At 63.3% G+C, this 56,415-nt stretch carries 55 protein-coding genes (1 of these 55 cut by a window edge); 36 read left to right on the forward strand and 19 right to left on the reverse strand.

Annotated elements, in window-relative coordinates:
• Positions 1–762: the 3' portion of a class 1b ribonucleoside-diphosphate reductase subunit beta gene (nrdF, locus tag AB4Y63_RS16175; protein ID WP_441792091.1), read on the forward strand. It extends 213 nt beyond the left edge of the window; the window shows 762 of its 975 coding nt (coding positions 214–975); its start codon lies beyond the left edge, outside the window; it ends in the stop codon at positions 760–762.
• 238 nt (positions 763–1,000) lie between these two features.
• Here the strand turns inward: nrdF and AB4Y63_RS16180 are convergent, their stop codons facing one another.
• The 3 genes from AB4Y63_RS16180 to AB4Y63_RS16190 all read right to left on the reverse strand — a co-directional run bounded on the left by AB4Y63_RS16180 (position 1,001) and on the right by AB4Y63_RS16190 (position 3,229).
• A complete protein-coding gene (locus tag AB4Y63_RS16180; RefSeq protein ID WP_441792092.1) occupies positions 1,001–1,648 on the reverse strand; it encodes a LysE family translocator in 648 nt (215 codons plus the stop codon).
• A gap of 258 nt (positions 1,649–1,906) precedes the next feature.
• Positions 1,907–2,212: an NIPSNAP family protein gene (locus AB4Y63_RS16185; RefSeq protein WP_441792093.1), complete on the reverse strand. Its 306-nt coding sequence runs from the start codon at positions 2,210–2,212 to the stop codon at positions 1,907–1,909.
• Between the two features lie 150 nt (positions 2,213–2,362).
• Positions 2,363–3,229: an SDR family oxidoreductase gene (locus tag AB4Y63_RS16190; protein ID WP_441792094.1), complete on the reverse strand. Its 867-nt coding sequence runs from the start codon at positions 3,227–3,229 to the stop codon at positions 2,363–2,365.
• Positions 3,230–3,294: 65 nt separating this feature from the next.
• On the opposite strand from AB4Y63_RS16190, the gene AB4Y63_RS16195 reads away from it, so the two are divergent.
• Positions 3,295–3,630, forward strand: coding sequence for a winged helix-turn-helix transcriptional regulator (locus AB4Y63_RS16195; protein WP_441792095.1), 336 nt, complete (start codon positions 3,295–3,297; stop codon positions 3,628–3,630).
• 81 nt (positions 3,631–3,711) lie between these two features.
• Here the strand turns inward: AB4Y63_RS16195 and AB4Y63_RS16200 are convergent, their stop codons facing one another.
• A complete protein-coding gene (locus tag AB4Y63_RS16200) occupies positions 3,712–5,646 on the reverse strand; it encodes an amidohydrolase (RefSeq protein WP_441792096.1) in 1,935 nt (644 codons plus the stop codon).
• A 271-nt stretch (positions 5,647–5,917) separates the two neighbouring features.
• On the opposite strand from AB4Y63_RS16200, the gene AB4Y63_RS16205 reads away from it, so the two are divergent.
• The 3 genes from AB4Y63_RS16205 to AB4Y63_RS16215 all read left to right on the forward strand — a co-directional run bounded on the left by AB4Y63_RS16205 (position 5,918) and on the right by AB4Y63_RS16215 (position 7,673).
• Entirely contained in the window at positions 5,918–6,466 is a 549-nt protein-coding gene (locus tag AB4Y63_RS16205) for a TetR/AcrR family transcriptional regulator C-terminal domain-containing protein (RefSeq protein WP_441792097.1), read from the forward strand.
• Positions 6,467–6,589: 123 nt separating this feature from the next.
• Entirely contained in the window at positions 6,590–7,018 is a 429-nt protein-coding gene (locus AB4Y63_RS16210) for an ester cyclase (protein WP_441792098.1), read from the forward strand.
• Between the two features lie 136 nt (positions 7,019–7,154).
• Positions 7,155–7,673: a bifunctional nuclease family protein gene (locus AB4Y63_RS16215; RefSeq protein WP_441792099.1), complete on the forward strand. Its 519-nt coding sequence runs from the start codon at positions 7,155–7,157 to the stop codon at positions 7,671–7,673.
• A 92-nt stretch (positions 7,674–7,765) separates the two neighbouring features.
• On the opposite strand, the gene AB4Y63_RS16220 is transcribed toward AB4Y63_RS16215, so the two are convergent.
• The 3 genes from AB4Y63_RS16220 to AB4Y63_RS16230 form a co-directional block, all read right to left on the reverse strand.
• Complete coding sequence (locus tag AB4Y63_RS16220) at positions 7,766–9,004, reverse strand: amidohydrolase family protein (protein ID WP_441792100.1); 1,239 nt, start codon at positions 9,002–9,004, stop codon at positions 7,766–7,768.
• A 62-nt stretch (positions 9,005–9,066) separates the two neighbouring features.
• Entirely contained in the window at positions 9,067–10,560 is a 1,494-nt protein-coding gene (locus AB4Y63_RS16225) for a peptide MFS transporter (protein ID WP_441792101.1), read from the reverse strand.
• A gap of 212 nt (positions 10,561–10,772) precedes the next feature.
• Positions 10,773–12,248: a peptide MFS transporter gene (locus AB4Y63_RS16230; RefSeq protein WP_441792102.1), complete on the reverse strand. Its 1,476-nt coding sequence runs from the start codon at positions 12,246–12,248 to the stop codon at positions 10,773–10,775.
• Between the two features lie 147 nt (positions 12,249–12,395).
• Here AB4Y63_RS16230 and AB4Y63_RS16235 point away from each other — a divergent pair, with 147 nt between their 5' ends.
• From AB4Y63_RS16235 to AB4Y63_RS16260, 6 genes are all read left to right on the forward strand, one after another.
• The gene (locus AB4Y63_RS16235) at positions 12,396–13,604 is read left to right on the forward strand and encodes a PucR family transcriptional regulator (RefSeq protein WP_441792103.1); all 1,209 of its coding nucleotides are present in this window, start codon (positions 12,396–12,398) and stop codon (positions 13,602–13,604) included.
• 149 nt (positions 13,605–13,753) lie between these two features.
• Complete coding sequence (locus AB4Y63_RS16240) at positions 13,754–14,962, forward strand: M24 family metallopeptidase (protein ID WP_441792104.1); 1,209 nt, start codon at positions 13,754–13,756, stop codon at positions 14,960–14,962.
• The gene (locus tag AB4Y63_RS16245; RefSeq protein ID WP_441792105.1) at positions 14,959–15,840 is read left to right on the forward strand and encodes an alpha/beta fold hydrolase; all 882 of its coding nucleotides are present in this window, start codon (positions 14,959–14,961) and stop codon (positions 15,838–15,840) included. The genes AB4Y63_RS16240 and AB4Y63_RS16245 overlap by 4 nt, the downstream gene beginning before the upstream one ends.
• Before the next feature lie 388 nt (positions 15,841–16,228).
• Positions 16,229–16,684, forward strand: a complete 456-nt coding sequence (locus AB4Y63_RS16250) for a nitroreductase/quinone reductase family protein (RefSeq protein ID WP_441792106.1) — start codon at positions 16,229–16,231, stop codon at positions 16,682–16,684.
• Between the two features lie 206 nt (positions 16,685–16,890).
• Entirely contained in the window at positions 16,891–17,358 is a 468-nt protein-coding gene (locus AB4Y63_RS16255; RefSeq protein ID WP_441792107.1) for an S-ribosylhomocysteine lyase, read from the forward strand.
• Complete coding sequence (locus tag AB4Y63_RS16260; RefSeq protein ID WP_441792108.1) at positions 17,355–18,104, forward strand: 5'-methylthioadenosine/adenosylhomocysteine nucleosidase; 750 nt, start codon at positions 17,355–17,357, stop codon at positions 18,102–18,104. Before AB4Y63_RS16255 ends, AB4Y63_RS16260 begins: the two co-directional genes overlap by 4 nt.
• A 66-nt stretch (positions 18,105–18,170) precedes the next feature.
• On the opposite strand, the gene AB4Y63_RS16265 is transcribed toward AB4Y63_RS16260, so the two are convergent.
• Genes AB4Y63_RS16265 through AB4Y63_RS16280 form a run of 4 tightly spaced genes read right to left on the reverse strand, consistent with a single transcriptional unit; the run spans position 18,171 to position 22,019 of the window.
• The gene (locus AB4Y63_RS16265) at positions 18,171–19,283 is read right to left on the reverse strand and encodes a M20 family metallopeptidase (protein ID WP_441792109.1); all 1,113 of its coding nucleotides are present in this window, start codon (positions 19,281–19,283) and stop codon (positions 18,171–18,173) included.
• Positions 19,284–19,342: 59 nt separating this feature from the next.
• A complete protein-coding gene (locus AB4Y63_RS16270) occupies positions 19,343–20,776 on the reverse strand; it encodes a serine hydrolase domain-containing protein (RefSeq protein WP_441792110.1) in 1,434 nt (477 codons plus the stop codon).
• Between the two features lie 54 nt (positions 20,777–20,830).
• On the reverse strand, positions 20,831–21,127 hold the full coding sequence (locus tag AB4Y63_RS16275; protein ID WP_441792111.1) for a hypothetical protein: 297 nt from the start codon (positions 21,125–21,127) through the stop codon (positions 20,831–20,833).
• A 46-nt stretch (positions 21,128–21,173) separates the two neighbouring features.
• Complete coding sequence (locus AB4Y63_RS16280; protein ID WP_441792112.1) at positions 21,174–22,019, reverse strand: M55 family metallopeptidase; 846 nt, start codon at positions 22,017–22,019, stop codon at positions 21,174–21,176.
• 131 nt (positions 22,020–22,150) lie between these two features.
• Between AB4Y63_RS16280 and AB4Y63_RS16285 the strand changes: the two genes are divergently transcribed.
• The 10 genes from AB4Y63_RS16285 to AB4Y63_RS16330 all read left to right on the forward strand — a co-directional run bounded on the left by AB4Y63_RS16285 (position 22,151) and on the right by AB4Y63_RS16330 (position 35,327).
• Positions 22,151–23,770, forward strand: coding sequence for a PucR family transcriptional regulator (locus tag AB4Y63_RS16285; RefSeq protein ID WP_441792113.1), 1,620 nt, complete (start codon positions 22,151–22,153; stop codon positions 23,768–23,770).
• A 55-nt stretch (positions 23,771–23,825) separates the two neighbouring features.
• Positions 23,826–25,523, forward strand: a complete 1,698-nt coding sequence (locus AB4Y63_RS16290) for an ABC transporter substrate-binding protein (RefSeq protein ID WP_441792114.1) — start codon at positions 23,826–23,828, stop codon at positions 25,521–25,523.
• A gap of 6 nt (positions 25,524–25,529) precedes the next feature.
• Complete coding sequence (locus tag AB4Y63_RS16295) at positions 25,530–26,552, forward strand: ABC transporter permease (RefSeq protein WP_441792115.1); 1,023 nt, start codon at positions 25,530–25,532, stop codon at positions 26,550–26,552.
• A complete protein-coding gene (locus tag AB4Y63_RS16300) occupies positions 26,552–28,381 on the forward strand; it encodes a dipeptide/oligopeptide/nickel ABC transporter permease/ATP-binding protein (protein WP_441792116.1) in 1,830 nt (609 codons plus the stop codon). The genes AB4Y63_RS16295 and AB4Y63_RS16300 overlap by 1 nt, the downstream gene beginning before the upstream one ends.
• On the forward strand, positions 28,378–29,205 hold the full coding sequence (locus AB4Y63_RS16305) for an ABC transporter ATP-binding protein (protein WP_441792117.1): 828 nt from the start codon (positions 28,378–28,380) through the stop codon (positions 29,203–29,205). The genes AB4Y63_RS16300 and AB4Y63_RS16305 overlap by 4 nt, the downstream gene beginning before the upstream one ends.
• 11 nt (positions 29,206–29,216) lie before the next feature.
• Entirely contained in the window at positions 29,217–30,035 is an 819-nt protein-coding gene (locus AB4Y63_RS16310) for a hypothetical protein (protein ID WP_441792150.1), read from the forward strand.
• A gap of 2 nt (positions 30,036–30,037) precedes the next feature.
• Positions 30,038–31,171 carry an o-succinylbenzoate synthase gene (menC, locus tag AB4Y63_RS16315; RefSeq protein ID WP_441792118.1) on the forward strand — a complete coding sequence of 378 codons (1,134 nt, stop codon included), beginning with the start codon at positions 30,038–30,040 and terminating at the stop codon, positions 31,169–31,171.
• Between the two features lie 11 nt (positions 31,172–31,182).
• Entirely contained in the window at positions 31,183–32,700 is a 1,518-nt protein-coding gene (locus AB4Y63_RS16320; protein ID WP_441792119.1) for a leucyl aminopeptidase, read from the forward strand.
• Between the two features lie 102 nt (positions 32,701–32,802).
• Complete coding sequence (locus AB4Y63_RS16325) at positions 32,803–34,125, forward strand: glutamine synthetase family protein (RefSeq protein ID WP_441792120.1); 1,323 nt, start codon at positions 32,803–32,805, stop codon at positions 34,123–34,125.
• A 41-nt stretch (positions 34,126–34,166) separates the two neighbouring features.
• Positions 34,167–35,327 carry an amidohydrolase family protein gene (locus AB4Y63_RS16330; protein WP_441792121.1) on the forward strand — a complete coding sequence of 387 codons (1,161 nt, stop codon included), beginning with the start codon at positions 34,167–34,169 and terminating at the stop codon, positions 35,325–35,327.
• 43 nt (positions 35,328–35,370) lie between these two features.
• Here AB4Y63_RS16330 and AB4Y63_RS16335 read toward each other — a convergent pair whose 3' ends face one another.
• The gene (locus tag AB4Y63_RS16335) at positions 35,371–36,063 is read right to left on the reverse strand and encodes a YdeI/OmpD-associated family protein (RefSeq protein WP_441792122.1); all 693 of its coding nucleotides are present in this window, start codon (positions 36,061–36,063) and stop codon (positions 35,371–35,373) included.
• Between the two features lie 72 nt (positions 36,064–36,135).
• Between AB4Y63_RS16335 and AB4Y63_RS16340 the strand changes: the two genes are divergently transcribed.
• The 12 genes from AB4Y63_RS16340 (at position 36,136) to AB4Y63_RS16395 (ending at position 48,649) form a co-directional block, all read left to right on the forward strand.
• Positions 36,136–37,554: an FAD-binding oxidoreductase gene (locus AB4Y63_RS16340; RefSeq protein WP_441792123.1), complete on the forward strand. Its 1,419-nt coding sequence runs from the start codon at positions 36,136–36,138 to the stop codon at positions 37,552–37,554.
• 26 nt (positions 37,555–37,580) lie between these two features.
• The gene (locus tag AB4Y63_RS16345) at positions 37,581–38,909 is read left to right on the forward strand and encodes a class I SAM-dependent methyltransferase (protein WP_441792124.1); all 1,329 of its coding nucleotides are present in this window, start codon (positions 37,581–37,583) and stop codon (positions 38,907–38,909) included.
• 249 nt (positions 38,910–39,158) lie between these two features.
• The gene (locus tag AB4Y63_RS16350) at positions 39,159–39,848 is read left to right on the forward strand and encodes an alpha/beta fold hydrolase (RefSeq protein ID WP_441792125.1); all 690 of its coding nucleotides are present in this window, start codon (positions 39,159–39,161) and stop codon (positions 39,846–39,848) included.
• A 317-nt stretch (positions 39,849–40,165) separates the two neighbouring features.
• Positions 40,166–41,623 carry a flavin monoamine oxidase family protein gene (locus tag AB4Y63_RS16355; RefSeq protein ID WP_441792126.1) on the forward strand — a complete coding sequence of 486 codons (1,458 nt, stop codon included), beginning with the start codon at positions 40,166–40,168 and terminating at the stop codon, positions 41,621–41,623.
• Positions 41,624–41,869: 246 nt separating this feature from the next.
• On the forward strand, positions 41,870–42,646 hold the full coding sequence (locus AB4Y63_RS16360) for an IclR family transcriptional regulator (RefSeq protein WP_441792127.1): 777 nt from the start codon (positions 41,870–41,872) through the stop codon (positions 42,644–42,646).
• A 123-nt stretch (positions 42,647–42,769) separates the two neighbouring features.
• A complete protein-coding gene (locus AB4Y63_RS16365) occupies positions 42,770–43,450 on the forward strand; it encodes a 4-carboxy-4-hydroxy-2-oxoadipate aldolase/oxaloacetate decarboxylase (RefSeq protein ID WP_441792128.1) in 681 nt (226 codons plus the stop codon).
• Complete coding sequence (locus tag AB4Y63_RS16370; RefSeq protein WP_441792129.1) at positions 43,447–44,547, forward strand: 4-oxalomesaconate tautomerase; 1,101 nt, start codon at positions 43,447–43,449, stop codon at positions 44,545–44,547. The genes AB4Y63_RS16365 and AB4Y63_RS16370 overlap by 4 nt, the downstream gene beginning before the upstream one ends.
• Positions 44,544–45,563, forward strand: coding sequence for an amidohydrolase family protein (locus AB4Y63_RS16375; protein ID WP_441792130.1), 1,020 nt, complete (start codon positions 44,544–44,546; stop codon positions 45,561–45,563). The genes AB4Y63_RS16370 and AB4Y63_RS16375 overlap by 4 nt, the downstream gene beginning before the upstream one ends.
• On the forward strand, positions 45,560–46,453 hold the full coding sequence (locus tag AB4Y63_RS16380; RefSeq protein ID WP_441792131.1) for an amidohydrolase family protein: 894 nt from the start codon (positions 45,560–45,562) through the stop codon (positions 46,451–46,453). Before AB4Y63_RS16375 ends, AB4Y63_RS16380 begins: the two co-directional genes overlap by 4 nt.
• A gap of 2 nt (positions 46,454–46,455) precedes the next feature.
• Positions 46,456–46,854 (forward strand): protocatechuate 4,5-dioxygenase subunit alpha, encoded by a 399-nt coding sequence (gene ligA, locus AB4Y63_RS16385; protein WP_441792132.1) that lies wholly within the window; start codon positions 46,456–46,458, stop codon positions 46,852–46,854.
• The gene (locus AB4Y63_RS16390; protein ID WP_441792133.1) at positions 46,854–47,702 is read left to right on the forward strand and encodes a class III extradiol dioxygenase subunit beta; all 849 of its coding nucleotides are present in this window, start codon (positions 46,854–46,856) and stop codon (positions 47,700–47,702) included. Before ligA ends, AB4Y63_RS16390 begins: the two co-directional genes overlap by 1 nt.
• Positions 47,699–48,649, forward strand: coding sequence for a Gfo/Idh/MocA family oxidoreductase (locus AB4Y63_RS16395; RefSeq protein WP_441792134.1), 951 nt, complete (start codon positions 47,699–47,701; stop codon positions 48,647–48,649). Before AB4Y63_RS16390 ends, AB4Y63_RS16395 begins: the two co-directional genes overlap by 4 nt.
• A gap of 74 nt (positions 48,650–48,723) precedes the next feature.
• Here the strand turns inward: AB4Y63_RS16395 and AB4Y63_RS16400 are convergent, their stop codons facing one another.
• The 3 genes from AB4Y63_RS16400 to AB4Y63_RS16410 form a co-directional block, all read right to left on the reverse strand.
• On the reverse strand, positions 48,724–49,563 hold the full coding sequence (locus AB4Y63_RS16400) for an NAD(P)-binding domain-containing protein (RefSeq protein WP_441792135.1): 840 nt from the start codon (positions 49,561–49,563) through the stop codon (positions 48,724–48,726).
• Between the two features lie 167 nt (positions 49,564–49,730).
• Positions 49,731–50,726: an NAD(P)H-quinone oxidoreductase gene (locus tag AB4Y63_RS16405; RefSeq protein ID WP_441792136.1), complete on the reverse strand. Its 996-nt coding sequence runs from the start codon at positions 50,724–50,726 to the stop codon at positions 49,731–49,733.
• Positions 50,727–50,816: 90 nt separating this feature from the next.
• Entirely contained in the window at positions 50,817–51,395 is a 579-nt protein-coding gene (locus AB4Y63_RS16410; RefSeq protein WP_441792137.1) for a hypothetical protein, read from the reverse strand.
• A 135-nt stretch (positions 51,396–51,530) separates the two neighbouring features.
• Between AB4Y63_RS16410 and AB4Y63_RS16415 the strand changes: the two genes are divergently transcribed.
• Both AB4Y63_RS16415 and AB4Y63_RS16420 read left to right on the forward strand, forming a co-directional pair.
• Positions 51,531–52,136, forward strand: coding sequence for an RNA polymerase sigma factor (locus tag AB4Y63_RS16415; RefSeq protein ID WP_441792138.1), 606 nt, complete (start codon positions 51,531–51,533; stop codon positions 52,134–52,136).
• Positions 52,133–52,633 (forward strand): hypothetical protein, encoded by a 501-nt coding sequence (locus tag AB4Y63_RS16420; protein WP_441792139.1) that lies wholly within the window; start codon positions 52,133–52,135, stop codon positions 52,631–52,633. Before AB4Y63_RS16415 ends, AB4Y63_RS16420 begins: the two co-directional genes overlap by 4 nt.
• A 246-nt stretch (positions 52,634–52,879) precedes the next feature.
• On the opposite strand, the gene AB4Y63_RS16425 is transcribed toward AB4Y63_RS16420, so the two are convergent.
• The 3 genes from AB4Y63_RS16425 to AB4Y63_RS16435 all read right to left on the reverse strand — a co-directional run bounded on the left by AB4Y63_RS16425 (position 52,880) and on the right by AB4Y63_RS16435 (position 54,992).
• The gene (locus AB4Y63_RS16425; protein ID WP_441792140.1) at positions 52,880–54,148 is read right to left on the reverse strand and encodes an RNA polymerase sigma factor; all 1,269 of its coding nucleotides are present in this window, start codon (positions 54,146–54,148) and stop codon (positions 52,880–52,882) included.
• A 37-nt stretch (positions 54,149–54,185) separates the two neighbouring features.
• On the reverse strand, positions 54,186–54,605 hold the full coding sequence (locus AB4Y63_RS16430; protein WP_441792141.1) for a YciI family protein: 420 nt from the start codon (positions 54,603–54,605) through the stop codon (positions 54,186–54,188).
• 120 nt (positions 54,606–54,725) lie between these two features.
• Entirely contained in the window at positions 54,726–54,992 is a 267-nt protein-coding gene (locus AB4Y63_RS16435) for a DUF7218 family protein (RefSeq protein ID WP_441792142.1), read from the reverse strand.
• A 112-nt stretch (positions 54,993–55,104) separates the two neighbouring features.
• On the opposite strand from AB4Y63_RS16435, the gene AB4Y63_RS16440 reads away from it, so the two are divergent.
• On the forward strand, positions 55,105–55,347 hold the full coding sequence (locus AB4Y63_RS16440) for a hypothetical protein (RefSeq protein ID WP_441792143.1): 243 nt from the start codon (positions 55,105–55,107) through the stop codon (positions 55,345–55,347).
• A gap of 14 nt (positions 55,348–55,361) precedes the next feature.
• Here AB4Y63_RS16440 and AB4Y63_RS16445 read toward each other — a convergent pair whose 3' ends face one another.
• Complete coding sequence (locus AB4Y63_RS16445; protein WP_441792144.1) at positions 55,362–56,165, reverse strand: CPBP family intramembrane glutamic endopeptidase; 804 nt, start codon at positions 56,163–56,165, stop codon at positions 55,362–55,364.
• Between the last annotated feature and the right edge of the window lie 250 nt (positions 56,166–56,415).

Genomic DNA, 56,415 nt, shown 5'->3' on the forward strand with positions numbered 1-56,415 from the left:
GACACCATCCAGGGCACCGTCGGCGCTGTCTCGTTGATTCCGGATGCGATCACCCCGCACGAAGAGGCCGTCTACACGAACATCGCGTTCATGGAGTCGGTGCACGCCAAGAGCTACTCGTCGATCTTCTCGACGCTCTGCTCCACCAAGGAGATCGACGAAGCATTCCGTTGGTCGACCGAGAATCAGAACCTTCAGAAGAAGGCCTCGATCATCATGGAGTACTACCAGGGTGATGACCCCCTGAAGCGCAAGGTCGCCTCGACGCTGCTCGAGTCGTTCCTCTTCTACTCTGGCTTCTACCTGCCGATGTACTGGTCGTCGCGAGCCAAGCTCACGAACACGGCCGACCTCATCCGTCTGATCATTCGTGATGAGGCTGTGCACGGGTACTACATCGGTTACAAGTTCCAGAAGGGGCTCGAGAACGAGACCCAGGAGCGTCGCGACGAGATGAAGGACTACACCTTCAACCTCATGTACGAGCTCTACGAGAACGAGATCCAGTACACCCAGGACCTCTACGACGAGGTCGGTCTGACCGAAGACGTCAAGAAGTTCTTGCACTACAACGCCAACAAGGCGCTGATGAACCTGGGCTATGAGCCGATGTTCCCGAAGACGGTCACCGACGTGAACCCGGCGATCTTGTCGGCCCTGTCGCCGAACGCTGACGAGAACCACGACTTCTTCTCGGGCTCCGGCTCGTCGTATGTCATCGGCAAGGCCGTGAACACCGAAGACGAGGACTGGGACTTCTAGTCTGATCTGAATTCTCGAAAGGGCGGATGCTTCGGCATCCGCCCTTTTTTTCGTGAACGTATCTTGGTTGACTCAAAGTGGCCTGGAAGCTGACCCAGGCCCGATCCCGAAATCTCGGCCGATCCAGTTCAAAATCCGCCGAGTAGGAGGTGCGTCCGGCCCCGGGTGTGAATCGCAGCGATAAATCGCGGCCTTTTCGCAGCGATAAATGTCACACCCGCTGCACGTAAACCGATCGCTAACCGGTCGTTGCGGGGGTGGGGGCGTCGATGGCGAGCTTGACGCCCACCGCACCGAGGAGGGTGCCCGTTGCCCAGCGCTGCCATCGCATCCACGATGGCTTCCCGCGGAGGAACAGGGCGATCGAGCCGGCGGCGATGATGATCGCTGCATTGACGGCCATGCTGACGGCTATCTGTACGGCGCCGAGTTGGAATCCTTGGGCGACGACGCTGCCGGCGTTTTGGTCGACGAATTGGGGGATGAGGGCGAGGTACATGATCGCCGCCTTCGGGTTGAGCATGTTCGTTACGAGCCCCATGCGGAACAGCTTGCTTGCGGAGTCCCGCGGCAGGTCGCGAGTGTCGAAGACGGAAGTGCCGCTCGGCCGCAGCGCCTTGTACGCCAGCCACAGCAGATATACGGCGCCCGCGATCTTCAGGGCCGTGTAGAGCCAGGGCACCACGGTGAAGACGGCCGCGAGACCGACGTTCGCCATGGTCATGTAGATGACAAAGCCCATGGCGGTGCCGGCGAGCGACACCATGCCTGCTCGTCGCCCTTGGCTGATGCTGCGCGAGACGAGGTACATCATGTTCGGGCCCGGGGTGAGGACCATCCCGAGTGCGACGAGTGCCATTGCGGAGGCGGCTGTCAGAGAGATCATTCAGGTTCCTTCATGAGAACAGGGCGAAGGCGTCGTCGTCGGCGCGCGTCTTGTCCCAAGAGTTGCATAGATCTGCGGGTCTGTCAGTCTCGATAGGCGCCAGCCGCGGATCCTTGCTCATGCCCGATAGCCCATCCCTCACCGGGCGTGTTAGCGGTCATCAATTGACGCCAGGATGTTTTTACCGAGTGCCCTGGTCCGACATCGAGTCCGTGTGCGCCGGCGGATGCCGCGGCATCCGTCATCACAACATCCCGGCTACTCGAATACTGGCGAGAGAAAGCGGCGTTCGTAGCGGCGGATGCACTGCGTGCGCGTGGCGAACTCGAATGCAGCGATGCATTCCGGATCCGTGGATGCCGCCGTGCGGTACTGCTCGTAGGCAGCGAGTGAGTCGAAGGTGAAGAGCGCAAATGCTTCATCACTGTCACCTTCGCTGGGCAGAAAATACCCGTGATGTGTGCCGCCGAGCTTGTTGACGAGCCGGATCCACTCTTGGCCGTAAGCGCGAAAATCGTCGAGCTTGTCGGCGTCGATCTCGTAGCGAAGGTGGATCGTGATCATTGAGTTTTCCGTCTCTGTGGGGGCGGGCAGTTTTGCATCGATCTCATGCTCCCACCTTGGAAGTCACACTTCCCGCAGATTGGAGGCATGAAACGGAGAACACGAAAACCCCGGGAAGATGCTCCCCGGGGCCCGCATGTTGAACCGCTACTACGCGGCGCTGACCTCCGCCAGCCACTCCGACACCGAGCGCGGGTGCAGGTCGAGTAGCTGCTGAGCGCTGTTGCCGGCCGCGATGGTGTTGCCGTTCTGGGTACCGAGGGCCTGATAGAGGCCGACGACCGGTGCACTGGCATCCGGTCCGAACAGCGGCGTGATGAGCTCGCCGAACTCGGCAGGGGTGACGGCCTCGAAGCGCACGTCGCGGCCCAGGTGGGCGGCGAAGCCGGCGGCGAGGTCGGCGCCGGTGAGAGCCGGGTGGTGGCCGACGGCGACGGTTCCCGTGAGGGTGGGGTCGGTGAGTAGGCGCACGACGGTGGCGGCGACATCGAGGTGCGAGCTCCACGAGACGGGGTAATCGGTGCGCAACGGGTAGCGCAGCACGCCTTCCTCACCGGCCGGCCCGGCCACGACCGGCAGCAGCAGATTCTCGAGGTAGAGGCGCGGGGCAACGACCGCGAACGAGACGCCCGTGGCCTCGACGCCGCGAATCAGGGTCATGATCGGGCTGTCATCGGATGCCTGCATCGGCGACTCTGGAGCGTCGACGATCTGGCCGCTAGTCGAGATCACGACGCGGGCGGGGCGTGCCTGGCCGACGGCCTCGACGACCGAGCGGGCGAAGTCGGTCAGCTGGTTGGGGGCGCCAAGTGGAAGGTGCACGAAGACGCCCTCGGCTCCGCGGTAGGCGTCGGCGAGCGAAGCAGCGTCAGTGAAGTCAACCGTCACCGCTCCGGCGCCCGCGGGGAGGCCTGCGGGGTTGCGCACTGCGGCGGTTGCCTCCTTACCGGCAGCGAGTAGTGAAGCGAGAACGGGGGCCCCTTGAGCGCCTGTGGCGCCATGTACGATGTAAACCATTCGTCCATTAGTGCATACACTGCACTGGTTACGTCAAATGCACTAAAGGGAACTCGGAGAAAATCGTGGAGAAAGATTTCTTGCCGGAATGCGGTGTTGCGCGCTTTCTGACGCTCTTTGACGGAGCGTGGGCCACGCTGATCGTGCGGGAGCTTCTGCACGGCCCTCACCGATTCACCGAACTCCGCGCGGCGCTTCCGGGCATCAGCGCACACACCCTGACCAACCGGCTGCGCCTCTTCGAGACTCACGGAATTGTCACGCGCACGGCCTACCCAGAGATCCCGCCCCGAGTGGTTTACGAGCTGACGCCACTCGGTCATGAGCTACGTGATGTTTTGGATGCGATGAATGCCTGGGGCACCGCCGCCCCGGATTCCACCTTCGTTTCGGTCGCGTGAGTTGTTGCTCTGCAGTGAAGAAACGGCCCCTCGCCTGAGATCTCTTTCGATTGGTGAGGGGCCGTTTCGTTCCTGACCTTCTTACGCGCTGAGCACAGGGCCGCAGCAGCCGCCCTTCGATTTGCCGGCGCTCAGAACCCGCGACGAGACTGCTGCCGCCGCCGCCGAGGCGGTGTTGACATACTTGCTGCCCTCCGCGGTGCTGATGTCATGCACGACCTCGCCGTTGATCAGCGTGTAGTTCACCGTCGACCCGGTCACCTCTGCGATGGGCACACCAAACAGGTTTCGGTCGAGGATCACGATGTCGGCCTGCTTGCCCACTTCGATTGACCCCGTCACGTCCTCTTGGAACATCTGGAAGGCCGCACCTTTTGTGTGCATTGTGAGCGAATCGTTCAGCGAAATGCCCTGCTCGGCGTGGAGCGGCTCTCCCGTCTCACTCCCCAGACCAATCCGGTCGACCGCCGTACGGATTTGGTTCCACGGGCTCAGCTGATCGACCGGCCAATCCGAGCCGCCGGCAATCGCAGCACTGGCCTGGAGCAACGAGCCGGTCGGGTACATGAACTTGTGGCGCTCGGGGCCCATGAACGGCTCCATCGCGTCGATCGTGAAGGTGTCTTGCACGGCCCACTGATTCGACAGGTTCGCGATCACCTTGTTCTTCGCGAATCGAGGGAAGTCTTCCGGTGAGCAGAACTGCATGTGGGCAATAGTGTGCCGATTCACCGCTTTGCCATTGGTCTTCTGCGCCAGTTCATACCCGTCAAGACAGGTTCGCGCTGCGAGGTCGCCGATGGAGTGCGTGTGGACCTGCCATCCCTCTGCATCAAGCGCGGTGGTGATGCTTCCGAAGGTGTCTGCCGCAACGTAGAGCTCACCGGAGTTGTCTGTCGGGGCGCCGTTCGCATCAAGGTACGGGGTGAGCATCGCTGCGGTCTGCGCCGGATACTCCGCGACACCGTCCATGAAGATCTTCACGGTGCCGGTCGAGACCATGGGGTGGTCCTTGACCGCGGTGCGGAAGGTATTGAACTCGGCGATGGTCGCCTTCGGGTCAGCGAACTGTTCGTCGCTTCCGATGGCCAGGGCGACGCGGGCCCGCTGCGGAATGACCCCGGTGTCGCTCAGGTTGACGAACTTCGCAATGTCGTCGGTGCCCGCTCCCGGCTGCATGAAGCTGGTGATTCCGAGGCCCGTCATCAGGCCGAACCCCTGCTTGTACAACTTCAGCTTCTGCTTCTCGGTGATGTCGGGAATCACGGCGCCGATGGCCCACATGGCGGAGTCCTTCAACAGGCCGGTCGGCCCGTCCTGGTCTTTGACGATCTCTCCACCGTCGGGGTTTGGTGTGTCTGCCGTGATCTTGGCGACCTCCAGCGCGCGGGTGTTCACCCAGCCGTTGTGGGCATCGGACCCGCGCATGAGAATGGGGCGACCGGTGTCGAGCGCGTCGAGATATTTTCGGTGCGCGACCCCGTCGGTGAGTCCGGTGGGGTTCCAATCCACCACCACGAGCCAATCGTCTTTGCCCGCTTCCGTGTCTGCGTCGAGGATCGCCTGCACGCGAGCGACTTGCTCGTCGATCGTGCCCACTGCGTTTCCGTCAGAGGGGTAGAAGGCGGCCTCGGCGCCGGTGAACACGTGAGCATGTCCGTCGTGAATGCCGGGCATGACCGTGCCGCCAGCGGCGTCGATCACCTCGGTGTTCGGGCCATTGAACGCCTTCATCTCGGCGAGAGTGCCCACGCCGATGATGGTTCCCTTGGCATCGATGGCGAGCGCTTCGGCGAACTTCTGAGGATCTCCGGTCCACACCACGCCGTTCTTCACGATAACGGCGGCCTTTCCGCTGGCCGCTGCACCGCCTCGGCTGACCCCAAACGCAATCCCTGCGATCGCGGCGGCCCCCACAATGCCGCCGCCGATAATCAGGCTACGGCGAGAGATGCCGGCCTTCGGCTCCTGTGCGGCCTCCGTTGTCGGCGTGCTCGAGGTGTCCGGTGATTCCATGTTGCGCATTTCCCTTCGTCGCGAAATTAGACAGTGTGAATCGGCGTCTTGTCGTATTCGCGGCACTCTCGGTGCGCTCCAACGTCATTAAACCAACACGGTTGGTAATTGTAATACTTGCCGACACCTCCCCAGATGCCACGGAGTTTGACACCATGTACTCGGGAGAGAATTAGCGGCACGCTACCCTCCGAATCAAGATCAACCGGGGGCTGCTCGCGGTGAGCGAATCTGACAGAAATGGATGCGATCCAATGGATGCGATCAACGGATGGTGAGAGGGCGCCCGAAGAGCCCGCTGCTCAACCAGGCAGACATCGTGACAGAGGCGCTGCGCATCGCCGATTCTGGCCGTGAGCCAACGCTCGGGAGCATCTCGAGCTCGCTCGGCGTGCATGTGTCGTCTCTCTACAATCACATTGAGAGCAAGGCTCATCTCGTGAATCTGATGCGCGAGCGCGTCGGGAACATGCACCCGTTGCCGCCACTCCCACACGATGACTGGGTAGCGTCAATCAAGTTGGTCGCACATCAGCTGCGTGCCGTCCTGCTCACCTATCCGGTGCTGCTTGCAAGCTTCGCCTCTGCGCCCCTCGATCCAGCGGGCGAATACCCCTATCTGGACGACTTTCTCTCCGTCTTGCAGTCCGCGGGTTTCGATCAACCAGATGCTGCGCACATCTTCGACTTTCTCGGCTTCATCACGCTCGGTTCGGCACTCGATCTGACGTACGAGGTGCCAGATTCAGAGAACGAGGCCACATTTGAGTTCGGCCTCGACCGCTTCATCTCCGGTCTCGAGAGCTTGCGAAACAGGTAGGCCGTAGCCTGCGGTTGACGCGTCGACGGCATACGAGTAGCGTTCCCGGCGTCCGAGTGACTAAACGAGTTGCCCGGTGTAACGCTTGCGGCCGACGTGGCGCACTTGAAGCGAGGCGATCGCATGACTACCGAACAGAACAAGGCGCTGGTGCGCCGGTTCTACGCCGAGATCGATGCCGGCAATATTGATGCCATGGATGAGTTGGTCGCCGAGGATTATGTCGACCACAATCCGGCTCCGTTTCCCAACCTCGCCTCCGGTCGCGAAGGGCTGAAGCAAGCATTCCGGATCTTCTGGACGGCCACACCCGGGCGGCACGAGATCGAAGATCAGGTCGCCGAGGGGGACAAAGTGGTCACCAGGCTGACGGCATACGGTCGCCACGAGGGCGACCTTCCCGGGCCGCTGCCTGCCACCGGCATTGAGATTCGCGAGACCGGTGTTGCTATCCACCGCATCGCACAAGGACGGATCGTGGAGCATTGGTCGGATCGCGACGACCTGGGGCTGATGCAACAGCTCGGTGTGATCCCACCGGCCGGAGCCTGATCATTTTTCGTGAGGCCGGCGGGCACCAGGTGCGATTGACGACGTCGCCCCTCGGCAGTCTCACGGTTCTCGGCCCGCGACCGGCGACCGGACGTACGATGACGGTGTCAAACCCGACGATGAGACGGGAGTCGCCATGGTGCAAGTACGCGTTCTCGGGGTTGCGCTGGACGCCTTGGGCCAGCACATCATCCTTCTGAAACCGATCGGAGAGGATCCGGCGGAGGGGCACGTGCTGCCGATCTGGGTCGGCGAGCAGGAGGCGACATCCACGCTGATCGCCCTCAGCGGCGAGACGCCACCGCGGCCGCAATCGCACGATCTGATGAAGACACTCCTCGACACCGTCGGTGCTCGCGTCGAGCGGGTGGAGGTGACTCGCATCGAGCAGGGAACCTTCTACGCCGAGATCACTCTCATCACCGCAACCGGCGCACTCGTGCTCGACGCCAGGCCCTCGGATTCCGTCGCACTCGCGCTGCGCGCCGCTGCACCGCTCTTCGTCGCCGACGATGTGCTGGAAGAAGTGGGCATTCCCGCCGCGATGGTGGAAGCCGTCGACGAGGAGGAGGAGGGTCCGCCCGTCGGGGAGCAAACGCTCGACGAGTTCAAGGATTTCATCGAGCACGTCGACCCGGAGGACTTTCAAGGCTGACGCCATCCGCGCTCTCTGCCTCCGGTACTGCCGAGAATCGCCGGTGCGCTCTTTCAACCATGCGCACACGGCGATTCTCGGCATTCGGGCACCTACTCGACGAGCGAGCCGCCCTTGAAGACCAGATCGATGCTGTTGAAGACACTCACATCGTCAATGCTTCGAATCCCCTTGATCGCCACAAGATCGGCGAACCGGCCCGGCTCGATGACGCCAACGTCGAGTGTTCCGATCGCATCGGCTGCGTTGATCGTTGCGGTGCGGAGAGTGTCGATCGGAGAGAACCCGGCATCGATGAAGTCCTGTAGCTGGCGTGCATTTTCTCCGTGCGGAAAGATGATCGCGTCGGTCCCATAGGCCAATTTGACCCCGGACTCGATCGCGGTGCGCAATGCGTTCATCGACGGAATCCGGGCTTCTGCGAGCTTGCGCTTCACTTCTTCGGGGAAGGCGGCCGTGGCTCGTTGGTCGTCGACCCAGCGCACGACGTAAGTCGTCGGCACAAAGAAGGTCTCATGCTCAAGCATCGCGTCAAAGATCTCTTTCCCCTCGATCAATGAGCCGTGATCGAGTGTGCGCACTCCTGCGCGTACGGCGCGGAGGGCGCCGAGGGTCCCGTGCGCATGCGCGGCGACATATTTGCCGTAGAGCGCGGCCTCGTCGACCGCGGCCCGAATCTCAGCCTCCGAATACTCGGGTGCGCCCGGGGTCGTTCCGGCTGCGTAGCCGGCACCGGTTGCAATGATCTTGATGAGATCGGACCCGCCGTGGAGCAACGTTCGCACAGCCCGTCGTACTTCATCGACGGTGTCGGCCACTCCAATACGGAAATCACGGGGCAACTCGATATCGGATGCGAGATCAGTGATCTCACCGCCTCCGGACGAACTCGTCACGTAGCCACCCGCGGCGAAGATTCGGGGGCCAATGACAATGCCGTCGTTGATCGCATTGCGCAGGTCGCAATCCACAAACGCCCGGAAAGTGCCCAGTTCCCGCACCGTCGTGAACCCGGCACGCAGGGTGGTCGCGGCATTCCTTACCCCTTCAAGAACAGACCACGACGCAGACTTGGTGAGGAACGGCATGTAGCTGCCCTCCGCGAGACTGCCGATCATGTGAGTGTGCAGGTCGATCAGGCCCGGTGCGACCAGGTACCCGCTGAGGTCAACGAACTCCCCTTCGTGAGAATCGTGTTGCTCGGGGGACCACGGCTCGACGCTCGTGATTCGCTCATTCTCGACAGTAATTGCGCAGTCGGTGAGCAGCGCGCCGTTTCTTACGTCGACGACTGTTCCGGCTCGAAACAGTGTGCTTTCTTTCGATGTCATGGTTTTCTCCTTGGGATGGATGTGCGATGTGGTGCGTTGACGGATAGAAGGGGGGGCGATGCTCACCGGGGAAGAGTGGCGGTGAGGGCACTGCCGTCTCTGACTGTCTTGCGCAGGCAGATCAGCACGACGGCCGAAACGAGTGCGCCGATGGCCATAGCCAGGAAGTACGCGGCAGCATCTCCAGCGGGGTCGTAGAACTGGGCAAGCACGCCGGCGAGCGAAGCGCCAATTGCGTAGGAGAGGCTGTGCACTGACACCATCTGCGTTCGGAACTGAGCAGGTGCAACGGCAGTGGCATAGGAGAGCCCGGAGGGGGACGCCACGAGATCAGCTAGGAAAAAGGCACCAACAACGCCGAGCATGATTGCGATCGGGATCATGGCACCGTCGTCAAGTGACCACACGCCCAAGACGAGATAGCACAATGCCATGATGCCGATCGACAAGGCGTACCTCACTGAAACCGACGGTTGCCGGACCCCGAGACGCGACCAGATGGCGTTCACAACAGGCGTCAACACGATGGCGAAGAGAGCCCCGCTTGCAACGGCCGTTGATGGAGGGAACTCGATCCCGAAGAGATACCGGTCGGAGTGCGACTCCGCGTGCACAGCGACGGACGTGTAGAGCTGCATCCACAAACTGACCTGCACGACTGAGGCGAAGAAGATCGGGATGTACCGTGCAACGGAACGAAACTCGAGTGGCGAAACCGATGTCGAGCGCCGCATCACGATGAAATAGGCGGTGACTGCAATCGCCGCAATGACCGCGACGAGAGCACTGGCGTCGGACAGTGTGACCACACCGGTAGCGAAAGCGCTCCCGACAACGAGGACTACCAGTCCCGCGATCGCGGCCACCCGCAGCATTTCTTTACGAGTTGCCGGCGCTGCCACGATGCGGGTCTGCGCCGGAAGCATCGCTCGTACAGGCAGGAACACGATCAACCCGATGAGCATGCCGACGGCAGCAGCGGCGAATCCGGCGTGGAATCCGGCCGCCTGTTGAATGAAGGCGGTCGCGAGGCCGCCAAAGAGCGCACCGAGATTCAGGCTGAGGTAGAAGATCGTGAAGCCGACGATGCGCTGCGCGTCGCCGGGAGCGTAGAGGGAGCCCACCACGCTGGCGGTCGTGGCTTTGGTCGCCCCGCTACCCAGGGCGACCAACGCAAGCCCGACAATGAGACCGGCAAAGCCTGGCAGGAATGCGAGGGCGAGGTGGCCGAGAAGCACGAGAACCGCGCCCGTCATTAGAGTTCGTGCTGAGCCGAGAAGTCGATCGGCAATCCAGCCGCCGAGCACTGTCGCGAGGTAGATCGCTCCGCTATAGGCGCCGACGAGCGCAGTGGCGAGAGTCTGGTCAAGCCCGAGTCCGCCCTTGTCTGCCGGAAAATAGACGTAGTAGATGAGGATCGCCAACATTCCGAAATAGGAGAAACGTTCGGCGAGTTCGAACATCCCCACGATGTAGAGCGCCCGTGGTTGGTGGAACGACCCCGTGCGGCCAGGAGGCCGACCTGTGTCGGAAGGCACTGCGATGGTGTGGCTCATGGTTCTCACTTCGTTGAGGCGATCGACGGGCTCATGAAAGGGTTTCTTGCGCGCGGGAAGACTGGTGCACACTTCAAGAACCGAAGCATCGCGGTGCTCACGGCTTGTGCGGACCGACGAGCGAATTACGCGGACCGGCAGACGAACAAGTCGCCGACAACCGATTGGATGCTGCGGTGTGGCCGGCTGCTCTCAGACTCCGGCCGTTGCTCTCAGGCTCCGACGGTCTCGACCACATCGATCACGCGGCGGCCGAAGGCGAGTCGCGAGACGACCATTGCGACCACCACGGCGAGAGCAACAGCGGCCAGCCCGAAGAAGTAAGTCGTCTCGTTCTCACCGGGCACAAAAGCCTGGGCCATCAGCCCCGAACTCGCGGTTCCGACGGCCACCCCGATGAAATGCACCGACAGCATCTGCGTCTGAAAGCGTTTGGGCGCAACGCCGGTTGCCATCGAAATGCCGGTGGGCGAAATGACAACATCGGATGCCCCGAATACGAACACAATGAACATCAGGGTGGCGATCGGGGTGAGGCTGCCGGTTGCCGCGGCCATGGCGAGCAGGCCAAGTGCGAGAGCGATCACTGCGAAGGCGATTGCGTATTTGACGCTCGCTGAGGGCTGCTTGGGTCCGAGTTTGCCCCAGAGGATGGCCAGGAGCGGCGCCACAAGAATTGTGCAGAGTGGCGCGATGCCCAGCACCGCCGTCGGTGGAATCTCGAAGCCGAAAATGAAGCGGTCAGTCCCTGCCTCAGAATGAACTGCAATCGTGGTGAAGAGCTGCTGGTACAGGGCGCAGAAAACGAGCGTTGCGAAGAAGAAGGGAAGGTAGCGAACGATCCCGGCCTTTTCGGCGGGTGTGACATCCCTGCTCGTGAAGAACCGTGTGAAGTAGACAACGGCGAGCACTGCGGACACGGCAGCCACAATCAATGCGGGGTCAAAACCAGTGCTCACCGCGAAGATGGCAGCAACAAGGGCCGCAGCCACGACAACGAGCGGTACCACGAGCCGGGTGCCACTCGCGCGCAAAGATTCGTCGACCTTCGGCGCGATCTCGGCTGTAGCTTTTCGAAAGGGGAGATAAATCGCCAACCCGATGGCGAGGCCCACGGCCGATGCGGCAAACGCGATGTGAAAGCCGAAGGCCGCTTGCACGACTCCCATGAGGGTGATCCCGACGAAAGCTCCGGCAGCGCTCGCAAGGTAGTACACCGTGAACCCGGCGTCGCGCTTCGTCTCAAAGCTCTCCAATGCGCCACCGACGAGCGTGCCTTCGTTCACAAACATGCCCGCACTGCCCAGAATGACGGCCACGAGGCCGAGAGTGAGCCCCGGAATCCCCGGCATGAAAGCCAGCACAGCGTATCCGAGGATCGCGAGCACGGCCCCCCATCGGAGCACACCTTCTGAGCCGACAACGCGGTCAGCGATCCAGGCCGCAACGAGCGTGAGCAAATACACACTTCCCGCATAGGCCGACGAAATTGCAAATGCGACGGCCAGCGGGAGTCCAATTCCGCCATCGGCGGCGGGAGTGCTGATGTAGAAGACAAGGATCGTGAGCATCCCCCAGAATGCGAACTGGTCAAAGGCCGAGATGACGGTGGGGGGAATCATCGTCGTTGGTAGTCCGAAGAGCGTCCGAATCCCACCTTCTTCGCGGGTGGGGGTGGCGTAGGTCATCATGAACTCCAAGAATTTGGCCAGCCGACGGCGGTGTCGGCGCGGGTGATGCCAGTGAGTAAACCGTATTGGTCGAGGCCGTACCCTCGTTGCCTGTCGTAAGATTGGCCCCCAACTGTTGACATCTGTTGAAAGGCGGCATGGCCTGTGTTCGACTCAGTTCAGGAACTTGTCGATCGTCTGGCAATCTCACTCAGCCGTTCGGTCGAGGTTGACGACGCCTCGTTCGGGTTGCTCGCCTGCAGCGCTCACTTCGGCGACCTCGACGATGCGCGAGTCGCCATGCTCGTCGACCGTGAAGCGACGGGTCCCCGATTGGCCTATCTGCAGGAGCAGAGACTCAGCTCGAATCACGTTCCCGTTGTCGTCAACGCACATCAGAGCATTGGCTTCGTGTTCGACCGGCTCTGCGTCGTGCTGCGTTCGCGCTATGAGGTTCTCGGCTACGCGTGGATTACCCTCCGCACACCGTTGGATCCGTCTGAACTCGAACTTGTCGAAGACTTCACCCAGACACTGTCGAGAATTCTCCACAATATGGCCCAGTCAATCGAGGCGGTGAACGCCGAGATTGAGACTGAGCTGCTCACGCTGCTGTCGCCTGAACAGAGTGCCCGGGCTGCAGCGGCACGGGAGCTAGGTGATCTCGGCATGTTTGTGCGATCGAGTCAGTTCGTCGCTCTGTGCCTGTCGCTCCCGGTCGAGGGAACGCAGTGGACAGGGCCCCCGCCGCGGGAGATGATCTTTCGCGCGCTGTGGCGCGCGATCTCCACACCGATGATTGATGCCTATACTTTTGGGGTTTCATCGCCGGACACCTTCATTCTCATTGGCTACCGCAATGAGCCGCCGAAGGATGCCCTGCAAGCCATCGGCGACGCAATCGTGCGCGAAATCCTGGCTTTGAGCTCGGCCGGTGAGATCGGCGCTGAAGTCCCCGTCGTGGGCATCGGCGCACCGGTGTCCGAGCTCGCTGCAGCCTGGAAATCATTCGATCAGGCGAGCGTGGCCGTGCGGGTGGGGCGCCAAAGCGACGAATCCGTCGTGTTCTGGTCAGACCACCCGGTGCCCGCGGCGATTGCCGTCATGCTGGCCGAGCCTGCGCAGCCCCATCTCCTTCCCGAGACCCTGCGAGCGCTTGCCGAGAGCCCTCCTGATGTGATCGAGCTGCTTGACGGATACTTCCGTCATGGAGGAAACGTTGCGCAACTGGCTGACGAGATACTCGTGCACCGGGCGACTGTCTACTATCGCCTGCGTCGGATGGCGGAGACGACGGGCTTGAATCTCGACGACGGCGACTCCCGGTTCGTCATCCAAGCGTGGTTGCAGCAACGACGGCTGACGCGACAGTGATTCAAAGTTTCGTGGTGTCTTGCGACAGTTGTTGAATGATCGCGCGGAACATTACCTGAACAATGGGCGGGGCAGTGTCCAGCAGGGCGCTGATTTCTTATCGATGAGGGTTCCGCAGTGATGCGGGGACCAACCGGAAGGCCTTTTCAGTGTCCCTTGCAAAAATTCTGACAGATGAGCTCAGCGGCCTGCCGTTTTCAGCTGACGAGTATGCCGCGCGACTCTTCGCGTTGCGCGCCGCGATGTCCGAAAACGGGATCGACATCGCAATCATCACAGCGCCTGACACGATGGCGTGGCTGCATGGATACCGCTCGCGCTGGTATCGACAACACACCTCAACGTCGCTCCCTCCCGCGCAGTGCACCGTCGTACACGTCTCGGACGGGGAGCCCTTCGTCATTGACAGTCAGTACCACGAGGGCCTCATCGCCGCGACGTCGACGGTGAGAGATTTCAGGCCTGTCCCTGGCTCGTCAGACTTTCATGAACCGTCGCTCGCCGAGTACGTTTCGTTTCTCGGCGACCAGATCTCGCCGTGGCGGGGGAGCGTTGTCGGGCTTGAACTCTGGAGCTGCATCCCGAGCCCCGCTGTCTCCCGTGTCATCGAATCGATGCTCGTGAGCCTCGGGTGTCAGGTCACGGATGTGTCGTTGCCGTTTCGGAGCATCCGCCGGTTGAAGACAACCGCCGAGATCGAGAAAATCGAGAGGGCACAGGCCGCGTGTGACGCGGGAGTGCTCGCGCTCCGCGAGCAGGTCACGCCCGAGACCTCGGGACTCGAAGCCTGGGCACTCTGGAATCTTGCGATGGTGCGTGCCGGCGGCGAACCTGCAGCGCTTCACGAAACCGTTGCATCGGGGCATGAAACCTGGTCGATCCATTCGTTGAGCTCGCGGGAGCCGCTGGGAGATTCGGAACTGTTCTATCCGGACATGGCGGCGTCCTATGACGGATACCATGCCCGCGCCACGCGGCCGTTGAGTTTCGGTGCCCCGTCCACCGACGTCAGCAGGCTCGTCAGAGTCGCGGCGGGAGTCTACGACGTGATCGGTGAGTTTGGAACCGTGGGCACTCCCTGGCGCACGCTGTTCGGACATGTTCGCGACTTCCTGGGCGCAAACGAGGTTGAGGGAGGCGCCTGCGGTTATGAATTGGGACTTTCGGTGCCGCCGACAGACTTCGTCGGAGAGTTCACCTGGAGCATTCATCAGGACATCGAGGGCGTCATCGAGGCCGGCCTCGTGACCAATTTCGAGAGTTTCAATGAGGTAGTTCTTGTCGACACCGTCGTATTCGAAGACGGCGGCCCACGGTTTCTCTCGTCGCTGCCGCGCGATGTGATGGTGGTCGAGTGAGCGCGCCCTGGCTGCGGCAGTTCGACGTCGAGGATTCGAGCGGCGAAGCCATTCGAGTGCGTGAGTGGGGCGATCCGGCCGGGCCCCCAGTCATTTTCCATCACGGGACACCGAGTAGTTCGGCCGCGGTTCCCGGTGGCTGGAACGCCCCGGCTGAGCTGGGGATCCGTGTGCTTGCCCTCGATCGTCCCGGCTACGGAGGATCTCCCCGACAGCCCGGACGCCGAGTTGTCGACGCCGCGCGCTGGTCGGCGCTCATTGCCGATGAGTGCGGCATCGAGACGTTTGCCGTCATGGGAACCTCGGGCGGGGGCCCGCATGCCGCTGCGGCCGCGGCGCTTCTTCCCCAGCGCGTGACACGGCTCTGTATCGATGTTGGGATCGGCCCCGTGCCGTGCGATGGATTTGATCCGCAGGCGGGGATGTTGCCCGAGACGGCCGCCGAGATCAGCGCAGCGATCCAGGGCGAGTCAACCCTTCGTGCTTTCATTGAGTCTCTCGGTTCCGCCGAGGCGGCGCTTGACGGTTGGATAGACGTTCTTCCGCCGAGCGATCGTGAAGTGCTCGCCCGCGCTGACGTTCGCATGGAGGAGGCGCTCGAAGCCGAGGACTGGATCTCCGCAGGCCTCAACGGATGGATCGACGACGATCTTGCGCTGTTCCGTGAACCGTGGGGTTTTCATCCCCGTGACATCAGCCAACCCACGCTTCTGGTCTATGGCGGCGCAGATGTGCTTGTTCCCAATACGCATGGACGCGCATACCGGGAAGCAATTCCGAATGCGACTCTCGAAATCATCCCTGCCGCCGGTCATTGGTTGCGCGACCATGAATCGAAGGCGCTGGCGTGGGCGGTGCGTGAGCGGATCTTGCGGTGAAATCTGCACACGATGTCGAGTATTCGGACATGCAGCGCTTTACTCTGGCCGGTTGCCCGCATCGCCATTGATGGTGAACGGTGTCGTGACGCCCTCGTACATGACGTGGGCGATCAGGCCGTCGACGGCATGGATGCGCTCCTCACGGTGTCAGGGCCAGCCGCCATCGGATGACGAGGCTGGCCCTCCTGTCGCTGACGGCCGGACAGGAGGACTATGGAATCGTGGCTCGCAGATGGGTGTGTCTAGCGACGCTCGGCCCGATCGGGGTTGCGGCTCTGGCCTGTGTCGTCGTCATGCGCGGATTTGTTGAGACCGACGTTGTGCACGCCAGAGCGAGCGGTGCTGGCCTTCCTGCAGAATGACGACAAGTAGACGGGACGAGACCATGGCATTCGACACTCACAATGGAACGCGAGGCGCCCGTCAGCCGAGGCGCAATCGAGTCGCGCGCTGGGGCAACCAGTGGATGGTCGGCCATGTCCGTCGCACCGGCTCCCTCGGGCGGACTCAGGTGCTGGTGCTTGTGACGATCGGGAGAAAAACCGGAGCGGAACGGATGACCCCCGTGGGGTGGTTTCCCGGCGGGGGTGACGCGAAGCTCATCGTGGCATCGGCGTCAGGTGCTGCACACAATCCGTCCTGGTACCTCAACCTCGCGGCGCATCCCGACGCGGCTCGCATCGAGTTTGCCGGACAGCGCATTGAGGTGAGTGCCGCGCAACTGCACGGCGCAGAACGCGACGACGCCTGGCGGATGATCACGACACAGTCGCCGAACTACGCCAAGTACGAGACGATCACCGACCGTGAGATCCCGATCATCCGTTTGACGCCGCGCTGACACGGGGTTGATGCTGGGTTGACGTGACGCCGTTCGAGCGCGCAGCCGGCCCCGAGCCGAGGCAGCGTATTCTCGTATTCGTCGTAGATTTACGACCTCGCGCGACGAAGAGACCTCGCTTCACACTTCTCTTGATGCCGATAAATGTGACCCGGGATGTCGGTCGCACGAGCGAGACTGGTCCGAACTCGAACAGAATGTTGAAAATGAACCCAGAGCGAATGAACGTCGAATCCTTCAATCTCGATCACCGTCTCGTTGCGGCGCCCTATGTGCGCGTTGCCGACACGAAGCGCCTTCCGGCCGGTGACGTGATCACGAAGTTCGATGTGCGGTTCACGCAGCCGAATGTCGACCACCTCGAGATGAAGGCCGTGCACTCGCTCGAGCACCTCTTCGCCGAGCACTCGCGCAACCACTCCGACAAGGTCATCGACTTCTCGCCGATGGGCTGCCAAACGGGTTTCTATCTGATCATGCAGGGCGCCCCCGAGTTCGACGAAGTTGCCGCGCTCATCGAGGTGACGCTGAACGACATCCTGAAGGCAGATTCGGTGCCCGCTGCAAATGAAATTCAATGCGGCTGGGGTGCCAACCACTCGCTCGAAGATGCGCAGGCTGCGGCCGCGGGCTTCCTGGCCGGTCGCGAAACCTGGAACGTGGTCTTCGCGTGAGCTCTCCCGAAGTTGTCATCCTGGTCGCGATGGACGACGAGCTTGAGCCGTTCCTCGCCCGAGCTGAACAGGTCGGCGAAGCGCGAGCGATCGGAAATTCGGTTCACCACAACGTCGTGCTGAGCGGCCACCCGGTCGTGCTCGTGCGCACCGGGATCGGCCTCGTCAACGCGGCCGGCGCCGCAACCGCAGCAATCCTCGACGCGCAGCGCGACGAGAGCAAACCCGGTTCGCCGCTGCTCATCAGCGCCGGCAGTGCCGGCGGGTTGGGCGCCGAGGTGCGGGTCGGCGATGTCGTCGTCGGCACCGAGTACATCAACGTCGACGCCGACGCTCGCGCATTCGGCTACGTGCTCGGTCAGGTTCCGCGGATGCCGGCAAGCTACTTCGCGCCCGATGAACTGGTCGAAACCATCGGCGCCGCTCACAGGCTCAGCGCCGGCACCGTGCACCAGGGTCTGATCGTCTCCAGCTACAGCTTCGTGACTCCTGCCCGAGCAGTGAGCATCACCGGCGATTTCCCCGGAGCACTGGCGACGGACATGGAGTCATCCGCCATCGCTCAGACCTGCCACGTGTTCGGGGTCCCGTTCGTTTCAGTTCGGGGCATCTCCGACCTGTGCGGACCCGCCGCCCAAGACGACTTTCTGGAGCAGGTGGACGACGCGGCGACGCAGTCCGCATCGGTGGTCATCGCCGCGATCGACGCACTCCTGCGTGCGAGCAGCGCCGACACACTGGCCTAGGCCGAGACGCCCCTTCGACAGGGCGGATGCATCGGCATCCGTTCATTCCGCGGGAATCAGCTCGAATCATCGTTCCTGTCGAGCCAGCGGGGATCCACACAATTCCTCGATGAGGGCGGCTACAAGGGCCGTCCTCGGTGGGACCATCTCAGCGAGAGCGTGTTCGCTGCGGGCATGTGCGCCACCGCCGACAGCACCAAGGCCGTCAAGGGTAGGAACGCCGATTCCCGCAGTGAAGTTGCCGTCTGAAGCCCCGCCGACGGCGACGGCGGTGAGATTGCCGAGCCCCTCCCGCATCGCTATCCGTTCCGCCCGATCGAAGAGGCCGACTGCGCTCGCTCGCTCCATGGGGGGCCGGTTCATCCCACCACTGACGGAGAGAGTCGCGGCCGGGTTCTTGGGCACGAGGGAACGCATGGCGGCATCGACACGTTTCTGTTCGACGCGTATGCGCACCCGGACATCGACGTCGATTGTCGCCTCCGCCGGCACGGTGTTCCGGGTCGTTCCGGCGCTCAGGGTGGTGGGTGTAACGGTGGTTCCTGTGGCAGCGTCGGCGAGAGTTTCGATTGCCAGGATCTGGTGGGCCAGTTCGATGCTGGAGTTCACCCCCTTTTCCGGCTCGAGGCCAGCGTGCGCCGCCCGACCCTGAACTGCGACTCGATAGCTGGAAACGCCTTTGCGCTCAATCTTCAGTGCCCCACCGTCGCCGGCTGCCTCAAGCACGAGGGCCCCTGCGCACCCGTGGGCTTCGGACTCGATCAGGGCGCGGGAGGTGGCAGACCCCGTTTCTTCGTCGCCGGTGACCAGAAGATTCACTCCGTCCAGCGCCTGGCTTCCTCCGCGTTCGAGCACAACCGCGAGTGAGTGGATCGCCTGGACGAGTCCGAGTTTCATGTCAAAACAACCGGGGCCCCTGATGAGGCCGTCCACATTGGAGAAGGGGATATCGGCGAGTGTGCCGCGTGGCCACACCGTGTCGTGGTGCGTGAGGACGATCACTCGAGGCGTTCCGAATCTGAGACGCAGGTGTTGACATCCGCCGATTTCGACCGTTTCAGGCCGCTGGCCGAGGCGTTCTTCGATGAGGTCAGCGATCACATTCGCACTCGTTGCGACGGCCTGGAAGTCGTGCGAGGGTGACTCGCAGTTCACCAGGCGCTCCAGGTCTGCGAGCATCAGCGGCAATCGTTCAGTGCACCGTGCAAGCAAAGAAGCGGGATGCTCGTCGATCGTGCTCACTCCGCCGCACCCTGTCGTTGTTCGGTGACCTGCGGGTACGCTCTCAGACCGAAGTGCATTAGTTGTCTTTCTGCGGTGGGCTCGAAGCTGATCCGAATCCAATCGGGGCTGTCCGGACGGAGCGCCCCGAAGTACCTTCCGGCGCTCACGACTGTCAGCTCCGCGCTCATCGCCTCGGGTTCGCTGGTGTCGAAAGCGCATGTTTGATACTCGCCAACTGCGCCGTCCGGTCGAGGCTCGATCACGATTCTCAGGCCGGCTGCCTCGTAGGCACCGGCGAAATCACCGAGACCATCTCCGGCAACCGCTGCGACATCCGTCGCAGCGCCCGCTTCCGGGGCAAAGATCGGAGGCATTGTCGCCCCTGCGAACAGGTGTGCCGCCTCGGTGAACAGTTCACGATGGAGGCTGTCTGCATGACCACCATTGGTGGACAGAGCCAAGACGATCCCTTGCTCAGGAAACAATCGAAGGTAGGAGTTCTGACCCAGCGTTGCGCCATCGTGGTTGATGGTCGGTACTCCGCCCCAATCCTGCAGACACCAGCCCAGGGCCCATTCGTCGGCCAACGTGGTGGCATGTGAGACGCCGACTTGACTGCGGAGCATCTCCGACAGCTGCTCGGCAGGCATCAACGCTGTCCCTCCGGGGAGGAACGAGCGAGCGTAGGTGAGGGTGTCGCCCGTGGAGGCTGTGATCAACCCGGCGGGCCCGACACTGCGCGGAAAAAGGAATACGTCGGTGACGTCGCATGCCGCTCCCACCCCCACATGTCCCACGGCGAAACTGTGAAGCGCCGTCTGTTCTGGCAAGGTGGTCGTTGCCGTGAGCTCCAAGCGCGCCAGAATGTACGCTGCCAGGGCCGCGTCCCACGTCATCCCTCGCAGCACTTCGACGACGCGTCCTGCAATCACGAACCCGGTGTTGCAATAGGACCAGGTCAGTCCCGGGCTGAAGATCTGCTCGGCCGTGGGCAGGGTCGCCACGTACTTTTCCACGCAGTCGTCGCCGCGGCCGGTGTCCGTGAAGAGATCGCCGTCGATGCCGCTGGAGTGCGTGAGGAGGTGCCGCATCGTGATGGTGGCTGCGGCGGATTCGTCGGCGAGTGTGAAGTCCGGCAGCACATCCCGGATCGGGGCGTCCAGGTCCAAGACCCCCTCAGACACCAACTGCATGACCAGGGTCGTGGTCCAGGTCTTGGTGATCGAACCGAGTTGAAACAAGGTGTCGGGGGTCACTCTGTGGCCGGTGCGGATGTTGGTTTGACCGGCGGCCACAATGCAGCGCTCCTCGTCGCCCGCCCCTGCGGAGTCGGCGCCAGTGCGGAGGATTCCGAAAACGGCGCCTGGCACCTGATACGTGGCAATCAGGGTGTCCAGACGTTGCTGCCAATAATCGCTGTCCAGATTGACTTCATCTGAGCGTTTCACGAGAGTCCTTACGTCGCGGTGTTGTTGGTCATGGGGCGGTGGAATGGCCCACCTCTACGGCGACGTCAACTTGGCGCCATTGGCGATCGCGAGAATCGTCACGAGCAGAACAATCGTGCCGGCGATGAGGCCGATGACGGCCAGGGTCATGCCGATAATGGCCAGAACGTTTCCCTGTGGCTCCTTCGCGCGTCCCTTGATACTCAGCACAAGCCCGACAACGGAGAAGGCGAGTCCGAGCACCGGGACGAATCCAGTCAGAAATCCGAGCACTCCGGAGACGAGACTCAGAATGCTCAGGAGCGGGGTCGTGGCAGGTGCCCGGTGCTGGGTTGAAATGTAGTCAGTCATTGTGATTGATCTCCTCGATCGATGTGGAACGGTTGGTCGGGGGGGGCTACCGCCGGTTGATGATCGCCATCTTGTTGCGCATCGCACTGGCGGCGAGTTCGTAATTGACACTGATCAGTCCGAGTACCTCTGACACGTTGTGAGCACGGCGCCGAATTGTTCGATCGCCGGTGCGCTCGACTCCGGGCACCCCGAGGGCCAACTCGGCGGCCAGGGGGGTCGGCATGTCGATCTCGAGCACGAGTTCGGTGGGATTTTCGGGGCGGGGCAGCGACGCTGCGGTGCGGACGGTTTCGGCTGCGGCCGCACGGACAAGTTCCCGTGCGGCGCTCGGCGAGAGCGAATCAGTGGCGGACCAGCCGTGGGCGACCTTGACTTCGACAGTCCTGACGCCGGGGATGACGGCATGCGCGAGTGCGCAGATCACGTCATCCCCGGTGACGAGTCCCACCGGTACACCCAGGGAGGCGGCATACAGCGCATTGACTTCGGCTTCTGAAACGGGGCGTCCGTCGAGACGGACCTCCGTGAAATGACTCGAAAATGTGTGAGCCAGCAGTCCCGGGGACCCCGCAGGTGCGTGGTAGCCCACGAAAAGGGCAACGTCGCAATCCGCAGTGAGTCCCTCGGCCATGCACTGAGCCTTGGGCGACCCGAAGACGAGGCGGGCGCGAGGGTCGAGCTGCTCATGGATCAAGTTGTCCATGGTGCCGTGTGAGTCATTGACGACAACGGCGGTGGCACCGCCGTCGAACGCGCCCGCGATGGCAGCGTTGGTCTCCGCCGTCATGAGCTCCTGGGCGCGTGGATAGCCGTAACCGCCACGCACAATCTGATCCAGCGTCGCGATCCCGGCGATGCCCTCCATGTCGACGGAAATGTAGACCTTCATTTGTTGTCAGACCTCTCTACGTGGCTGTTGGCACGTGTCCAGTATCACTTTCCGAGAACGCGAATTGTTCGTTCGGACGACCAATCTCATGGCGGTCAGGCTGTACATTTGGGCAAAAGGGAGAGCAGCCGATGTCTAGGGAATCTTCAAACCGTGCGCCAGAGCCGACACTGGGTCGCATTGTCGAACGGCTCGGGTCAACGCTTCTCTCGCTGGAGGCCGGCACCTTTGAGGCAAGTCGGCTCGTGCGATCCGTGGTGCTCTACGATCCGCTTGACCATTCAGCAGTGACAACGGACGCACTAGTGCTGGGCGTGGGAATTTCGGGTTCTGACAACTCCGCCGAGCAGATCCGCATGCTCGCGGCGGAAGGGGCAGTCGCTCTGGTGCTGCGGGAGCCCGTTCCGACGAGTGACGAAGTGACGAGAGCGGTGGAGGAGACCGGGTTGGTGCTCTTCGGTCTGGTGCGGGGAGCATCCTGGATTCAGGTCGCCACGATGTTGACTTCCGCGTTGAGCATCGACCCGTCTGACGATGCGGGCCCCGGGGCCGAAGCGGATATCGGAGCAAACCTCTTTGAGCTCGCCAACGCACTGGCTGCGCTGTTGCAGGCGCCCGTGACGATCGAAGATCTCTCCTCGCGTGTCATCGCCTTCTCGGCCGATCAGGCGGGAACGGACGAGCCGCGCCGGCGCACAATCCTGGGACTTCAGGTTCCGGAGGTGCTCCACGACGCGCACCGCAAGAATGGCTCGTTCCGGCGCATCTACAACTCAGAGCGTCCCGTGTTCGTGGAGAAACCGGAACCATCGGCGCTGCCACGCGTTGCGATGCGCGTGAAGGCGGGAGCGGAATTGCTCGGCTCGATCTGGGCCGTGGTTCGCGAGCCGCTCACCGAGCAGCGTGAGCAAGGAATGGTCGAAGCTGCACGCGTTGTCGCTCTGACGATGCTCAGAGCACGCGTCAGCGCGGACTCCTCGGCACGACTTCGGCTGGGCCTCGTCAGCATGTTGCTCGAAGGGGGAACCCGGGCGAGGGAGGGCGCGAATCAGCTCAATTTCTCCAAATCGGCGGCGTGTGTGATCGCGATCGGTGGGCGGAGTGAGCAGGAAGACGCCGCCCGGTCGGAGTCGGAGGCGCTTCGCGTCGCCAGCGCCCTGAACGTATATCTCCAGCCCATCTATCCGAGGGCCGTTGCGTCTTTGTTGGGACGCACCATCTATGCCGTCGTGCCGTTGCGCGCGACAAACCAAAGTGCGCAGGACGAGGCGGTGCAGATCGCCCGAACGTTCATCGCCCGAGTCGAGTCACCGAGCACTCTGTTCGCCGGCATCGGTTCGGTGGTATCAGATGTCTCCGATCTGAATCGCTCGCGAACTGAGGCGGATTCCGCGCTCCGTGTGCTGCGGGGCCGAGAGGGGGCGGAGTTGCGTGTCGCGACGATCGCAGATGTCTATGCGTCAGCGCTGATCTTGCGGCTTTCGGATCTTGTCGCGGCAGACAAGGTCTCGATCAGCGGCCCGTTGGAAGCGCTCGGCAGCTACGACGTCGAGCACAATACCGAATTGGTCGCGACTCTCCGCAGCTGGCTGGAGAATTTCGGTGACGTTCGTGCTGCCGCAGACGCAATCCAGGTTCACAAGAACACATTCCGCTACCGGCTTGGCCGGTTGGCAGAAATCGGCGGGATCGATCTGCAGGATCACGAGGTGCGGTTCGGCCTCATGTTGGAGTTACGACTGTTCCATTAGATCGTTGGGTCAACAGTTCAACTTGGAGGCTCAAGCTTGGTCTTTTGAACGATGATTGCTGTGGGCGCATGGGCAATTGTTAACCGGAGCACCCGCAATGATGCGGGATAGCTGGCTTGCAATTCTCGACACCCCAAGGTGGACAGCCATGAAAGTTCGTTTGATCTCCGCGATAGCGCTCGCCGCAGGAAGTACGTTCGTCCTTGCCGCGTGCAGCGGACCCACATCATCAGGAAACTCGGAAGCAGACTATGCCAAAGACGGCACGCTGACCGTTGCTTTGAGTCAAGACCCGGGCGATCTCAACCCGGCTGTTTCCGACTTGGTAGCCGCGCAGATCGTGGCTTCCTACACGTATGACACGCTCCTCTTCGCCGATCCTTCCACGGGGGATCTCAAGCCCTATCTGGCCACGAAATGGACGGAATCGCCGTCGAAGGTCGATTTCACCCTGAAGCAAGGGGTGACGTGCTCCGACGGCACCCCATTCACCGCTCAGACTGCCGCTGACAACTTCAACTGGATTGTGGACCCGGCCAACGGTTCGCCCTTGAAGGACTCGGTCATTCCTGGTGGCGCGAAGGCGACCGCCGAGGGCGATGTGCTCACGGTCGAGACGCCCGAGGCGTCTCCCTTCCTGCTTCAGAACATCGGTAGTACGGCACTTCTCTGTTCGGCGGGGTTGGCGGATCCCAAGAGCGTCGCGTCGGCTAGCGATGGAACCGGACTCTTCGTCATCAAGGAAGTGGTTCCGAACGACCACATCACCTTGGAACGTCGCGCGGGCTACACCTGGGGCCCCGACGGCGCTACCACCTCGGAAACGCTGGGTGTGCCCGAGACGGTGGTCCTCAAGATCGTGACGAACTCGAGCACTGCCGCCAACCTGCTCCTCTCCAAAGGGCTCAACATTGCAGACATCTCCGGGCCCGACGAGCCGCGGGTGAAAGCAGCCGGGCTTGATTCGAAGCCGACCTCCCGACTCGCGGGACAGATCACGTTCAATCATTTCGACGGGCTTCCAACGTCGGACCCCGAGGTTCGCAAGGCGTTGACGGAAGCCATCGATCTCGATACCTACACGAAGATCATTACTGCCGGAAACGGCACGCGGGCCACATCGCTGATTGCCGTAGAGCCCAAACGATGCACGTACGACAGCATCAAGGGCACGCTGCCGGAATTCGACGTCTCACAGGCGAAATCCACACTCGCCGCGGCCGGATGGACCAAGGACTCGTCAGGCAAATTGGCGAAGAACGGTAAGCCGCTGACGCTCTCGCTTTACTACATCAATGACTCAGACCTCGACAACGCTGCGGCCGAGTACCTGGCCACGCAATGGACATCACTGGGAGTCGACGTCAAGCTTCTCGGCGGTGATCAGAACTACATCATCACGAACAATTTCGCTCCGGAGGATCCAGGCAAGTGGGATGTGACTTCACTCACGCTCAACAGTGATACCCCGAGCATCTTCCCGGCCTACCTGACCGGCCCGGTGCCGCCCAACGGAACCAACTTCGCCTCCATCACGAACGCCAAATACGAGGACCTGGTCGGGAAAGCCAGCCTTGAAACTGGTGCGGCCGCGTGTGAGTTGTGGAAGCAATCCGAGCAGGCGTTGTTCGCGCAGACCGACCTGATCCCGATTTCAGTCGCGACGGACAACGTCTACTTCAACGGCGCCACATCGATCTACGCCACCGGAAATGCGATTGTTCCCGGTTCGGCCTACCGCGTGCTTCGGTAGCTCAGAATGACTGCGCAACACACACTCCCGTCCGAGGGGGTGCTCAGCCCGGCCAACGCACCGGATATGAAGGTGAAGCGGGGTGGCCTGTGGAGAACGTTTCTGCTCCGCCGGCTCTCCCGGCTCGCCACCTCGATCGCTGTTCTCGTCACCGTCGCATTCCTCGCCATCCGGGCAATTCCGGGCGATCCGGTGCGAATGGCCCTGGGCATCCATGCCTCCCAGGCCGTCGTCGACGCGCGAAGGGCCTCGCTGGGCCTGGATCTGCCGATCTGGGAGCAGTACATCCGCTTCTGGGAGGGACTGCTGACCGGAAACCTGGGTGACTCGTTCAGCCTGCAGCTGCCCGTAACCGAAGTGATCGGCCAGCGACTTCCGGCAACGATTGAGTTGGCTGTCCTTGCACTGATCGTCATGTTGACATTTGCCATTCCCATCGGTCTGGCGGCCGCCGCGTTGACGCGCGGCGGCCGCCGGCGGGGATTGGAACTCGGCTACACGACCGTCAGCGGCTTCGTCGCCGTCATTCCCGAGTTCCTGATCGGAGTCGGACTCATCTACGTGTTCGCGGTGCAGTTTCAACTACTGCCCGTGGCCGGGCGGAGCGGACCGAACTCGTACATTCTGCCTGTGCTCGCGCTCGCCCTTGGCGGGATCGCCGGCATCTCTCGAATCGTGCGGGCAGAAGCCCTCTTCGTGCTCGACCAGGACTACATTCGCACCGCCCGTGCCAAGAGAATGTCGAGCTGGCGGTTGTACATGCGACACGCTCTGCCCAATCTGCTGACCTCTTCCCTCACCATCGGTGGGCTGGTCCTGGGCGGGCTGATTGCGGGGACGGTGCTCGTTGAGACCATCTTCTCGTGGCCAGGGCTGGGCATGACGATTGTTTCCTCGATCATGCACAAGGACTTCCCGCTGGCCCAGGGGATCATCATCGTCTACGGATTGTTCGTCTTACTTGTGACGCTTCTCGTTGACGTTGTGCTGGTTCTGCTTGACCCGCGGTCTGCATTGAAGGAGAACTGATGGCTACCGTTGACATACCCCCGGTGTCGGGCCAGCGACAGGCGCACCGATTTGCCGCGGTGCTTCGCACGCCACTCGGCATCGCCGCGGTTTTCGGTGTGGTCGTCGTTGTATTCGGCATGGTCTTCGGACCAATAATCTGGGGTGCGCAGGCGACAGCGACCGACTACAGTCAGCTTTCGGCCCCGCCGAGTGCAGAGCACCTCTTCGGCACTGATGCCGGTGGGCGCGATGTCCTGGCACGCGTGCTGACGGCGGCTCGGCTGTCGGTCGGCATGGCGCTCGTTGCGACGATTCTTGGTGTGACAGGCGGAGTGCTGATCGGGTTCTTGCCGATCGTGCTGCCGCGCCGGGCGGCCAGACTCGTCGTCAGCGCCACCGGTCTCGCCATCGCGTTCCCCGCCCTTCTGCTCATCATGCTGTTTTCCATCGTCGTGGGTACTGGGGTGGAAGGCGCGGTGCTGGCCATCGGCTTCGCCATGATGCCCGCTTTCGGCCGCCTGGCCCAGACGATGAGTTCCTCGATCGCTGGGCGTGACTTTGTACTGGCGGCTCGAGTTCTCGGTGTCCCGAAGACTCGGATCCTGCTGCGGCATGTGCTCCCCAATGTTCGAGAACCACTGATCGTCAACGCGAGTCTCGCGGCCGGAAGTGCACTGGTCGCTTTCGCGGGTCTGTCATTCCTGGGGTTGGGCGTACAGGCTCCGGACTTCGATTGGGGCCGACTCCTCAACGAGGGGCTCAGCAAGATTTATGTCAACCCCGCGACGGCCCTCGCTCCGGCCGCGGCGGTGATCTTCGTCGGCGTGGTCTTCACCCTGCTCGGGGAAACCCTCTCACGCGGATTCGGAATCGAACCCCTCTTGGGCAAAAGGCCACGGGCACTGCCTCGAATTGAACCCAGCACGTCGGACGTGATCACGGATGCCGATGACACAGACGGTGACACCGTGCTTCGAGTACGTGGCCTACGCGTTGCGGCCCCAGTCGGATCTGATTGGAAGCACCCCGTGAACAACGTGAGCTTCGACATCCGACGCGGCGAAATCGTCGGTCTCGTGGGTGAGTCGGGGTCGGGCAAATCATTGACCTGCCTGGCTGTTGCCGCGCTGTTGGAAGAACCGCTCGACGTCTCCGCGCAGAGCGTGCGTTTCGATGGAGCGGAACTCACCAGAAACGGAAAGGTGCCCAGCCGCATCCGCTCTGTCGCGTTGCGGAGGCACCTGGGCACCCGACTTGCGCTCGTCTTCCAAGACCCATCGACCTCACTCAACCCCGCCTTGCAAGTCGGCGCGCAGATCGCCGAGATCGGCCGCCTGCACGAGGGGTTGAGCGCCAAGGAGGCCAACGCGCTGGCGATAGATCGCCTACGCGAGGTTCGGATCCCCGACCCCGAACGGCGAGCCAAGCAATATCCATTCGAGTATTCGGGCGGAATGCGTCAGCGGGCCATGATCGCGATGGGGTTGATGGGCCGGCCCGCCTTGATCATCGCCGATGAGCCGACGACCGCCCTGGATGTGACGGTGCAGCGCGGAGTTCTCAGCCTCCTGAAAGCAGTAAACACAGAGGAGAACGCGGCGATCCTGCTCGTCAGCCATGACATCGCCGTGGTCACCGGGCTTTGTTCACGTGCATTGGTCATGTACCGGGGGTCGATCGTCGAGGACGTCACGGTTGAGGACCTCGTGGCGGGCCGGGCCAAACACCCGTACACCCGCGCACTGCTCGACGCCGTGCCGAACATGAGCACGAAGAAGGGCGAGCCGTTCGCCACCATTCCTGAGGGAACGGTCTTTCCAACAGTGGTTGCAGAGGAAGTCGCATGAGCACCCTTGAATTCCGTGATCTCTGGGTCCGGTTCGGAACTGGTCGGACCGCGTTCGACGCTGTTCGCGGTATCAACCTGGTCATCCCGTCGGGGAAGATCGTCGGTCTCGTCGGCGAGTCGGGTTCGGGAAAATCGACCATCGCCAGAACCGCTGTCGGCTTGAGCGAACCCCGCCATGGAAGCATCCTGCTTGACGGTGTTGACGTCGCCCATGCGAAAGGAAGTGCCGGCCGGGTGYGGCAACGCATCCAGATGGTTTTCCAAGACCCATATTCCTGTCTCGACCCGAGGATGTCGATCGGTGTTTCGATCAGGGAGGCGCTCGATGTAACCGAGCGGCGGAAGCGCCTTGAGTCGGGCACGTACCGGGCGATGAGCCGGCCAGCCCGCGCTGCGCGCGTCGGAGAGCTCCTGACGATGGTGGAACTTGAGCCGTCGCTGGCGTATGCCTATCCGGGCACCCTCTCGGGGGGTCAGCGCCAGCGGGTCGCCCTCGCTCGGGCGCTCGCCGCCGAACCGGATGTCCTGCTTGCGGACGAGATCACCTCGGCGCTCGATGTCTCCGTTCAGGGAACGGTCTTGAATTCACTGCTCGATCTTCAGCGACGCTTGTCGCTGACCGTGCTGTTCATCAGCCACAACCTTGCCGTCGTGAGCCGGGTGTGTGACGAGATCGCTGTGATGAACCACGGCGAGATCGTCGAACGCGGTCAGGCGGCCCAGGTCATCGGAGCGCCACAGGATTCGTACACCAAAGAGTTGGTCAGAGCGGTGCCGCAGATCGGCGTCCCGCTCTTCGCTAGAGAGGAGTCCACACGGTGAACGGCTTGATCGTGATCGAGGCGGATGCCGTGGAGCTCGCCGCTGTCTATGCGAAGGAAAGCAACGTCGAAATCAGGGAGCTGCACGGTTCTGCCGACATGCAGACCGCAGCCCAACTCCTCGCGGACGTGTGGGGGTTGGAGCCGATGCGGATGCAAGTAAAGCCCGACATGCTGATCGCCCTGGCCCACGCACGAAACTATGTGGTCGGTGCGTTCGACGGCGAGGAAATGGTGGCCGCGTGCATAGCCTTCTTCTACGCCCCCAAAGATTTGGCGCTCCACTCTCACATCACCGGGGTTGCCAAGGATCGCGCCGGGAGCGGAATCGGAAAGGCGCTCAAGTACCACCAGCGCGCTTGGTGCCTGGCTCGAGGCGTCGAAACCATGACCTGGACCTTCGACCCGCTGGTTGCCCGAAACGCCTTCTTCAATTTGGAAAGGCTCGGGGCACGCCCGGCGCAGTACTTGCCCAATTTCTACGGCGAGATGACCGACGAACTCAATCGTGGCCAAGCGAGCGACCGGCTCCTGCTCAACTGGGACCTTCGAAACTCCGGTTCCACGCCATCCGACAGCGAGGGAACCCTGCCTCCGGCGGTCCTGAGCCGCGGCGAGCGCGGACCGGTGCTCGATCTTGCCCTCGCTGAGCATGCACGTGCGTGCCGAGTCGAGATCCCGTCCGACGTGGAACTACTCCGTCGCACCGATCCGGCCGCCGCCGAGCGCTGGAGGCTCGCCCTCAGAGGTACTTTGATCCCGCTACTTGCGGGCGGCTGGCAAATCGTCGGCTTCGACCGAAGCGGTTTCTACCGCATAGAAAGGAATTGAAATTGCGCATTCTCAACGTTGAGTTGATCACCATCCGGCTACCGCTCGTGGCTCCGTTCACGACGTCGTTCTCGACCCAGACCGAGCGCACCCCGATGCTGGTGAAGCTCACCGCCGAGGTCGATGGTTCAGAGGTGGTGGGGTGGGGCGAGTGCGTTTCACTTCGCGACCCGGTGTATTCCGAGGAATACGTGGACGGGGCCCGCGAGGTGCTGCGTCGCTACCTGATCCCGATGCTGTATCGCTGGCAGGAATCGGGCAACGCCCTCACGGCCGAGGTCGTCGGGCACGCGCTTCGGCATATCAAGGGCCACCGGATGGCGAAGGCAGCCCTGGAGATGGCCGTGCTCGACGCTCAGCTGCGGGCAAGCGGAAAATCATTCGCCAGCTACTTCGGAGCCACGACGACATCCGTCCCTTCCGGCGTCTCGGTCGGCATCGCGGATTCCATCGACAGTCTGCTCGCGACCGTCGGCGACTATCTCGATCAGGGCTACGTGCGCATCAAACTCAAGATCCGACCAGACTGGGACATCGAACCGGTGCGGGCGGTGCGCGAGCGTTTTGGCGACATCCCCCTGCAGGTCGACGCAAACGCCGCATACACGCTGCTGGATGCGCCGTTGCTTCGGCAGCTGGACGACTTCGGTCTCCTGCTGATCGAGCAGCCTCTCGCTGATGATGACCTGCGGCAGCATGCGTTGCTCGCCAAGGCGATGACGACGCCGATGTGCCTCGATGAGTCGATCGTCTCCGCGGCCTCTGCGGCCGATGCGATCGCATTCGGCGCGGCCGCCGTGATCAACATCAAGCCCGGCCGCGTCGGCGGGTATCTCGAGGCCAGGCGTATCCATGACATCGCCTCGGCGAACGGCGTCGCGGTCTGGTGCGGGGGAATGCTCGAGACCGGGCTGGGACGTGCCGCGAACGCCGCTCTGGCCGGAATGCCGGGCTTCACCCTTCCGGGCGATATCTCTGCGTCCGACCGCTTCTACCGGGTCGACATCACCGAACCGTTCGTGCTCGATGCTGGCCGCATCGCCATCCCGACCGGTCCCGGACTCGGCGTAGCTCCACTTCCCGAGGTCCTGGGCGAAGTCACCATCCACTCCGAGACGGTCACGCAAGAGAAATGAGCACGAGTCCCATGGTGAAGATTACAGAAATCGGCCTTGGCGTCATCGCCGACATCCTGGATGCGTCGCCCAGCGACGCGCTCGTGATCGGCATCGGCCAAGGTGCGGATGGGCCGGTGTTGCTCGCGAACCCGCTCAGCGCCACGGATGCCGCAACGATCGCAGCCTCCCTCGGGTCCCTGGGAATCACTGGTGCAGCCGACCAGGTGCACCGTCTGCAGGCAATTCCCGGGACCGGGGCAGAAGTTCTCGTCCTGGCGGGCGTCGGCCAGGTCGCGGACGGCGCTCCCCTGGCTGAGGAGGCTCTGCGTCGGGCCGCAGGGTCAGCCATCCGTCAGCTGGCCGGCCTGACTTCGGTTACCTTGGCGTTCCCTGCGGCGACTCGGAGCGACGTCTCCGCCATCGCGGAAGGCGCAGCGCTGGGCGCTTTTTCCTATACAGAGCACCGCTCCAGCACAGACGGACTCAAGGATCCGGTCAAGAAGGTTCTGATCTACACGGCCGTCGACGACGACATCCAACCCGTGTTCGACCGGGCGTTGCTCGTTGCACGCGCGGTGAACATCACGCGCACCTTGGTCAACCAGCCTCCCAGCCAGCTCTACCCGGAGTCGTTCGCCGATGCGGCGAATGAACTCGCCGCGGGGCACCCGGTCACCGTCACGGTCTGGGACGAGAAGCGGCTCGCGGACGATGGCTTCGGCGGAATCCTGGGCGTCGGACAAGGCTCGGCGCGCCCGCCACGCCTGGTTAAAGTGGTGTACGCGCCCGCCGACGCATCCAAGAAGATCGCGCTGGTCGGGAAAGGCATCACTTTCGACACGGGTGGAATCTCCATCAAACCGGCGGCCGGCATGGGCGATATGAAGAGCGACATGGCGGGGGCCGCCGTCATCCTCACCACGGTGCTCGCTGTTGCCGAACTCGGCCTTCCGATTGCGGTGACGGCCTGGCTGTGCATCGCCGAGAACATGCCTTCAGGGGCCGCGCAGCGACCGTCGGATGTTCTGACGATGTTCGGCGGTAAGACCGTTGAAGTGCTCAATACTGACGCCGAAGGACGAATCGTCATGGCAGACGGCCTGGCAGCGGCCAGCCTCGAACAGCCGGATGTACTCATCGACGTCGCCACCCTGACGGGCTCCCAGCTGATCGCTCTCGGCCTCCGTACCGGAGGGGTCATGGGGTCAGACAGCGTGACAAGTGCGCTCAAGTCGGCAGCCGACCGAGCGGGCGAGCTTCTCTGGCCGATGCCACTCCCCGAGGAACTGCGGGCCACCATCGATTCGCCCGTGGCCGACCTCGCCAACATCGGCGATCGCTACGCCGGCATGATGAGCGCTGGTGTTTTTCTGCGCGAGTTCGTCGGCAAGAACGCCGAGGGTGAGCAGATACCGTGGGCCCACATCGACATTGCCGGCCCGTCCTTCAACAATGGCAGCGCCTATGGCTACACGCATAAGCAGGGCACCGGAATTATGGTCCGCACGCTCCTCGCGTATGTCGACGACATGGTCGCAGCGGGCTGAATGAACCCGGGGTGGGGCTTGATCATGAACCGGCCCCACTCCGTTGACAGTCGTAGCTGGCGCGGTGTGCCTGTGGTGGAAGAACAATGAAGGGAAACGGCTGTGAGCAATAACGGCTCAGTGAAAAGTGTCACGACGGGAGGCGAGGCTGTCCAGGCCTCTCTCCTCGTGGGCACAGTGGTCGACTTCGCCGGTGTGACTCGGGCGAAAGGCGTCCCGCTCCGCCGATTATCGACGTTTGTCACCTCCGGTATGGGGGCGTCGCAGACGTGGCCCGTGTTCTGTGTCGACAACGGTGTCGCATTCACTCCTTCGATTGGAGTCAGCGGAGACCTGCGATTCCGCATCGATGTGGACAAGGTGCGCCCGATCGACGACGGCGTGGCAGGGGGACCGGCCGACTTCTACAACCAGGATGGTTCCCCGTCAGCGTTGTGTTCTCGTGCCAGGCTCGCTGCCGTGGTCGAGCACGCGTCGGAGCGCGGGCTCGTGCCGATGATGGGCACCGAGCTCGAATTCGTGCTCACCACATTGACGGGGGAGCGGCTTCCCAAGGCGTCCTGGACCGCCTATGGCATCAATGCTTTCGTCACTCACCGTGCCTTCCTGGTGGACCTCACGGAAACACTGGAACGGGCAGGCGTCGGCACCGAACAGATCCATGCCGAACATGGCGAGGACCAGTTCGAGGTCTCGTTGGCGCCGGCTGCGCCCGTTGACATGGCGGATGGCTGTGTGTTGACCCGCATCCTCATCGGGAGCGTGGCGGAGCGCCACGGCATGGCGGTCTCCTTCTCGCCGATGCCCTGGGTGGGTGGATCCGGCAATGGGGCGCATCTGCATCTGTCGCTGAAGCGACAGGACAGGCCACTGTTCGGGGGTGGCGATGGGCCGCACGGACTCACCGTCGAGGGCGGCTCGGCTATCGCCGGGATCATCGGCGGACTGAATGAACTGATGGGTATCTACGCGGGGTCGGTCATTTCGGCCCAACGCCTTCAGCCCGGCCGCTGGTCGGGCGCCTCGGCCGGCTGGGGACTGGAGAATCGAGAGGCCGCAGTTCGTTTCCTCGCGGCCACGACCGGCAACCCGCATGGCGCAAATGTGGAACTGAAGATCGTCGATCCCAGTGCCAACATCTACTTGGCCGCCGCGGCCCTACTGGGTTCCGCGGTCAACGGAATCGATAACAATCTGCCGCTGCCGGCTGAATTAGCGACGAATTCTGCAGAGAGCGCCGTCGCACTCAACGCCGAGCAGTTCTCGGTTCTTGCGGCGTTGGAGAACTCGCCCCTCGCCGCACGAATCCTGGGGCCGGACATTGTGGAGGGCGTCGTCGCCGTGCGTCGGCATGAAGCCACCCAGTACGCAGACAAATCCCCAGCCCAGATCGCGGAGGCCGTTCGCTTCGCTTGGTCGGCTTGACCATGTGGGCACGAGAGGGGGAGGGCCTGACAGGCGGTGGGGTGGACGTTCTGTCAGGACTCGATGAGCAGATGCCGACCCGACTGGCGGAGGCCATCCGGTCGATGCCCCTGGTGGATCACCATGTGCATGGCTGCTTCACACTGCCCATTGCCCGTGCCGGTTTCGAGGAAGCCATCAACGAAGGTTCTCCCGACCCCATCCCGAGTTTCATGACCCAGTTCGACTCCCAACTCGGATTCGCCATTCGGCGCTGGTGCGCACCCCTGCTGGGCCTGGCGGAGCATGCCGACGCGGATGCCTACTGGGCCGCTCGCAGCGCGCTACCGCCGGCCGAGCTCAACCGTCTGTTCCTGCCGCGAGCCGGGGTCGGCCACTGGATCATCGACACGGGCTTCAGCGCCTCGGCCATATCCACGCCGCTGGCTATGTCGGATGACTCCGGAGCGGGCAGCTCGGAAATTCTTCGCCTCGAGCTGCTGGCTGAGTCTGTGGCCGCAGGCGCGGCGTCTGCTGCAGCCTTCGCCTCCGACTTCCGGGAGGCCTTGGCGCAGGCGCTGCCCACCATCGTCGGCTTCAAAACCATCGCCGCCTACCGATGCGGGTTCGACATCGACTGGTCCGTCCCCACCGACTGGCAGGTCGAGCAGGCAGTGGCTCGGTGGAACGCGCAGGCCGACACAGCGTTGCGGCTGGACGACCCGGTGATCATCTCATTCATCGTGCACGCGGCTGTCGGCTGTCGACTCCCCATTCAGTTTCACGTGGGCCTCGGCGACCGGGATATGGACCTGCATCGATCCAACCCGATGCTCTTGCTCGGGCTGCTGCGGCAGCCCCAAGTTCAGGGCTCGCCCATCATGCTGCTGCACTGCTACCCGTACCATCGGGAGTCGGGCTACCTGGCTCAGGCATTCAACAACGTCTACTTCGACGTGGGGCTGAGCCTGAACTATGTCGGGGCCCGGAGCGCCGACATCGTCGCGGAATCCCTGGAACTGGCGCCATTCGCCAAGCAGCTCTACTCATCGGATGCGTTCGGTCTCCCTGAGCTTCATCTGCTGGGAGCGGTGCTGTGGCGGAGGTCGATGGCGCAGGTTCTGGGCCGTTGGGTACACCAGGGGGATTGGGCTGAGTCGGATGCCATCCGGGTTGCCGAACTGACAGCGTCAGGAAACGCGCGCCGCGTTTACGATCTCTGAGATCCCCGGTTGCGGATGCCGAGAGAGTGGCCAAGCGTGCCGCTCATGCCTCGTCCGGTGTCGAAGGTGATGAGGATGCCGCGGCTCGCGCCGCCTCGGCGGCACGCTCCACCCATTTCGGCACGACGCCAAAGCGCTGAAAGGGAACCATGCGTCCGGCTGCGCTCTCATCGATGAGCTGAGCCAAGCGTCGTTCGCGGGTGGCCTCTTGCTTCGCGGTGAGCACCCAGTGCGTGACCTGGCGACGATAGCTCGCCGTGGCGACCGCCCAAAACGCGGATGCCGCGGGGTTAGCGGCCAGCCGCGCGGATGCTTCGGGCGGCAGATCCTGCTCGGGGTTCTCGTGCGAGTACACCCCTGATCTGTCCTCACGGCGGCGCTCGAACGCAGCGATGCCGGCCTCGCGCATCCGTCCCTCGGCGGTGAGCTTCTCGACGAGTGCGATGTTGACGCTCGACCAGTTGCTTGAGGCCTTGCGCGGTGTCCACCGTTGGCGCCGGGCATCCTCATCGATGCGCTGAGAGACGGAATCGATCCAGCCGAAGCACAGGGCTTCGGGAACGGCCTGCTCCCAGGTGAGGCCGACATCGGGCACGTGCTTCTTGTACAGGCCCATCCAGAGTTCCGTCGCGGTGGCGTGGTTCGCCTCGAGCCACGCGCGAAACTCCTCCGGCGAGGCGAAGAAGATCGCCGGTCGCTCGGGTGTGCCGCCCGGTGTTCCGATCGTCGTGGTCATGGCACGAGTCTGCCAGAACGCACCGACGGAGCGGGCGTCGCGCCGGAGGAGACGTCGGGCTAACGTGAAAGCGTGCCCGCCCCCGTGCCAGTCGCCTTGCTCGACGCGCAGCGCGCTCACGCCGCCGGCGTGCAGCGCCTTCTGGAGAGCTACCGGGCGGTGCCGGCGACGACCCCGGTGCGGCTGGCCAAACGCACCTCGAATCTGTTCCGCACCCGGGCCAAGACCACCGCGCCGGGACTGGACGTTTCCGGCTTGACCGGCGTCATCGCGATCGACGCGGATGCCGGCACCGCCGAGGTCGCCGGCATGTGCACCTACGAAGACCTCGTCGCCGCGACGCTGCCGTACGGGTTGGCGCCCCTCGTGGTACCGCAGCTGAAGACCATCACCCTCGGTGGTGCGGTGACCGGCCTCGGCATTGAGTCGACCTCGTTTCGCAACGGCTTGCCGCACGAGTCGGTGCTGGAGATGGACATCCTGACCGGCACCGGTGAGATCCTCACCGCGTCACCCCACGAGAACACCGCCCTATTCCGCGCATTCCCCAACTCCTACGGCACGCTCGGCTACGCGGTGCGCCTGCGCATCGAGCTGGAACCCGTCACACCGTTCGTCGCACTCCGGCACCTGCGGTTCCACTCTCTTGCCGAGCTGATCCGAACGATGAACGGCATCCTTCAGACCGGCAACCACGACGGAATTCCGGTCGACTATCTCGACGGTGTGGTGTTCAGTGCCACCGAAAGCTACCTCTGCGTCGGCGCACAGACGAGTGAACCAGGCCCGGTCAGCGACTACACGGGTCAGCAGATCTTCTATCGCTCGATTCAGCACGCGAACGGTGTGACGGATGACCGGCTCACGATCCATGACTACTTCTGGCGGTGGGACACCGACTGGTTCTGGTGCTCGGAGGCATTCGGTGCGCAGGTTCCCTGGATTCGCCGGCTCTGGCCCCGGCGCTATCGGAGCAGTCGCTTCTACGGAAAGCTGATGAAACTCGAGCAGCGGTTTCAGATCGGCAACCGGCTCGAGAAAGTCAAAGGGCGGCCACCCCGCGAGCGGGTGGTGCAAGATGTCGAGGTGCCGATCGAACGGTGCGCGGAGTTTGTGAACTGGTTTCTTGAAACCGTGCCGATCGAGCCGGTCTGGCTGTGCCCGCTGCGGTTGCGTGACGACGAGGGCCGGGGCTTCGGTTCCCGTGTTCGGGGCTGGCCGCTCTACCCGCTGCAGCCCCTGCAGAGCTATGTGAATGTCGGCTTCTGGTCGACGGTGCCGATCGGATCAGTCGAGGGGGAGACGAACCGGCTGATCGAGCAGAAAGTGGCCGAGCTCGACGGGCACAAGTCGCTCTACTCCGACTCCTATTATTCGCGGGACGAGTTCGACGCACTCTACGGCGGCGACGCGTATCGCGCCGTCAAGCAGCGCTACGACCCCGATTCTCGACTCCTCGACCTCTATGCGAAGGCGGTACAACGACGATGACGACGTTCAAGGATCGTGGCACGGACGTGACCAAGAAAACGGATGCGACGAGGCAAACGGATGCAGCGCACCCGGCAGGCACCAGCACCTATACCCTCGCCGAGGTGCTCGAGATCCTGGCCGGCGGCCGGCTGCCGCTGCGGTTCACCGCCTACGACGGGAGTTCGGCCGGTCCGCCCGATGCGCCGCTCGGGTTGGATCTGAAGTCGCCGCGCGGCACGACCTACCTCGCGACGGGACGCGGTGATCTCGGCCTGGCCCGCGCCTACATCGCCGGCGATCTCGACATCGACGGCGTGCACCCCGGTGACCCGTATGAGCTGCTTAAAGCGCTCGCCGACAGCCTGGTTTTCACACGCCCGTCTCCGCGGATGATGCTGGACATCATCCGTTCGATCGGCGTCGAACATCTGCGCCCGATCGCGCCGCCGCCCGAGGAAACGCCAGCCCGGTGGCGTCGCATCGCCGGGGGCCTCCGTCACAGCAAGGGTCGCGACGCCGAGGCGATCCACCACCACTATGACGTCTCGAACACCTTCTATGAGTGGGTGCTCGGGCCGTCGATGACGTACACCTGCGCGTGCTACCCGACGGATGCGGCATCCCTCGATGAAGCGCAGGAGAACAAGTACCGGCTCGTGTTCGAGAAACTGCGGCTGAAGCCGGGGGACCGGTTGCTCGACGTCGGATGCGGCTGGGGTGGCATGGTGCGTTACGCCGCGCGCCGGGGCGTGCGCGCCCTCGGGGTGACGCTGTCGACCGAGCAGACCAGATGGGCGAAGCGAACAATCGAGGAGGAAGGCCTGAGTGGCCTGGCCGAAGTGCGCTACGGCGACTATCGCGACATCCGGGAGAGCGGCTTCGACGCAGTGTCCTCGATCGGGCTGCTCGAGCACATTGGCGTGCACAACTATCCGTCGTACTTCGAGTTCTTGCAGTCCCGGCTGCGCGCCGGCGGGTTGCTGCTCAACCACTGCATCACTCGGCCGGAAAACCGCACCAAAGCCGCGGCCCACGGTTTCATTGACCGCTATGTGTTTCCCGACGGCGAGCTCACCGGTTCGGGTCGCATCATCAGCGAGGCACAAGACGTCGGGCTCGAAGTGCTGCACGAAGAGAACCTGCGGGAGCATTACGCCCTCACTCTGCGCGACTGGTGCGCCAACCTCGTCGAGCACTGGGATGAGGCGGTGGATGAGGTCGGACTCCCCACCGCGAAAGTCTGGGGCTTGTACATGGCCGGTTCGCGGCTCGCGTTCGAGAACAACGGCATTCAGTTGCACCAGGTGCTGATGCAGAAGCCCGCCGGGAATGAGGCCGGCAGGCTGCCGTTGCGACCGTGGTGGACTCCGTAGCCATTTCGTTAGTTCGAGGAGCGCGACGAGCTCGACAATCCGCGCGGTGCCTTTCGCAACTTCGGAGATTTTGCTCGAATCGCGCGATTCGGGCCTGGCATCGTCGGAATTCTGAAGGATCTCCGAAGTTGGGAACGGGTCCCAGAGCAGATCGGCCACCGACACTTCACACCTCAAGGCCGTTGACGGCTTCCATGCCTCCGCCTACTGTTCCCGTCGTCCACGTCATTCAGCTCGAAGGAGAACAGCATGAGTGCACCAACCAAGTCAGTGGTCCTTGTCCACGGCGGGTTTGTCGACGGGTCAGGCTGGAAGGGGGTCTACGACATTCTCACTCGAGACGGCTACACCGTCAGTATTGTTCAGCACCCCACTCTGTCCCTGGCCGGAGACGATGCTGCGACACGGCAAATTCTCGATCGCCAGTCGGAGCCGGCCGTGTTGGTTGGGCACTCCTACGGCGGCGCCGTCATCAGCCAGGCAGGCACGCATGAGAACGTCGCCTCACTCGTCTTCGTCGCCGCGTTCGCGCCGGACGAGGGCGAGTCCGTGAACACCCTGATTCAGGGATTCCCCACCGATGGCCCGCAGCCGCCGATCCTGCCGCCCGACGGCGGTCTGCTCTTTCTCGACCGCGACAAGTTCCACGCCTCGTTCGCGGCCGACGTGCCCGCCGAAGATGCGGCGTTCATGGCCGATTCGCAAGTGCCGTGGGGCCTCGAAGCGCTAGGCACTGCGGTGACAGATCCGGCCTGGCGCAGCAAGCCGACCTGGTATCTGATCGCGGCCGATGACCACATGATTCCACCCTCGGCGCAGGAGACGATGGCGGCGCGGATGAGCGCGACCACGTCAGAATCCCATGGAAGCCACTCCGTCTATGTGTCCCGCCCGGAGGTCGTCGCCGACGTGATCAGGAGCGCAGCCGCAGGGGATTGACCGACAGGTTGCAGCGCGTCAACCGATCACTCTTTTTCTGCAAATTCGACGCACGCTCAGCGCACACCGAGGATGCCTCGGTGTGCGCTGAGCGTCTCGTGCGTCCGGCCGGTGCCGCTCTAGCGCTCCCGCCGAGAGCATCGCGCAACAATCGTCTACATTGTTTGCCGATTCATTCAAAGATCTGCTGAAATTGCTTGCAATCGGCAATTTTGGCCGGTAATGTTTCGCGGAATCGCACGACAGCGTCGTCGTGTGATTACCACCGGCAGTCCCCGGTGGCGGCAGCATTCACGGCGCGGCAACGCAAAGGAGCGATGATGGTCCCATCTGACGAGAATTCCGTAGCTGTGGAGGGCCGTGCGCCGACGCCTTCTGGCCTGACCCGACGCACCGTGCTCGGCGTCGGTGCCGCCGCTGCAGCGGGCGTGCTGCTCACAGCCGGCGCGGCGACCGGCCGCGGCCCGAATCCCAAAGACAAGAGCTGGGACACCATCGTCATCGGCGCGGGAGTAGCAGGGCTCGGCGCCGCACGCGCTCTCGTGGATGCCGGCAAATCGGTGCTCGTGTTGGAGGCGCGCGATCGCATCGGCGGTCGACTCTGGACTGACCGGAAGTCTATGTCGATCCCGTTCGAGCGTGGGGCCGAGCTCATTCACGGTGGACCGCGCACCTCAACCTGGCCGCTGGTGACAGGCCAGGGGCTGCAGACCCACATGTGGAGCCAAGAGTTCTCGAAGTTCAGCCCGGGTGACACGAAATGGACTAACCAGAACGACTACGAGTTCTACCACTTTCCGCAAGGCGCACCCTCGTTTCCCGACGGCATCCCCGAACCGGCCAACGACGAGGAGACCGCAGAGGCCTGGCTCCTGCGCCTCGGCATCCCGCGCAGCAATTACCCGCTCTCCTTCCTCGTGATCGAGGTCGACACCGAACAGTTCGATGTGCTCCCGGCCATCGACGTCGTCGGCGATCTGGAAGAGGCGCTTGAGTACGTCGCCGAATCCGGGTGGATGGGCGACTACAGCCCCGGCGGGGACTATCGGGTGATTGGTGGCTACAACCAGATTCTTGCGCCGCTCGCGAACGGGATCTCGATCATTCTGAAAAGCCCCGTGCGCACCGTGAAATACAGCGCGGCCGGCGCCGAGGTGGTCGTCAACGGCGGACATGTCTACGCGGCGAAGACCGTGGTTCTGGCCGTACCCGGCGGAGTGCTGAAACATGGCGACATCCAGTTCGACCCGCCGCTGTCAGCCGACCGGGCGGCTGCAATCCAGGAGATCGAGTACCTGCCCGTGTTCAAGGGGATTCTGGAGTTTGCCCACCCCGTTATCGTCACAGACCCCCGGGTGCCGGAGAATTGGGACCTCCTCGAGACCTACTCGCTCAACCCGCCCACCCTCTGGAACGCGTCGACAGGCACCCCCGGCTATGCCGGTCAGCTCGTCGTGACCTGGATGACCGGCGGTGCTGCGCAAGAACTCCTCAACCTCAAGGAGAAGGAGCGCCACGCGTTCGGGCTCGAAAACGTGCGCGCGACGACCGGCGACTCAAGTCTGAAGTTCGTGAATGCCTCGACCTACGACTGGTCGAAAGACGAGTATGCGCGCGGGGCGTACCCGGGTCCGTTCTCACGTCGTAGCGGGTTGAACGCACCGATCCAGGACACGCTGTTCTGGGCCGGCATGACGACGAGCACCGTGCACACCTCTCGGAACTCGGGAACGGCGGCGGCGCTGCCGGTTCTCGCCGCCCTCGCCTGGAAGTAGTCGGGCGCGAGGTGGTTCCCGCCGAAGCGGGACGGCTGACTCGGCGGTCGAGCCTGTTGAGCGATGTACTGAGTTCGTCGCAGTGACCTTCGCCAGCCGACCTCCAGACGTAACCATCCATGGAGGGGCGGCTCGCCCGGTCTCGACCGGCTCGACCACCGAGTTGGTTGCGTGTGGAGGTTGGCGCGTCGGGTCTCGACATGCTCGACTGCCGGGATGGGCAAGATTGATAGAGTCACAAGAACCATGGACAAGCCCCCCGAAACACGCTCGGTCACCGGGCGCGCCTTCGCGGTCTTGGACACCTTCAGCACGAAGTACCGCCGCCAATCGCTCTCGTCGATCGCGCGCCGTGCAGGCCTGCCGTTGACCACCGCGCACCGCCTCGTGCATGACCTGGAGCGGGAGTCCGCCCTGGTCAGGGGAGCCGACGGCGACTACGAGATCGGCCGCAAAATCTGGGACCTCGGCATCCTCGCCTCGGTGCACGCCGAACTGCGCGAAGTCGCCCTGCCGTATATGGAGGATATCTACGGGCTCGGCAACGACGCCGTGCAGATCGCCGTGCTCGACGGCTTGCGCTGCCTCATCGTCGAACGCATTGCCGGCTCACGCACGATGTCGGTGCAGAGCCGTCCGGGCGCGCGGCTCCCGCTACATGCCTCTGGCGTCGGAAAAGTGCTGCTCGCCTACGGCAACCATGACCTGCACGACGCCGTGCTCACCTCGCTTGAGCGCTACACCGCACAGACAATCACCGACCCCGCGAAACTGAGCGAGCAGCTCAAAGCGGTCAAGTCGCAGGGCTTCGCGATCACCGACGCCGAACTCGAGGAAGGCGCCAGATCCGTCGCGGTCCCCGTGCGCGGCAAAGGCGGCAAGGTCATCGCGGCGCTCGGAGTCGTCGTGCCGAGCTCACACACAGATGCCCAACGGATGGTCCCGGTGCTGCAAGTGACATCGGCCGCGCTTTCGAGAAAGCTCGTTGAGGCCGGTCTCGGCGTCGCGTCTCGCCTGCACTGACGACATCCGCCTACAGAAGTACCCTTCCGGTATCCGGAATTCGACCTAGGGTTTTCACTCCCTATGAAGTTGTCTGGAGGTGCGCGCTTTGCGCGAGCCTGCACAGGCCTTCAAAGGAGAATCATGGCGCGAGTAGTGACGGGTACACCACGTACCCCCCTGGACATCGTTGACGGCCTCGCCGAGCTGGGCGTTGCAACAGTTCACGAATCGCAGGGACGCACCGGTTTGCTCGACCTCCGCCTCCGCCCCATCTTCCCCGCGAAGATCGCCGGCAACGCCCTGACCTGCGAGGTCGCACCCGGCGACAATTGGATGATCCACGTGGCGGTCGAACAGGCCCAGCCCGGCGACATCCTGATCGTCACCCCCACCAGCCCCTGCGACGACGGCTACCTCGGCGACCTGCTGGCCGAGAGCCTGATGGCCCACGGTGTGCGCGGCCTGGTGATCGACGCCGGTGTGCGTGACGTCGCCACCCTCACCGAGATGGGCTTCCCCGTCTGGGCAAAGAGCATCGGAGCCCAGGGCACGGTCAAGGCCACGCCCGCCAATGTGCAGACCCCCATCGTCATCGCCAACCAGATGATCCGGCCGGGCGACGTCGTCATCGCCGACATCGACGGCGTGGTTGTGGTTCGTCGCGAAGATGCCGCGGCGGTGCTCGAAAAGGGGCGTGAGCGCGAAGCCAACGAGACGGCGAAGCGCGCGCGCCTGGCGGCCGGCGAACTGGGCCTCGACATCTACAACATGCGCGAGGCGCTCGCCGCCAAGGGCCTGGTGTACGAGAGCTACGCCGAATGACCAATACCCAGGTGGCGGTACCATGCTCGGTCATGCGCGGTGGAACCTCGAAGGGGCTCTACTTTCTGGCCGACGACCTTCCGGCTGACCGCGCGGCACGCGACCGTTTCTTGCTCGCGGCCATGGGCTCGCCCGACGCGCGCGAGATCGACGGCATGGGCGGCGGGCATCCGCTCACCTCCAAGGTCGCCGTCGTGCGTCGTTCAGAACGAGTCGGCACGGATGTCGATTACCTGTTTTTGCAGGTCTGGCCCGACCGTGCAGAGGTCAGCGATCAGCAGAACTGCGGCAACATCCTCGCCGGAGTCGGCCCGTTCGCGATCGAGCGCGGCCTGGTTGCTGCGCAGGATGGCGTGACCTCGGTCTCCATCTACATGGAGAACACCCAGTCGCAGGCGACCGCCCTCGTGCAGACGCCTGGCGGCCTGGTCGAGTACGCCGGCGACGCCCGAATCGACGGAGTTCCCGGAACCCACGCTCCGATCATCATCAACTTCGAAGATGTCGCGGGCTCCAGCTGCGGCTCGCTGCTCCCGACCGGCAACGTGATCGACATAGTCGACGGCATCCCGGTGACCTGCATCGACAACGGCATGCCGGTGGTGTGCCTGAGTGCCGCCGACTTCGGCATCACCGGTTATGAGTCGCCGACCGAGTTGGAAGCGAACGTGGAGCTGAAGGCGCGCGTCGAAGCGATCCGCCTTGCGGTCGGCCCGCTGATGAACCTCGGCGACGTGACCAACAAGACAGTGCCGAAAATGAGCCTGCTCGCTCCTGCCCGCGATGGCGGCCTGGTCAGCACACGCACGTTCATCCCGCACCGCGTGCACGAGTCGATCGGTGTTCTCGGGGCTGTCTCGGTGGCGACCGCCTGCATGCTCGAGGGCAGCGTTGCGGCCCAGATCGCCGGCCTTGATGAGGTCGGCGACAGCCTCGAAGTATCGGTCGAACACCCGACCGGGTTCTTCACAGTGCAGATGGAGGTCGACAACTCCAGCGGGAGTCCCGTCGTCGTCACGTCCGCCCTGCTCCGCACGGCCCGCATGTTGATGTCGGGCAGCGTCTACGTACTCCGATCGGCTTGGGAGAGCAAATGATCATCGATTGTCACGGCCACTACACAACCGCCCCCGAGCTTCACAACCAGTGGCGGATCGACCAGTTGGCGGCCTTCACAGCGGGTGAGCCCACACCCGCCTACCCCGAGATCTCCGACGACGTCATCCGGGAGAGCATCGTCTCGAACCAGCTGCGTCTGATTGACCAGCGCGGCACCGACCTCACGATCTTCTCGCCCCGGGCATCCGCCATGGGGCACCATGAGGGCGACCAGCGCATCAGCCTCGAGTGGACCGTCGCCTGCAACAACCTGATCAAGCGCGTCGTCGATCTCTTTCCTGAAACCTTCGTGGGCGTGTGCCAGCTGCCGCAGTCGCCCGGCGCCGACCTGACCGAGTCGATCGCCGAGCTCGAGCGGGCGGTCACCGAACTCGGCTTCATCGGCTGCAACCTCAACCCCGACCCGAGCGGCGGCATGTGGAACACGGTTCCGCTGACCGACAAGTATTGGTACCCGCTCTACGAGAAGCTGGTCGAACTCGACGTTCCGGCCATGATCCACGTGTCGGCGTCGTGCAACTCCAACTTCCACGCCACCGGCGCGCACTACATGAACGCCGACACCACTGCGTTCATGCAGCTGATCCAGGGCGACCTGTTCGCGGACTTCCCGACGCTGCGTTTCCTCATTCCGCACGGCGGCGGCGCCGTGCCGTACCACTGGGGTCGCTACCGCGGCCTGGCCGACATGCTGAAGCAGCCGAGCCTCGACACCCACCTGATGAACAACGTGTTCTTCGACACCTGCGTCTACCACCAGCCGGGCATCGACCTGCTCGTCGACGTGATCGACACCAAGAACATCCTGTTCGGCTCGGAGATGATCGGCGCGGTTCGGGGGATCGATCCCCAGACCGGGCAGTACTTCGACGACACCAAGCGTTACATTGACGCGGCGGATGTCTCGGCATCAGAACGCGACGCGATCTTCGCGGGCAACGCTCGAGCCGTGTTCCCGCGGCTGAACGAGAAGCTGGAGGCGCGCGGACTATGAGCACGCAGACCTTCGTGAAAGACGCTGACTGGCTGGACTGGGAAGCAAGTCCCAGCAAGCCCCAGTTTGTCGTGCCCGTGGGAGCCGTCGACGCGCACTGCCACGTCTTCGGCCCCGGCAACCTCTTCCCCTTCGCACCGGAGCGCAAGTACACCCCCTGCGATGCCAGCCGCGATCAGCTCTTCGCCCTGCGCGACTTTCTCGGTTTCGAGAAGAACGTCGTGGTGCAGGCCACCTGCCACGGATCCGACAACTCGGCACTTCTCGACGTGCTTGAGTACTCGAACGACAAGGCGCGCGGCGTTGTCACGGTGACGCCCGACGTGACCGAGGCCGAGCTGGCCCGGATGCACGAGCTGGGTGTGCGCGGCGTGCGCTTCAACTACGTCAAGCGCCTCGTCGACCCGAAGCCCGACGAGTACTACCGGGCCATCGTCGACAAGATCCGTCCGCTCGGCTGGCATGTCGTGCTCTATTTCGAGCCCTCCGACCTGCGCGAGAAGGGCGATTTCTTTCGCTCGCTCAATGTGCCGATCGCCATCGACCACATGGGGCGTCCCGACGTCAGCAAGCCGCTCGACAATCCCGACTTCGAGCTGCTGCAGACGTTCATGCGCGACAACGACAACGTCTGGTGCAAGGTCAGCTGCCCGGATCGCCTGAGCCTGAGCGGTGCGCCGCTTTATGCGGATGTCGTCCCGTTCGCGAAGGCGATCGTCGAGGAGTTCCCCGACCGGGTGCTCTGGGGCACCGACTGGCCGCATCCCAACATGAAGAAAGACGTGCCAGACGACGGGATCCTCGTCGACTACGTGCCGTCGATCGCCACGACCCCGGCGCTGCAACAGAAGCTGCTCGTCACCAACCCCAACACCCTCTACTGGAGCTGATCATGAAGCCCAACTTTGAACAATTCGACGACATCCCCGGCACCACGATCTTTACGATCGAGAAGGCGCGGGAGGGTTTCGCGCTCAATCAGTTCTGCATGAGTCTGCGCACCGAAGTGAACCGGAAGCGCTTTCTCGCGGACGAAGTCGCCTATCTCGACGAGTGGTCGATGACCCCGGATCAGAAGGATGCCGTGCTCACCCGCGACTTTCAGAAGATGCTCGACACCGGTGGCAACGTCTACTTTCTCTCGAAGATCTTTGCGTCGGAAGGGAAGTCGTATGTGCAGGCCGTCAGCACGATGACCGATATGAACGTGGAGCAGTACACAGCGATGATGGTGGCCGGTGGCCGCAGCATCGAGGGCTGGCGCTCCAAGAAGGAACGAGGCGAAGCATAATGGCACGCATCACTGCTGGCGTCGCAACCAGCCATGTTCCCGCCGTCGGCGCGGCCATCGACATGGGCCGCACCGAAGAGCCCTATTGGAAGCCCATGTTCGAGGGCTACGAGTTCTCGAAGAACTGGATCAAGACCAACAACCCCGACGTGGCGATCATCGTCTACAACGACCACGCGTCGTACTTCGGCATGGAGATCATGCCGACGTTCGCAATCGGGATCGCCGACTCATTCGAGATCTGCGATGAGGGCTACGGTCCGCGCCCGGTTCCCGTCGTGGAGGGCGCCCCCGAGCTGGCGACCCACCTGGCCTCGTCGCTCATCCTCGACGACTTCGACATGACCGTGCTCAACGTGCTCGAGGTGGACCACGGGCTCACCGTGCCGCTGTCGCTCATGTACGGTTCGCCCGAAAAGTGGCCGACCAAGGTCATCCCGATCGCCGTCAACGTGGTGATGTACCCGCAGCCGTCGGGTGAGCGCTGCCTCTCGATCGGCAAGGCGATCCGCCGTGCCGTCGAGCAGTTCGATGAAGATCTTGATGTGCAGATCTGGGGAACCGGCGGCATGAGCCACCAGATCCAGGGCGCGCGTGCCGGGCTGATCAACCTGCCCTGGGACAAGCAGTTCATGGACGATCTCATCAACGCGCCCGAAGTGCTTCAGTACAAGTCGCATCTCGAGTACATGGTCGAGGCCGGCTCCGAAGGCGTCGAGCTCATCATGTGGCTGATCATGCGCGGTGCGCTCGGCGACACGGTCGACGAGGTCTACCGCTTCAACCACGTTCCGGCCTCGAACACCTCAGTCGGGCACCTCATCCTCACCCCCCAGGAGAACTCATGACCGTCAACCTCGCCGTCGTCGGCCTCGGCGCCTTCGGCCACAAACACCTCGATGCGATTTCGCAGATCGCCGACGCGAAAATTCAGTACGTCGCGCACAGCACACTGGATGCCGCCGAAGAAGTGGCCGCCACCTACGGCGCGAAGGCCGCATTCACCGACTACGCCGAACTGCTCGCGCAAGACGACCTCGACGGCGTGATTCTGGCGACGCCCACGCAGATGCACCACGCACAGACGATCCAGGCTCTGCGTGCCGGCAAGAACGTGATGGTGGAGATTCCGATGAGCGACTCGCTCGCCGGAGTACAGGAAATCGTTGACCTGCAGCGGGAGACCGGGCTGATCGCAATGGCCGGTCACACCCGGCGGTTCAACCCGTCGCACCAGTACGTGCACAAGAAAATCCAGGCGGGAGAGCTGTCCATCCTGCAGATGGACGTGCAGACCTACTTCTTCCGTCGCACCAACACGAACGCGCTGGGCAAGCCCCGCTCCTGGACCGACCACCTGCTCTGGCACCACGCCGCGCACACCGTCGACCTGTTCCAGTACCAGACGGGCGAGAAGGTGGTGCAGGCCAACGCCATCCAGGGCCCGAAGCATCCTGAACTCGGCATCGCCATGGACATGTCGATTCAGCTGAAGACCGAGGGCGGCAAGATCTGCACGCTCTCACTGTCATTCAACAATGAGGGCCCGTTCGGAAGCTACTTTCGCTACATCGGCGACACCGCAACCTACGTCGCCCGCTATGACGACCTGTTCACCGGTGCGGAGGAACAGATCGACGTGTCGCAGGTGGATGTCTCGATGAACGGCATTGAGCTGCAGGACCGCGAGTTCGTCGCGGCGATCAAGGAAGGGCGCGAGCCCAACTCCAGCGTGGCTCAGGTGCTGCCGTGCTACATCGTGCTTGACGCGCTGCAGCAGCAGCTCGACTACTAACCGCTCGGTGGTCGAGCTTGTCGAAATCTCGTGACCCGATCGCTGGGGCTCGACAGGCTCGACCGCCGAGTTGGCTACTTGCCCGGCTTGCTGAACGGGATTTTCTTCCCGTGCAGAATGCGCGAGTAGTTCGCTTCAACCGAGCTGACCATGTTGCTCTCGTACCCGGTGTCGTTCAACATCTCGACGACATCCATCATCTCGATCTGTCGGCGCTTGATGTGCTGGGCCGTGCCCGAGAGATAGTCTTTCGCGGTTTCGCTCGTGCTGGAGTCGAACTCGTCGAGGATCTCTTGGTAGGCCCACTTCTGCATTCCCAGGCTCTCGGCAGCCCACAGGGTGTCGATCAGAACTCCGGCCATGCCCTTGGTCAGGATGCTGCGAATCAGCGTGCGCGCCGCCGCTTCTCCGGCGACGTCTGACACGTATTCGATGCTCGTTCCGAACGGTTCGAGCAACTCGATGAAGCGGTGCGCGCCAGTGCCGGCTGCGCACATCGGAACCCTTTCCGCGAGTTCCGGCCCGGGCTTCATGATGGCGACGTCGGCGAACGACCCGTCGGCGAAGAGTTCGGCGAGCTTGCGCTTGAGCGCTGGCGTGCCTGAGTTGAGATCGGCGAAGACGGCGCCCTGTTCAAGCAGAGGGGAGACCTGCTCGGCCACCGTGCGCGCAGCCATCGGTGAGTTAAGCGAGACGACGAGGTCTGCTCCGGCGACGGCGTCTTCGATGCTCGCGGCGCGGGGGATCGGTGAGGGCGTGCTTGCGGCGACGGGCACCGTGACGTTCTGGGCTGCGTTCTTCACTCCGGCGACATCGAAGCCGACCACGTTCACTCCGGCAGCGGCGAGTCCGCCGGCGATCAGCGCCGCATCGTCGCCGAGACCGATGAAGGCAACCCTGATCGCTTCGCTCATCTAGTCATTCTGGCAGACCGGCAATCTCGTTGATCGAGGAGCAGCCGACGGAGTCGGCCGCGTCTCGAGATCTCGCGGGCCAGTCTCTGAACGTTGGTTGCGCCCGAGGATTGGCTCGCGTGGTTTCGAGACGCTCGCTGGCGCTCGCTCCTCAACCACCGAGAGAGTCAACGACCGGGAATTTCCAGCACCGTCTTGCCCGATGCGGCAGTGCCGTCGGCGATCTCGCGGTGAGCCTGCTCGACGCTCGTGATCGGCAGCACTGTGCCGATGGCAGGACGCACGTCGCCGGATTCGAACCACGGCCAGACATCCGTTCTCACCCGGGATACGATCTCGGCCTTCGACGCCGCACCGGTGCGCGGGCGTGATCGCAAACTTGTCGCGTGCAGGCTCAGCCGGCGTCGCAGCATCGAAGCGAGGTCAACCGAGGCGATGTGGCCGCCCATCAGTCCGAGCACCATGAGGCGACCGTCGTCGGCCAGCGCGTCAAGATTGCGGGTGAGGTAGCTGGCACCCACCACGTCGATGATGACGTTCGCGCCACGCCCCTCCGTCAGGTCGGCGACGACCGAGCCGAAGTCTTCGCTGCGATAGTCGATGCCACGTACGGCTCCCCACTGCTCGGTGGCGCGAGCGCGATCCGGCGATCCGGCCGTCGCAATGACGGTGTATCCGTAGCGGGCCGCCAGTTGCACCGCCATCGTGCCGAGCCCGCTGGCGCCGCCATGGATGAGAGCGACCTGTCCTGGCAGCGGAGCGTTGAAGCCCATCGCCAGGTTCGACCAGACCGTGCAGACAGCCTCCGGCAACGACGCTGCTTCGCTGAACGAGAGACCGGTGGGAACCGGCAGCAGCTGGGTGGCCGGCACCGCCACGCGTTCGGCATAGCCGCCGCCACCGAGCAGCGCGCAGACCCGGTCTCCGACTGCCCAGGCCGTCACCGCGGAGCCGATCTCGCTGATGACCCCCGCGCACTCCAAACCGAGGATCGGGGATTCGCCGGGCGGCGGCGGGTAGATCCCCTGACGCTGTGCAAGGTCGGCGCGATTCACCGCGGTGGCGGCGACCTCGACGATCACTTCGTCGGGAGCCGGGGACGGGTCATCCGTATCAATCCAGACGAGACGATGGCCGCTGGGGTCCTCAAGAATTGCTCGCACAAACTCGGACGTTAGCACGGGGTGTGCGGGGCTGCCCAGGAGCCGGCTGAACTGCGGCAGCGAGGGAGTCGGAGCGAAGCGGAGCGGAGCCTACTTCATGGTCACCGAGTTGCCCGCGTCGTTCATCACGCCGAGAGTTGCGGCATTCACCGCATAGCCGTAGCTTGCTCCGGTGTAGTTGCCGCCTTGCCAGAGCTTCGTCGAGCAGCCGGAGAAACTCTTGAAGGAGCTCACTTTGCTTGACCATCCCACGTTCGACAGGGGTCCGTAGTACCAGGTGGTGCTGCCGTTGCATATTGCGGAATTCGTGACCTGAAAGGTAGCCCCGCCGTAATTCGCGTCGGCGTAGAGCTGGGCCTGAACATAGGTGACCAGAGCGCCGGCGGGCGCGGCGGCGCGGTCGGCCGAGATGCCGCGTGCACCGAGTGGTGAGACGACGATGAGGTTCTCTTGCTCAAGCACCGCCTTGTTGAGGTCATCGCCCACGGTAACGCAGACGAGCCTGTTGGTGCCGAGGTCAAGGGAGCATGACTTCTCTTCGGCAACCTTGTGCTCCCGAGGAGCGGCGTGCGCTGCCCCGCCCACCGAGACGAGTCCGATCGAGAGCACCGCAATGCCGAGTGCCGACGCGGCCAAACGTCGAGCTTTCGTGCCGGTTGTGATTGCCATTCAGTTCCCCCAGAAATGTGGTGTTCCCGACTTCTGCCGGAAACGCTCATCTTGGCGGCGGAAGCGGAGAAGAGTCAAGCCAAAATACTTTGCTCAAAGTTGAGAGGATTGCCGCGGAGGGGACATTACCTAGTTATGAGCAACATTGCTGATGGTTCGGTGGCACCCGCCACCCGCGAGCCATCATCGACCGATGGTGCTCTCCTCGACGAACTGGCCCGCGGAAGCGCCGCTGCCTTCGCTGAAATCTACGATCGACATGGCCGAGTCGTCTTCGCCTACGCGGCATCGAACCTGGAACAGCGCGAAGATGCCGAGGAAGTGAGCCAGGATGTCTTCGTCGTGCTCTGGCGCCGACGCAAGTCGCTCGTCATCGAAGGCGATTCGATGCTGCCGTGGCTGCTGGTCACCTGCAAATTCACCATCCGCAACCGCAAGCGCGCACTCGACAGACACGATCGGCGGCGCAGCTTCAGCCCCAACCACGAGTTCGTGCCGAGCACGCACACCAGCCCGGAGCAATCGGCCGAGCAAGCCGAACTTCGCCACTACGTGGACACCGCGGTATCTCTGTTGCCCCCCGCAGACCGCGTGGTGTTCGAACTCTGCGTTCGTGACGGACGCAGCTATGAAGAGGCTGCCGCAGCGGCCGGGATCAGCTCGGCGGCCCTGCGGAATAGGCTCTCCCGCTTGCGCGCACGGCTCCGCAGCGAACTCGGCACCCTGAGGAGCGAATCATGAATCGCAGCCTCCTGCCTGACACGGCCGAGTTTGAGCGGATGAAGCAGAATCTTCTGACGACGGTCGCTGCACTCGATGTGCAACGAAAGCGCCGGCATCGCATCACGGCCATCAGTGTCGCGGGTGCTCTCGTGCTCGCGACCACGGCCGGCGCGATCATGATCGCCTCGGCACCCCAGGGCCAAATCAACTATCTGATGGATTGCTACGGCGCCGCCGATATGAACTCCTTGCACGGCTCCTCGGTCTATCTCCCCGGAAATCCCGAGGAGAAGACGCCGACGCCGCTCGCCGAGCGCATTCGATTGGCTGTCGACATGTGCGGCGCCTCCTGGCAGGTCGGAACCTTTGCCGACACCGAGAGTGCCGACGGCGTCTATCCCGTTCCTGCCCTCGTGACCTGTCAGCTTCCCGACAGGCGCCTCGCCGTTTTCCCGTCTCAACGACCGCCCGAGGAGCTGTGTGTGAGCCTCGGCCTTACGACCCCGCACGACTAGTTCGTGCGGTTATGGACGGTGCCCGTCGCTCACCAACTGGGGGATAGCGAGCGACGGGCACCTACCGATTCGCATCATCGGAATCGGGAGTTGCGCAACAAACGACACAACCCCCTTTCGAACAAAGGAGATGCGATGACATCGAACACTGGCATTGACCCGGCGGCAATCGACCTGCCGCCCACCCAGAGCGTTGACCTCACGTCGTTCTGTGCCGAACAGTTGGCGTGGTCGGCTGCCCACTGATCAGCGCGCGCCTTCAACTCCATCGCTGAGCGTTTCAAGCTTTCGCTCGAGTTCCGCGCGCTCGGCTGAGTTTTTGCACAGGGCGACGGCGTCGAGGAGTGCGGCCCGGGCTTTGCCGCGTCGGCCGAGACGGATGAGCATCTCGCCACGTACCGCGGGGAGCAGGTGCGAGCCGGCGAGCTCGCCTTGAGCCGCGATCGTGTCGACCAAGGCGAGTCCGTCGGCTGGACCCGAGGCCATCGCCACGGCTACCGCACGGTTGAGGTCGATGATCGGTGATGGCGTCAAGCGGCCGAGCGCTTCATACAGGATGACAATCCGCGCCCAGTCGGTGTCGGCAACGGAGCGCGCAACTGCGTGGCACTCGGCGATGGATGCCTGGAGCCCGTAGGCGCCCAGCCCGCGGCCGGCGCTACTTGCACGTGCCAGAGCAGCGCGCCCGCGCCGAATCGCGGTCTGGTCCCACAATCGTCGATCCTGGTCTTCCAGCAGCACCGGATGTCCCGACGCGTCGAGTCGGGCGGGGAAACGGGCCGCGGTGAGTTCCAGCAGCGCGAGCAGGCCGAACACCTCGGGATCGGGTCGGAGTCGCACCAGCACGCGCGCCAGGCGGCGGGCCTCGCCGGCCAGATCTGTGCGCATCCACGTGTCGCCGCTCGTTGCCGAGGAACCCTCGGTGAAGATCAGGTAGACGACCTGCAGCACGGAACCGAGGCGCTCGGCCAGCTCGTGCGTTTCGGGAACGGCAAACGGCACGCGCGCGGCGGCCAGCGTTTTCTTGGCGCGGGTGATGCGCGCCTGAATGGTGGGCACTGGAACCAGAAATGCTCGGGCGATCTCCTCACTGGTCAGACCTCCGACAACCCGGAGCGTCAGCGCGATTCGTGCCTCGCGTGACAACACCGGATGGCAAGAGATGAACATCAGCGCCAAAACGTCGTCGTCGATGGCATCGGGGTCGAACAGGGCGTCGGCCCCTGGCAGTTTCTCGTCGAGGTCACGGGCGAGGAGGGCATAGCGTTCGTCGCGAGCGGACCGCCGCCGAAACGCGTCGATGGCCCGGCGCCGACCCGTGGTGAGCAGCCATCCGGTCGGTTGAGCCGGAATGCCATCGATCGACCACGACACGAGAGCTTCGGCCAGCGCCTCCTGTGCGAGATCTTCGGCCAGCGAGAAGTCTCCGGTGTAGCGGGCGAGAGCGCCGACGATACGGGCGGACTCGATCCGCCACACCGCTTCGACGGCGCTCCGCGCGTCTGACTTGCTCACCGTTGGCCTGCTCGCCGTCGGCTTGCCCGCTGTCGGTTCAGAGCTGGCCGGTCTGCTCGCGCCAGGCACGCTCTTTCTGAATCCACGGGTTGTCCTGCGGAAACTCGTCGATCGACGGCACGCGGCGAATCTCGGTCTTGCTGCCCGCTGTGTAGGGCGCCCGCTTGGCCCATTCGACGGCTTCCTCTTTCGATGCGACATCGAGAATGTAGTAGCCGTTGAACAGCTCCTTCGTCTCTCCGTAAGGGCCGTCGGTGACGACCGGCGTCTCGCCGGTGAAGTCAACGACGACACCGTCATTCGCGTCGTCGAGGCCCTCGGCCGCCAGCAGCACTCCGGCGCGAATCAACTCGTCATTGAACTTGCCCATGGCGTCCAACATCAGTGCGAAGTCGATGTTGGCGAAATTCGCAAACGATTCGTCGGTCGCCCGCATGATCAGCATGTACTTTGGCATTTCGTTCTCCTTTGTTGGGGAAAGTCGCTTGATGACTTTCTCACCCCAAGGTCGAATGGCACCAGGCTCAATCGACACGAAGCGAAAAATTCTTTGGATGCCGGTGCCGTCGATCGAATCTCAGTGGGAGCGAAGCTGCTCGATGAGCTCGCCCTTCCTTTTGCGTGAATAACCGCTCAGGCCGAGTTCTTTGGCGCGTTTCTTCAAAGCAGGAACAGTCCAATCGTCGTAATCACCCGATTCGCCGCCGCGACGCCCGATCTCTGAACGGCCTTCCTTCGCCGCAGCGTTCGAGATTCGTGCCGCCTTCTCTTTCGAGGCGCCCTCTTCGCGCAGAGTCTCGTAGAGCTCGGGATCCTTCAGCTGCGGAGTCTTGTTCTGTGGCATCAGCAATCGTCCTCTCTGAGATGAATTCGCCAGCGACGGTACCCCTGTGATCGAATCCGGTACAGGGGCAGCGTCGGTGATCGAGCCTGTCGAGATCCGGGAGAATTGCACCATGAAACCTCGTGGCCCGCGCCGTCCCGTCCTGCTCGCGCTGGGCATCCTGCTGGCCTGGCTCGTGGGCGCGGTGGTGGTGCGCCTGGGGCTCGACTGGTCGGATACCTTCCCCTACAGCGAGGCATCCGAATGGCGCTATCTGGGGGTTGCTGTCGTCGCTCTCACGATCGCCATCGGCGGCTCGATTGCGAGCATTCTGGTGTTTCGTCGTGCCTCAGCGCCACACGATCGTCGGCGCTGAGACTCGAGAGGTAACTAGCTTGCGGCAGCGACGCTCCCGATCACGGCGAAGGTGAGGAACACCCAGTCGTTGATGATGTGCGCGCCGGCGGCGACCCAGAGGTTCTTCGTGCGGATGAAGGCAAGGGTCAGCGCGATGCGGGCGGATCCGATGATGAGGAATGCCTGGGCGAAGTTCCAGTCATAGGTCGGCAGGTGGGCGGCGCCGAACCAGAGTGAGGAGACAACCCAGGCGAGGATGATCGCCGTCTTGCGCGACAGGCCGGCCTTGGCGAAGAGGAAGTACATCAGCGCGAGGAACGGCAGGATCACGAAGATCTCTTCGCCGACGAGCTGGATGCCGGTTCCGACATACATGGCGATGGTGTCGCCGACGCCGCCACCCCCTGCTCCAGAGATGGTGGCGTTCGGGTTCGCACCGAAGGTCGCGGCAACGAGTGCTCCAACGGCAAAGGTGATGACGATGTTGAGCGCGGCGAAGAAGAACATGTTCAGCACATCAACGCCACGAACCTTGCGGAACAGTGCGGTCCAGTAGCGGCCGGCCACGAGTCCCAGAACCGCGAGGGGGATGGCGACGAAGAGCGCGCGGGGAAGGATCGCGACGAAGTTGTTCGGCTGCGGGATGAAGATGAGCGCGAAGAATCCGACGGCCACGGATGCCCAGACGAGGATCCACTTTCCGACGGAGAGCTCGATGGGCGTCCCGTTATAGAACGGGAAATCGTTGCCGTCGCGGCGTTCGATCAGGCGGCCGAAGCGATCCTTCTCGGTGAGCGACCGGATCGGTGTAGCGGTCGTTGCGGATTCGGTGCTCATGGGGCCCCCTCATAGTGTTTTCTGAACAATTAATTATTGCAGTCGCTTGCGCGGCTAAAACAGCGTGTCGCGAGCATGCGGTGATCGAGCCTGTCGAGATCCCGTGAGCCGAGCTTCCAGCGCGGGTGCGTTCGAGGGGGTCGGGCTGGGTCTCGACAAGCTCGACCACCGGTTGGGTTGCGCGGCTAAAACAGCGTGTCGCGAGCATGCGGTGATCGAGCCTGTCGAGATCCCGTGAGCCGAGCTCCCA

Source organism: Leifsonia sp. YAF41, from assembly GCF_052113185.1.
Lineage (GTDB): Bacteria > Actinomycetota > Actinomycetes > Actinomycetales > Microbacteriaceae > Cryobacterium.

What these genes read in the sequence shown, in the direction of transcription:
- AB4Y63_RS16180 (WP_441792092.1), bottom strand. Translation starts at nt 1,648, where the DNA reads ATGATCTCTCTGACAGCCGCCTCCGCAATGGCACTCGTCGCACTCGGG.
- AB4Y63_RS16185 (WP_441792093.1), bottom strand. Translation starts at nt 2,212, where the DNA reads ATGATCACGATCCACCTTCGCTACGAGATCGACGCCGACAAGCTCGAC.
- AB4Y63_RS16190 (WP_441792094.1), bottom strand. Translation starts at nt 3,229, where the DNA reads ATGGTTTACATCGTACATGGCGCCACAGGCGCTCAAGGGGCCCCCGTT.
- AB4Y63_RS16200 (WP_441792096.1), bottom strand. Translation starts at nt 5,646, where the DNA reads ATGGAATCACCGGACACCTCGAGCACGCCGACAACGGAGGCCGCACAG.
- AB4Y63_RS16205 (WP_441792097.1), top strand. Translation starts at nt 5,918, where the DNA reads ATGGTGAGAGGGCGCCCGAAGAGCCCGCTGCTCAACCAGGCAGACATC.
- AB4Y63_RS16210 (WP_441792098.1), top strand. Translation starts at nt 6,590, where the DNA reads ATGACTACCGAACAGAACAAGGCGCTGGTGCGCCGGTTCTACGCCGAG.
- AB4Y63_RS16215 (WP_441792099.1), top strand. Translation starts at nt 7,155, where the DNA reads ATGGTGCAAGTACGCGTTCTCGGGGTTGCGCTGGACGCCTTGGGCCAG.
- AB4Y63_RS16220 (WP_441792100.1), bottom strand. Translation starts at nt 9,004, where the DNA reads ATGACATCGAAAGAAAGCACACTGTTTCGAGCCGGAACAGTCGTCGAC.
- AB4Y63_RS16225 (WP_441792101.1), bottom strand. Translation starts at nt 10,560, where the DNA reads ATGAGCCACACCATCGCAGTGCCTTCCGACACAGGTCGGCCTCCTGGC.
- AB4Y63_RS16230 (WP_441792102.1), bottom strand. Translation starts at nt 12,248, where the DNA reads ATGACCTACGCCACCCCCACCCGCGAAGAAGGTGGGATTCGGACGCTC.
- AB4Y63_RS16250 (WP_441792106.1), top strand. Translation starts at nt 16,229, where the DNA reads ATGGCATTCGACACTCACAATGGAACGCGAGGCGCCCGTCAGCCGAGG.
- AB4Y63_RS16255 (WP_441792107.1), top strand. Translation starts at nt 16,891, where the DNA reads ATGAACCCAGAGCGAATGAACGTCGAATCCTTCAATCTCGATCACCGT.
- AB4Y63_RS16265 (WP_441792109.1), bottom strand. Translation starts at nt 19,283, where the DNA reads ATGCTCGCAGACCTGGAGCGCCTGGTGAACTGCGAGTCACCCTCGCAC.
- AB4Y63_RS16275 (WP_441792111.1), bottom strand. Translation starts at nt 21,127, where the DNA reads ATGACTGACTACATTTCAACCCAGCACCGGGCACCTGCCACGACCCCG.
- AB4Y63_RS16280 (WP_441792112.1), bottom strand. Translation starts at nt 22,019, where the DNA reads ATGAAGGTCTACATTTCCGTCGACATGGAGGGCATCGCCGGGATCGCG.
- AB4Y63_RS16285 (WP_441792113.1), top strand. Translation starts at nt 22,151, where the DNA reads ATGTCTAGGGAATCTTCAAACCGTGCGCCAGAGCCGACACTGGGTCGC.
- AB4Y63_RS16295 (WP_441792115.1), top strand. Translation starts at nt 25,530, where the DNA reads ATGACTGCGCAACACACACTCCCGTCCGAGGGGGTGCTCAGCCCGGCC.
- AB4Y63_RS16300 (WP_441792116.1), top strand. Translation starts at nt 26,552, where the DNA reads ATGGCTACCGTTGACATACCCCCGGTGTCGGGCCAGCGACAGGCGCAC.
- AB4Y63_RS16320 (WP_441792119.1), top strand. Translation starts at nt 31,183, where the DNA reads ATGGTGAAGATTACAGAAATCGGCCTTGGCGTCATCGCCGACATCCTG.
- AB4Y63_RS16335 (WP_441792122.1), bottom strand. Translation starts at nt 36,063, where the DNA reads ATGACCACGACGATCGGAACACCGGGCGGCACACCCGAGCGACCGGCG.
- AB4Y63_RS16350 (WP_441792125.1), top strand. Translation starts at nt 39,159, where the DNA reads ATGAGTGCACCAACCAAGTCAGTGGTCCTTGTCCACGGCGGGTTTGTC.
- AB4Y63_RS16355 (WP_441792126.1), top strand. Translation starts at nt 40,166, where the DNA reads ATGATGGTCCCATCTGACGAGAATTCCGTAGCTGTGGAGGGCCGTGCG.
- AB4Y63_RS16360 (WP_441792127.1), top strand. Translation starts at nt 41,870, where the DNA reads ATGGACAAGCCCCCCGAAACACGCTCGGTCACCGGGCGCGCCTTCGCG.
- AB4Y63_RS16365 (WP_441792128.1), top strand. Translation starts at nt 42,770, where the DNA reads ATGGCGCGAGTAGTGACGGGTACACCACGTACCCCCCTGGACATCGTT.
- AB4Y63_RS16370 (WP_441792129.1), top strand. Translation starts at nt 43,447, where the DNA reads ATGACCAATACCCAGGTGGCGGTACCATGCTCGGTCATGCGCGGTGGA.
- AB4Y63_RS16375 (WP_441792130.1), top strand. Translation starts at nt 44,544, where the DNA reads ATGATCATCGATTGTCACGGCCACTACACAACCGCCCCCGAGCTTCAC.
- AB4Y63_RS16380 (WP_441792131.1), top strand. Translation starts at nt 45,560, where the DNA reads ATGAGCACGCAGACCTTCGTGAAAGACGCTGACTGGCTGGACTGGGAA.
- ligA (WP_441792132.1), top strand. Translation starts at nt 46,456, where the DNA reads ATGAAGCCCAACTTTGAACAATTCGACGACATCCCCGGCACCACGATC.
- AB4Y63_RS16390 (WP_441792133.1), top strand. Translation starts at nt 46,854, where the DNA reads ATGGCACGCATCACTGCTGGCGTCGCAACCAGCCATGTTCCCGCCGTC.
- AB4Y63_RS16395 (WP_441792134.1), top strand. Translation starts at nt 47,699, where the DNA reads ATGACCGTCAACCTCGCCGTCGTCGGCCTCGGCGCCTTCGGCCACAAA.
- AB4Y63_RS16400 (WP_441792135.1), bottom strand. Translation starts at nt 49,563, where the DNA reads ATGAGCGAAGCGATCAGGGTTGCCTTCATCGGTCTCGGCGACGATGCG.
- AB4Y63_RS16410 (WP_441792137.1), bottom strand. Translation starts at nt 51,395, where the DNA reads ATGGCAATCACAACCGGCACGAAAGCTCGACGTTTGGCCGCGTCGGCA.
- AB4Y63_RS16415 (WP_441792138.1), top strand. Translation starts at nt 51,531, where the DNA reads ATGAGCAACATTGCTGATGGTTCGGTGGCACCCGCCACCCGCGAGCCA.
- AB4Y63_RS16420 (WP_441792139.1), top strand. Translation starts at nt 52,133, where the DNA reads ATGAATCGCAGCCTCCTGCCTGACACGGCCGAGTTTGAGCGGATGAAG.
- AB4Y63_RS16430 (WP_441792141.1), bottom strand. Translation starts at nt 54,605, where the DNA reads ATGCCAAAGTACATGCTGATCATGCGGGCGACCGACGAATCGTTTGCG.
- AB4Y63_RS16435 (WP_441792142.1), bottom strand. Translation starts at nt 54,992, where the DNA reads ATGCCACAGAACAAGACTCCGCAGCTGAAGGATCCCGAGCTCTACGAG.
- AB4Y63_RS16440 (WP_441792143.1), top strand. Translation starts at nt 55,105, where the DNA reads ATGAAACCTCGTGGCCCGCGCCGTCCCGTCCTGCTCGCGCTGGGCATC.
- AB4Y63_RS16445 (WP_441792144.1), bottom strand. Translation starts at nt 56,165, where the DNA reads ATGAGCACCGAATCCGCAACGACCGCTACACCGATCCGGTCGCTCACC.